This window comes from candidate division KSB1 bacterium (assembly GCA_016214895.1).
GTDB lineage: Bacteria > Electryoneota > RPQS01 > RPQS01 > RPQS01 > JACRMR01.
This window is the reverse complement of sequence record JACRMR010000012.1, coordinates 173015-230685: the sequence shown is the minus strand read 5'-3', so window position 1 is coordinate 230685 and position 57671 is coordinate 173015. Positions and strand designations below refer to the sequence as shown.

Sequence of the window (57671 nt, the reverse complement as noted above, 5' to 3'; positions counted from 1 at the left end):
CGTTCGCGCGGGGCCATGGACCATTTGAGCGAATCTTCGAGCTGTTCGGCGAGGCGGATCAGGCGGAACATATCTTCGATGGCGAGTGGCGCGGAGCAGGCTTTCATTTGTTCGATCTCTTCCGGAGACGTTCCGGAGAGTTCGAGGTTTTGCTTCAGGAAGACGATGTCCAACCAATAGCCTTGCAGCGCGCGCAGGAACTCGGTGTATTCGACACCGCGCTGCACGAGGAGCTCGAAGAAGGGCGGAACTTCGCTCACGGCCTGCCGCGCGAGCAGACTGGTGGTGTCGGCGAGTAATTCCGTGGGCAGTACACCGAGCACCTCGCGGGTCTCTTCGGCGCGCGCAGTGCCGCCGGAAAAGCTCACGACCTGATCGAGCAGGCCTTCGGCATCTCGGAGTGAACCGGCTCCGGCGCGGGCGATGATCCACATCGCTTCCTCGTCGTTTGCCCAGCCTTCGCTGTCGCAAATCTTCTTCAGGTGCGGCGCGATATCGGCAGGCCCGAGCGGACGGAAGTCGAAGCGTTGCACGCGCGAGCGGATCGTGGCCGGGACTTTCTGAACGTCGGTCGTGGCCAGAATGAAGATCACATGGGAGGGCGGCTCTTCGAGCGTCTTGAGGAACGCATTGAAGGCCGGCTTCGAGAACATGTGGACTTCGTCGATGATGTAGATCTTCCGGTTTCCCGCGACCGGCGCGAGCCGGCAGGAGTCGTTAATCCGGCGCACGTCATCGACGCCGTTGTACGTCGCGGCGTCCATTTCGATCACGTCCAGCTCGCGGTCTTCGAACAGTGCGCGGCAGGTCTCGCAGACGTTGCACGGCTCGGCGTCGCCTTTCAAGTCAATGTTGGGGCAGTTGACCGCGCGGGCAAGGATACGGGCCGTCGAAGTCTTGCCCACGCCGCGCGGTCCGGTGAACAGGAACGCGTGCGCGAGCCGTCCCTGTCGCAGCGCGTTCTTCAGCGTGCGCGTGACGTGCTCCTGTCCGACGACTTCGTCGAACGTCTGCGGGCGATACTTGCGGGCGAGGACCTGATAGGACATGGAGGAAACGCTGAAACGCTAAAATGCTGAAACGCTGATATCCGATTCCGACTCCCCCCGCTGGCGCATGGGTAGAGACAACCCTATGTGGTTGTCCGTCTGTAGTGTCGCAGGGCAGTGCGCTCGGGGGTGTCTCTCGACCCCCCTGTAATTATCCCCTTGGCGCTACGGGAACTCCGACACCCCCCTATGATCCCCCTTTAAAAGGGGGGATCGTGCGCGGAAGCGATGAGTTCTGGTGTGAACTCATTGGAGCTTCAGTCACTTCCGCCGCAGCAAATCAATACAGCAGCCTGTCCCCCCTTTCAAGGGGGGACTTACAGGGGGGTGGGCTTGCTCGTGCCCGAACCTATCAAGATAGGCCTTTTGGTCCGGAAAGTCAACTCGCGCAGAGCGGAATTTGGGGTCTCAGGTATTATAGAAACCAAGTATTTACAAGGGTTGGAGCCGATCGCAGAGTTCGAGTGTTACTTGAACTGCTCGGATGTACTCACGCAGCAGTTGGCACTGCCCCGATGTTCAACCTCACAGTGAAAAAAATCGTTGAACTTGAATCGCCAGGCTTGCCGCAACACAGGACAAACGAGCTTACCGTTGCTACCTTCCGGTCCTGGCGGGGTTGGGCCGCCGTCGCTTGTACGGGGCCCGGCGATTCTAATTCAACGACGGGCAAGCGGAAAACTGGAAGCGGAAAACAGAAAGTGCCCGAATCCGCGCTGGCTGAATTTCAGGTTTCAGCTTTCCGCTTTCAGCTTTGCCTTCGTGGAGCAGAGCGGGATCGAACCGCCGACCCCCACGTTGCGAACGTGGTGCTCTCCCAGCTGAGCTACTGCCCCAATGACACTTGGCCTGCCTTGCGGCGGGATTCCAGTGAACTGCTAAGGTAGGGAATCTGAGTGAGAAAGTCAAGGCAGGGTTGGTAAGAACTGGTTTTTGCGAATCTTGGCCGATCGGCAGTGCGGCCCTCGCCGCGGCAGGTGTCTCCACCTGCCCGGAATCGGGGAACTCCGAACCCCCCTGTAATCCCCCCTTGGAAGGGGGGATGGCCCTGTGGCAGGTGCGGGAGCGCTTCTCGCCGCGGCAGGTGTCTCCACCTGCCCGGAATCGGGGATCTCCGACACCCCCCTGTAATCCCCCCTTGAAAGGGGGGATGGCCCTGTGACAGGAGGGGGAGCTCTCTTCGCCGCGGCAGGTGTCTTCACCTGCCCGGAATCGGGGAACTCCGACACCCCCCTGTAATCCCCCCTTGAAAGGGGGGATGGCCCTGTGGCAGGGGGGGAGCGCTTTTCGCCGCGGCAGGTGTCTCCACCTGCCCGGAATCGGGGAACTCCGACACCCCCCTGTAATCCCCCCTTGGAAGGGGGGATGGCCCTGTGACAGGAGGGGGATCGCCTCCAACCCGCTTAAGGGATAGGGGGGGCATTACAAGACCTCCAACTCGAGCACAGGCGGAGGATAGAGCGGAGAAAGTTCAGGGAAGATCGCGAGTACCGCCTCCCATTTACCGGAGTCACGGAGTACTTCGACATAGCGGCGGCGCAACCCGTCAACCAGTGAACCGTCAAAGAGTGAGGGGGGATGAGCAGATTCCATCGTCTCCTTCACGAACTGAGCGAACTGTTCGCTGTCAAACAGCGGGTGCTTGGCAGGCTTGGCCGGAGTGGCGGGCGACGGCGGTTTCCGCGGCGCGGTCGCGCGTTCTTCGGAGCATGTTTCCGGAGCACCATCAGAAGAATTGTTCTGAGAGTCTGTCTCCGGAACCGGAGAATTCTCCAAGAATTCTTCAGGATGTGCCCGGTGATCGACCCGGCTCTCCGCGGAAGCCGGGACGTCAAGCACGGCCTTGTCGGTTGGCGTGGAGCGCGTAACCACCAGTTCTGATTGGGGCATATCGCCGTCGGGGTAGAGCGTAAGCACGGAGGCCTCGCCCTCGTTTACGCGACCTGCGAGCCGACCCGCATGGAGTGCTTCGAGAAAGCGTTGCACGGTGGTCTTGGGCCACTTCCAGCGCGTCGCGAGCGAGCCTGCCGAGCAGAGCAGTTGGCCGGGTTCAATCGTGACGGTCCGGCGGCCAAGCTCGACCTGCGAACACTTCCAGTTCGCACGGGCGAGCAGATCCAGGTAGGCTTCAAGGGGAGAGAGGCGGTGGTCGGGAGTCAGCAGCGGGTGTTCAAGCACGGAGCGTGGAACTCTGATGAAACCGTACTTCATGGGGTAAGTAATTGTAATTAAACAGACGAAGCAGCACACGATGATTGTAATATAATACAATTTCTTGCCATTGTCAAGCGAAAAATGAACGAAAGTGCAAATTCAGCTCTGGAACCGGGTTACGTAAGCTTTCGTTTTGGAGGGGAAAGTCGTATCTTGGGAGGTTCGCGATCCGACCCGTCACCCCCCTATGATCCCGCCTTGAAAGGGGGGATGGCGTTCTGGAGCAAAGAGTTGTGAACGGGACTCATCCGAGCCTCCGTGGATTCAGCCGCAAATCAAGAGCGCTGCCCGCCCAAGGGGGTGCCCGCCTTCCGCGTTCCGCATTCAGATTTCTCGCCAACCATATTCCAACTATGAACCGTCTCCTCTCCCTCCTCTTCCTCGCCTCGCTTGGGTTCGCGCAATCGCCCGAGCAGCCGGTGCCGCTGAAGTTTCCGTTGGAGCAGTCGAACGCGATCGTGCGGTTTGACTGCACAGCCGTGCATGTGCAGCCGGACGGGCACAGTGTCACGTTCAATCATTACCGAACGGCTGTGCTCTCCGATCGCGCGATTGCGGAGCACGCCCAGGACGTGAACGTATATAATGCGGGTTATGATACAGTGGAGGTGCTCGTGGCGCGCGTGCATCTGCCGGATGGCAAGGTCGTGGACGTCGATCCGGAGCAGATCAAAGATGTGCCGATGCCCGCGTTCGGGAAATTCTTCCTGCATAATGTGCGCGAGAAGATCGTGACGTTTCCGGAACTCGTCGAGGGCGCGGAGATTGAGATGCTGACCAAGACGACGACGCACGAGCCGCCGATGGACGGCGAGTTCGATTTTTCGTGCGGGCTGGAGAGCGACAATCCGGTGGCCCGGGCCTACGTGGCGATCACGCTGCCGCAGGAGCGCCAACTGCACTGGAAGACGCGCGGGACGCGCGTGGTGAACCATCGCGAAACGCCGGGTGACGGCACGGTGAAACATGTTTGGGAGGTCGCGCAGGTTCCGCAACTCGTGCCGGAGCCGGGCATGCCGCCGTGGCCGGAAGTCGCGAGCATGCTGTTGGCGACGACGGTCCCGAATTGGGAGCGCTGGTCCACCTGGTACGATTCGCTGGCCGGGCCGACGATGGTGGCCGACGATTCGATCAAGGCGCTGGTCAAGGAGTTGACGGCGGGCAAGCCGCGCGACGAGCAATTGCGCGAGATCTTCTATTATGTCTCGAACCGGATTCGCTATGTGGAGACGGCGATGACGGGCCGGAAGGCGGGTTACAAACCGGAGGCGGCGAGCGTGACGCTGCGCAACAAGTACGGCGTCTGCCGCGACAAGGCGGCGTTGATGGTCACGATGCTGCGAGAGGCGGGGATCGAGTCGGAGATTACGTTGATGAATCCGTCGTGGAAGATTGATCCGGAGATCGCGGTGGATCAGTTTAATCACGCGATCGTGGCGGTGCGCGACGGGCAGCACGTCACGTATGTGGATCCGACGGTGGAGAAGACGAAGGAGTTTTTGGCGGGGAACGAGCAGGATCGCGGCGTGCTGGTGTGCGATCATGACGGGGAACCGCTCCGCTGGACGCCGATCGAGGCCTCGGAACAGAACCTCTATTCAATCAAGGCGGAATCGCATTTGGACAGCGACGCGGCGTTTCATTCGTTCGTGACGATCACGACGCGCGGCCTGCCCGATCTGATTCTGCGGAATTATTTGCAGGGCATGCCGCCGAAGCAGCGCGAGGACCTGTTCAAGCGGCTGATTCAGGGCGTGAGCGCGACGGCGGAGCTGCAATCGCTGGAGATCAGCGATCCGATGGATTTCAACACGGCGATGGAGCTCAAGCTCGCCTTCTCGGCGGAGGATTACTCGATCACCGCGGGCAAATACTTGTTGTTTCAAGTCCCCGGCCAGTCCACGGGTTTGGATTTCTTGACGGGCTATCTGTTGGGCGGGACCGATCTGACGGAGCGGCGGTTCGATCTGCGACTGGAGAGCACGTTTGCCGTGCGCGTGGATGAAACGGTGACGTTTCCCGACGGCTACAAGGTGCGCAGCTTGCCGGAAAAAGTCGAGCTGGACTACGGTCAGTTCCGGCTCGCCCGCGATTTTTCACAGAAGGCCAACGAGCTGAATTGCCGCCGCGTATTGGATGTCTCGACGCTGGATGTGACCCGCGAGGATTACTCGAAGCTGCAAGCGCTCTTAAAGAAGAGCGATGCGATGGGCCGCGGGCAGGTGGTGTTGGTGAAGGGGTAGGGACAGACCCGAAATCCGATTCCGGGCACGTGAAGTCGGCGGACACGTGCCTCGGCAGAGAAAAGAAATCCCGCTTCCCCCTAAGTTGTGGAGGCAGGTGTCCGGGACTTGGCATGCCGCACCATCTTGCGGCGGCAGGTGTCCGGGGACTTCACCTGCCCCGTTCGGGAGCGCAGAGATGATTCGACGCCATCAACAGATTTCCCAACCGGGCAGCGTACACTTCGTAACGACGGTGACACAAGAACGCGGTCGCTGGTTCGTCGATCCCGAAGACTGTCGCGAATTGCTCTGGGCCTTTGAGCGCGCTCGTCACCGACTCGGCGTCACCTGCATGGGGTTCGTCTTGATGCCGGATCACATTCACGCGTTGCTGCAACAGACCGAGCCGGACGATCAAATCTCCGAACTGCTTAGGTCTTTCAAGCAGTCAACAACTCAGACGCTTCGGCGCTGCATTCGAGTTCCGCCAGTACAAGCATCGACTCAGAATCGGTCATGGCGCCGGCGATTTGACGATGTTGCGGTTCTCACGAATGACATTGCGCGCGTCAAACTCGGCTACATTCACGGGAATCCAGTGAAGCGTGGCTTGTGCGAGGCCCCTGAAGCTTACGCTTGGTCGAGCGCACGGGATTATCTCGGAACTCCGAACGGAATAGTAGACGTTGATACTGCTTTGATTGGATTCTGAATCGCATTGGTTCACTCTCCCGAGCGGGGCAGGTGAAGTCAGCGGACACCTGCCGCCGCAGGACAGCGTGTGCGCTCGGGTTGTTCCTTGTTCCTTGGTCAGATCAGCCCCGCCGCCAGCGCCAGGCCGAGCACGACGAGCAGCACGGCGACGGTGCCGCGAATGCCTTTGACCGTGGTCCTGTGCAGGAAGCGCGACCCGATCAGGGTGCCGACCATTGCCGCGAGCATGGCCGCGATCATGAGTTCACCGCGTTCGACATTCGCGAGTAGCACGTCACCCCATTTGAGACCGGGGATGTACACGCTTAACCGAGTCAGGTCAATCAGCACGGCGATGGCGACGGAGGTGCCGATGAACTGCGCACCGGAAAGCCCGGCCCGCGCGAGAAACGCGGCGCGAAACGCGCCCTGATGACCGGACAGTCCGCCGAAGAAGCCGCTCAGGAGTCCGCCGACCGGCAGCCATTTCTCGCCGGCTTGCCAGTTGGCGAATCGCGGCACGAACTCCAGCACGGCGAAGTCGATCATCAACACGCCAATGACGAGCTTCAGTACGGTGATCTCGTGCGTCCGGGTTCCCATGGAGTAGGTGACAATCGGTGCCGTGTCTCCTAACCAGGTCAACAGCCATGCCCCGGCAAATCCGGCGAGAATCGCGGGGATGCCGAACCGCAGAAACACGTGGCGGTCAATGTACCGCGCGGTCAGGCCGAACTTGAGGATGTTATTGGAGAGGTGGACCACCGCTGTCGCCGCGACGGCGAGCGAGGCGGGGAAGAAGGCGGCAAAGGCGGGCAGCAGCAGAGTTCCGAGTCCGAAGCCCGAGAAGAACGTCAGCACGGAGGCGAGTAGTGCGACGAGGGGGATGAGGATGTTTTCCATATCTCAAGTATATGCTTTCTTGCGAGAAACTCAATAGCCATGAAACTTCTTTCGCTTATTCTGCTGCTCTCCGCGGCAGGCACGGCCGGTGCGGAGAACCTCGACACCCTGATCGTCAGCGCCGGCGACAAGAGCACGTATCCGCAGGCGAGCACGATCGTGATCTTTGACCGCACAAACATTCGCCTGGCGGCGGACGGGCGAACCCGGACGCGCAAGGAAATGCTGCTCAAGATTGTGGATGAACGCGCGAAGGACGAAGAGGGCGATCAGTCGATCCGCTTCGACGCCGAGCAGGACACGGTGATCATCGAGCAGGCGCGGACGCGTTTGCCCGACGGCCGCTGGATCGCGCCGGAGCAGGACGGTTTCACGCTGACCTCGGCGCCGGAGGTGCAATTCGCGTCGGCCTATTCGCAGCTCAAGCAACAGAACATTTCCTTTCCCGGACTGGACGTGGGCGCGGCGATTCATCTGGTCTATCGCATCGAGCCGAAGCCGGGCAGTGAAATCCCGCAGCAGCCGCGCGCGGGCGGGATCACGCAGTTCGGCGGAACGAATCCGATCTTGCAGAAATCGTATTCCGTGGAGACGGAACCGGGTCGCACGATTCGGTACGCGATGCAGAATAGTCCGGTGTTACCGGTCGTCGTGTTCGACGGCAAGACGACGGCTTATGCCTGGGAATTCCGCGATACGGAGCAGATTCTGACGGAGCCGAACATGGTCAGTCTGGCGTGGTTGGTGCCGCGGCTATGCTGGACGACCTTCCGGGATTGGGATGAACTTGGCCTCTATATGACGGAGCGGTTCTGGGGCGCGGTGGACACGTCGGATCTCGCGCTGGACGAATATGCGAAGCTATCGGCACGAAGCTTGAGCGGCAAGCCGGCGATTTTTCACACGGCGCTCTGGGTCCAGCAGAACGTGCGCACGGTCTCGCTGCCGCTGGGCCGCGTGGGGTATGAGCCGAACACGGCGGATCGCGTGTGGCAGAACAAGTACGGTGACGTGCGCGACAAGAACGTGCTGCTCGCGACGCTGTTGCGCGGCTTCGGCATCGCCTCGGTGCCGGTGCTGGTGTTGAACCGGGATCTCCCGTTTTGCGAATTGCCGGTGCTCGAGCAGTTTTCTCACCTGATCCTCGGGGTCCCGCAGGCGAACGATACGATCTGGCTGGATCCGACGGTGGAGCACATGCCACCGGGAGAGCTTCCGTACAGCCGGACGTACAGCACGGCGTGCATGTTGAGTGACGGCGCACCGCTGTTGATGCGCGTGCCGCGCGGGACACCGGTTCAACGCGGCACGGCGTCGCGCTTGAATTTGACGCTGGCGGCCAACGGCGATTTGAGCGGGACTGTGGAATGCTCACCGCAGATGGATTTCGCAGGCTCGGCGCGGGCCACGTTCAAGGACCAGAAGGAGCGCGAGCGCGACATCTATTTTCAGCAGCTGGTGTCGCGGTTCGGTCAAGGCTCGACGGTGACGGACAGTCGGTTCAGTAATCCGGCCGATCTGGAAACGCCGATGGTCGTGTCGATGAGTTTCGAGTCACCCGGTTACGGCGTGACGCAGGACGATTTGCTGATGGTGGAATTGCCCGGCAATCCGTTCAATTTCGGCGTGACCGGATTCTTCCCGAGCCTGCCGGAAGTTCGTTATCCGGTGGCGTTGTCCCGGCAAGCCCGCGCGGTCACGGAATACACGATCGATCTGCCCAAGAAGTATTCGGTCGCCTATCTGCCACCGCCGCTCTTGATCGACAATCCCTATGTCTATCTCGAACTGAGTCCCAAGCAGGTGGGGCGGACGGTGTCATGGTCGCAGGTGGTCGAGTGCAAGCAGGATCAGGTTCCAGTGGCGCAGTACGAAACATTACGTGACGCTTATCAGCAATTTGTGCTGCCGAAGAACCGGATGATGATGCTTGAGGAGATGAAGGGGAAAAAGTGAGGCGAAGGGACGAGGAGCAGAAATCCGACCCCCCCTTAATCCCCCCACTGCGTGGGGGGAGATCTGAGTCAGGTTCTTCCCCCACTTAGTGGGGGAAGTTAGATGGGGGTCGGCCTGTTCACCCCCTCCTGCCTCAGTGTTTCCGGTTGACAATTTCAAAAGGAATCTGTAGTTTACGATAGCAATTGGGTCACACTTGTCCCCGCCGGAACCCCGCCTGACATCCACGGCTAAGATCAATCAAGAATTGAGTTTGTGATGGCGCAAGCCCGTGAGCGGGTGAAGACTGAGCGGGCGCTTCGTGAAACTGGGCACAAGGCACCGTCGGCGGGCTATCCTCGTGCGACGGGGGTGGAAGCGATTGGGACGACGGCTTCGTGCATCGCGCTGGGCGTGGTTTTACCGTTCTTTCTACATCCATTTGGCGTTTCACCGCGGGTGGTGCTGCCGATGCACTTTCCGGTATTTCTGGCCGGGATTCTGCTGAAACCGTGGCACGCGGCGATTGTTGGAGTGTTCACGCCCGCGCTCTCGATGGGGCTGACGGGCATGCCGACGGCGGATCAGGCGCTGCGCATGGTGCCGGAGCTCGCGACGTATGCCGCAGTGAGCTCGGCGATGCTGAGTATATTCCCGGTCATTCCGGGGCTGTCGGAGCGGCTGGGCCGGATGGCGGCGATGTTCATCGCGATGCTGGTCGCCATGATCGCCGGGCGGTTGGTGTACGTGCTCATGTCGGCGTGGATGATGGGATTTCAAGCGCCGGCGTATTACTCCGGCGTGTTGGTACTGCCCGCGTTGCCGGGGATCGTGGCACAGTCGATACTGATTCCGCCGCTGGCCTACAAACTGCAACGAGTCCTGACGAAATAGCAAACTTGAAACTTCAAACGTGAAAGTTGATTCAGCATCAGGCGTGAGTCGGTTTTCAGGTTTCAAGTTTCAGCTTTCAAGTTTTTCTTCCCATGCTTGATACCAACAACTTGGTCGTCTTTCTGGTCTTGATGGTCGCGGCGGCCGGGATTACCGGGCTGTTCGTGGCGCTCTCGGCCTGGATTGGCCCGAAGCGGCACAACGAGACGAAGGACGCTCCGTTCGAGAGCGGCATCATTCCGCAGCAGGCTGCCGGGCGGCCATTTCCGATCAAGTACTATCTGGTCGCGATTCTGTTCATTGTCTTCGATATCGAAGTCGCGTTTCTCTATCCGTGGGCGGTGAGCTTCCGGCAGATCGGGATGATCGGCTTCGTGTCGATGATGGTGTTCATCGCGGTCTTGCTGGTCGGTTTGTATTACGCGGTGAAGAAAGGCGTGTTGGAGTGGAAATGACGGCGTTCGCCGAGCAGGGACTGTGTCTCTGCCGGAATCCTCGCAGCGCGCTTATCCAACGAGTTCCTCAATTCCGGCGGGGTCAGAGACCCCGCTCGGCGACCTGAGAATATGAGCACACTGGTAAAACCGACAGCGAACGGCCACGAACTGCAAGCGCTTGAGGGCTCAGTCTATACGACCAAGTTCGACAAGCTGCTCGGCTGGGCGCGCAAGTACTCGCTGTTTCAATATCCGTTTGTGACGGCCTGCTGCGGCATGGAGTTCATGTCCACGGCCTGTTCGCATTACGACATCGACCGCTTCGGTGCCGCGTTTCCCAGATTCTCGCCGCGCCAGGCCGACGTGCTGTGGGTCGTGGGGACCATCTCGCATAAGATCGCGCCGGTCTTGAAGACGGTGTACGAGCAGATGGCCGAACCGAAGTGGGTGGTGAGTTTCGGCGCGTGCGCGAGTTGCGGCGGTCCCTACGACAATTACGCGACAGTGCAGGGCATTGACACGATTATTCCGGTGGATATTTACATCGCCGGCTGTCCGCCGCGTCCCGAAGCCGTTTTGGATGGCCTGCTCAAATTGCAGGAGCTGATCCAGAACGAGAAGCACACCGGCACGAGCGGCAGAGGGTACAAGTAGAGGCGGACTGCATCGCCCGTAGCGACGCATGGACACGCGCTCGGGATAGATGATAGATGATAGATGATAGATGATTTCGCGGCGTAGGGGCCGATTGCATCGCCCGCTGTCCGCCGAGCAGGGACTGCGTCCCTGCCGGAATCCTGGAAGCGCGCGAGAGAAGAGAGTTCACCAATTCCGGCGGGGTCGCAGACCCCGCTCGGTGAAGACCGGATATGACCGACAAATTCCCCGAGCAGATTGCGATTGAGAAGAAGTTGCCGCATGCGGTGTATGATTGGCATGCTCAGCACGGCGATCGCACGCTGATCATCGACGGCACGCATCTGCTCAGCATCGCGACGCTCTTGAAAGAGCAACTCGGTTACAACTTTCTGGTGGACCTGACGGCGGTGGATTATCTGCCCCGCAAGCCGCGCTTCGAGGTGGTCTATCACTTCATGAATCTGGAGACGAAGGCCCGGCTGCGGCTGAAGATTCAGAGCGACGAACAGGTCCCGACCGTGCCGAGTTTGACCTCGCTGTGGCCGATTGCGAACTGGTACGAGCGCGAGTGCTGGGATTTATTCGGCGTGAAGTTCGAGGGTCATCCGAATCTGAAGCGGATCATGCTCTACGAGGAGTTCAAGGGCCATCCACTGCGCAAGGATTATCCCAAGACAAAGCGGCAGCCGTTGATCGGGCCGGAGAATTGAGCGGCAGCAATTCCGGCCGGACCCATTAGCTTCCGAAAGAACCCCCCTGTAGGTCCCCCCTTAGAAGGGGGGACGGTTGCGATCTTGATGTTCTCGAAAGCGCGAAAGTCATCGTCGCAGCCACAGGTGTTTGGTACTGCTTCCCCCTTTTCAAGGGGGGATTATGGGGGGTGACGGGAATTCTTCGCGTTTTGACTCTATCTCATGTCACAGACAGAAACTGAATTAGACTACGATCCCGCGATCCCTGAGGAGGAGCCGGAGTATCAGCAGCAGGAGATGTTGCTGAACGTCGGTCCGTCGCATCCGGCGATGCACGGGATTATTCGGATTGTCACGAAGCTCTCGGGCGAGCTGGTGATCGACTCGGATATCGAGATCGGCTACCTGCACCGCGCGATGGAGAAGAGTTGCGAAGACGCGACGTGGAATCAGGCGCTGATCTATACCGATCGGCTGAACTACGTCTCGACGTGCATCAATAATGTCGGCTACTGCATGGCGGTGGAGAAGCTGCTCAACGTCGAAGTTCCGGCGCGCGGGCAGTACATCCGCACGCTGCTCTGCGAAATCAGCCGGATCGCCGATCATCTGACCTGCGTCGGCGCGTCGGCGATGGAACTCGGCGGGTTCACAGTGTTCTTGTACATGATCAAGGGCCGCGAGTACATGTACGAGCTGATCGAGGATTATTGCGGCGGTCGCGTGACCACGGCGAGTACGCGCGTGGGCGGGATGCCGCACGATCTGCGCGAAGGCTGGCTGGACAAGGTTTTGTGGGCGGTGAAAGAGGTGCGCACGATCCTGAAGGAGTGCGACATCTTGCTCACGTATAATCGCATCTTCGTCGAGCGCATGCAGGGGATCGGCAAGCTTTCGACCGAGCGCGCGATTGGCTACGGCTTCACGGGGCCGCTCTTGCGCGCGACGGGCATCGGCTACGACATCCGCAAGGATTATCCGTATCTCGTTTACGACAAGCTCGATTGGAACGTGCCGGTCGGTCACAACGGCGACAATCTCGACCGGTATCTCGTGCGCATGGAAGAGATGGAGCAGAGCTGCCGGATTCTCGAACAGTGCGTCGCGTCAATTCCCGGCGGTCCGGTTTCCAGTCCCGACAAACGGATCACGCTGCCGTCGAAGAAAGATACCTACGGCAATATCGAAGGGCTCATGAATCACTTCAAGCTGATCATGAGCGGCCACGGGATTCGCGTGCCGATGGGCGAAGTCTATCAGGCGGTCGAAGGCGGCAACGGCGAACTCGGATTCTATGTCGTGAGCTATCCGGAAGAGCACGTGACAGACGGTTGCAACGACAAACCCTGGCGCGTGCGCTGTCGTCCGCCGTGTTTCAGTTATGTGGCCGCGATGCCCGAGATGATCAACAACTCACTCGTCGCCGACATCGTACCGACGTTCGGCTCCATCAACATGATCGGCGGGGAGCTGGACCGGTAAGGCGAGCTTGTCATTCTGAAGCCGATCTGCGGGCTGAAGAATCCCACGGGAGCGGGACGCTCTCCCGGGAGCTCCTTCACTGTGTTCAGGATGACAGAGTCTAAGTTTCGTGATTCCTTCATAGAACATGTCCGTAAATTATCCTCAGATTCCCGAAGCGCTGCACAAAAAGGCGGAAGATATTTTCTTTCGTTATCCGCCCGAGCATCGCGAAGCGGGACTCGTGCCGCTGATGTTCGAGGCGCAAAAGGTGCTCGGGTTTATCTCCCCCGAGACGGAGCACTGGCTGGCCGAGCAGTGTCACGTCAGTTTGGTCAAAGTCCGCGAAGTGCTGACGTTTTACTCGATGATGCGCTCCGCGGCGGTTGGGAAGTACTTGATTCAATATTGCCAGAACATCTCCTGCTGCCTGATGGGCGGCGAGGCGGTCTTGGCCCATCTCGAGCAGAAACTGGGCATTCACGCGGGCCAGACCACGCCGGACAAGCTGTTCACGCTGCGTTGCGTGGAGTGTCTGGGCGGTTGCTCGTGGGGGCCGATGCTGCTCGTGAACGAGGATCAGTATTATCAGCTCACGCCGGCGAAGATCGACAAGCTGATCGACGGCTTCAAGAGCGGTAATCCGGTTGTGCCGGACAATCCGACGCCGCTGTTGGGCAATGTGGGCGAGGTGGCCGAAGCATGAGCAGCGCCACCGGAACGATGCGCGTGGTCTCGCGGAATTTCGCGGTGCCGAATATGGCGAAACTCGACGTAGCCACTAAGCACGGCGCGTACGAGATGCTGAAGCGCGCGGTCAAGCTGAAGCCGGACGAAGTGACCGCGATCGTGAAGGCGTCGGGCCTGCGCGGACACGGCGGGGCGGGCTTTTCGGCGGGCATGAAGTGGGGCTTCGTGCCGAAGGACAAGTTCCCGCGCTATGTCTGTGTCAACGGCGACGAGAGCGAGCCGGGCACCTGCAAAGATCGCCTGATTTTCGAGCGTGATCCGCATCTGATGCTGGAAGGCGCGCTGATTTGCGCGTATGCGGTGCAGGCTGAGCGCATCTATATCTACATTCGCGGCGAGTATTTCTACCCCGCCAAGGTGATGCAGGCGGCGGTGGACGAGGCGCGCGCGAAGGGCTTCGTCGGCGAGAATATTCTCAAGAGCGGTTGGTCGTGCAGCGCGCATTTGGCGACCGGCGCGGGCGCGTATATCTGCGGCGAGGAGACGGGTCTGCTCGAATCGCTGGAAGGCAAGAAGGGTTGGCCGCGCCTGAAGCCGCCGTTCTATCCTGCCGCCGTGGGGCTGTGGGGCGCGCCGACCATCGTGAATAATGTCGAGACGCTGGCGTTCGTGCCGCGCATTCTCGAGATGGGCGCGGAGCAGTTTGCCGCCTTGGGCTCGCCCAAGAACGGCGGAACGTCGTTATTTTCGCTGTCCGGTCATGTCGCCAAGCCGGGCGTTTACGAATTGCCGATGGGGACGCCGCTGAAGTCACTCATCTACGAATGCGGCGGCGGCATTCCCAATGGCCGCAAGCTGAAGGCGGTGATTCCGGGCGGTTCGTCGTCGCATATTCTGAAGGCGGAAGAGTGCGAGGACCTCAAACTCGATTTTGAATCCGTCGCGGCGGCGGGCTCGATGCTGGGGAGCGCGGCAGTGATGGTGATCGACGACACGGTCTCGATCCCGCGGCTGATGCTGTGGATGACGCGGTTTTACGCGCACGAGAGTTGCGGCCAATGCACGCCCTGCCGCGAGGGCACGGGCTGGCTGTTGCGGCTGGCCAAGAAGTTGCTGGACGGCAAGGGCACGCGCAAGGATATCGACGACATGTACGAGGTGGCGGACAATATTGACGGCAAGACGATCTGCGCGCTCGGCGCCGCGGTGGCCTGGCCGACGAAGAGCTATCTTGTGAAGTACCGCGACGAGTTCGAAGCGTTGGTGAAGGGCTGATGCGCGTCTCGGTTCAGCACCGAGCCGCCCTGTATGTCATTCTGATCTATGGCGCAGTGTGCGCGATCTGGAGCCAACAGTTGCCCGAGGGCGAGGCTCCCGACGAGGCGGCTCATGTCAGGTACGCCGAGTTCCTCTATTCGAATGCGCGGTTACCGACGCAATCGGAGATTGTTCGAGACAGTCTGTCGGAGGGTTTTCAATCTCCGCTCTATCACATTGCGTTGGCATGCGTGATCGGCGTTACCGGGTATTCCAATCACCGCATGTGTTGGGCGTTCCCGATAGGCGACGGCGCACAATCTGCTTGGCCGGAGCGCATTTACGATCATCGGGCGATGGCCGCGAAAGCAGAGCCGACCGACCTGCTTCGATACCGCATGTTGCGTCTGCCGAATGTGATCTTTGGGATGGTGCTGCTCTGGATCGTGTTCCGCACGATGGTCATCGCGGGATTCTATCCGGTCGGTAGTTTGCTGGTGTCGCTGTTGGCCACGACACCCGCGATGCTTTTCTCCGGCGCCACGATCTCCAATGACATGTTGGCCGGCGTGTTCTGCGCGGCAGCAATCTTGGGGCTGCTAAGATATCGGTCCGAGGGCCGATCCGCTCCGCTCTGGATCTCCGCCTGCATGTTGGCTCTGGGCATGATGACCAAGTCGAATGTGGTGTTCTTTTGGAGCGCGATGGTGGGGGTCTTGTTCTTGACCCCGCCCCGCTGGCGCGTGACCAAGGAACGTCTGGTTCTGCTGATCGTGCCGTTGCTCCTTGCCGGTTGGAGTATGTACCGCGCATTCAGGGTACATCCGCGTCGACTCGATGCTGACTTGATCGCCTATCACTCATCGTCGTGGGGCCGTGAGTTGTTATCATGGGTCAAGACGGCGCTGAAGACCGTGTACAATGCCCTGCCGACCGGTGTCGGAGTCCTGGGGGCGCAAAGCGTCTGGTTGCCGGGGTGGTACTATGGTCTATATTTCGGTCTCACCGCTGTGCTGCTGATACTGGCGTGGCGTGCGGGCGGCCGGGCCGGAATCCAATCGCAGCTCGGGTGGAGCGGACTCCTTGCCGCAGTGGCTCTGAGTCTGCTGTCCGTGCATTGGTTTCGCGAATCCGGCGAGAGTATGCACAGCCGGTTGTTCATTCCGTACTTACCTGCGATTCTCTTGCTGCTCGCGGCGCGCGTGGCACCGCTGCCCACGATGACCGTGCCGGCGCGGCGCGAACGTCCATTGCTGATTCTTGCCGCGCTTCTGTTAGTTGCCGCGCACGCCAGTCGAGACGTTTGGTTCGGTTTCGCGACGGCCGTCAAATCGACCCTGCATCTGCAGCGCGGCGCGGATTGGTATGCGGCGATGATTGGACTCTGGCTGGCTGCGCTAGGCAGTGCGTCGCTGATGGTGGCGACGTCCAATCGCTGGTGGCCGGCAGTCGCACGGCGCGCGGTTCGCAGTCCGTATGTCTCAGTTTGGATCGCCGTATGTGGCGCGACGTTGTCGACGGCGATGTTCTGGATCCGGGTACTTCCGCGGGTCCGCGGCTGATCGCGTCTGTGCTCCGATTGCTGGCCCGGCCGAATGCTGGCGGCTCGCGATCAGGCTATCAATCACGGTGGTGGAAGGGAATGGTCACACGTCAGGATGCCTAAACTCGAAATAGATTTCAAGCCCGTTGAGGTTCCGGCGGGAACGAATCTTGTGGAAGCAGCGAAGCTGCTGAATATCGAGATTCCGCACTATTGTTACCATGCCGGCTTGACGGTAGTGGGTTCGTGCCGGATGTGCCAGGTGGAGGTCGAGCAGAACGGTCGGAAGAGTCTCGTGATCGGCTGCAACACCGTGGCCGCCGACGGCATGAAGGTGTACACGAACACCGAGCCGGTTCACCGTACGCGCAGCAACGTGCTCGAGTTCTACTTGCAGCATCATCCGCTGGATTGTCCGATTTGCGACGATGCGGGCGAATGCGACTTGCAGAACTATTACATGCGGTACGGGCTGCACGACAGCCGCGTGGAGCTGACGGACAAGCGGCACAAGCACAAAGTGCACGACGTCGGTCCGACCGTGGTGCTCGACAGCGAGCGCTGTGTGGTCTGTTCGCGTTGCGTGCGGTTCTGCCGGGAGATCGTGGGCAGTGACGAACTCGGCATCTTCAGTCACGGGGGTGAAGCGGAACTGATGAATGTGCCGGGCAAAAAGCTCGACAACCCCTATGCCGGAAACGTGGTGGACCTCTGTCCGGTGGGCGCGTTGACCGACAAGGATTTCCGCTTCAGGCGCCGCGTCTGGTATTTGAAGCACACTCCGTCGATCTGCACGGGCTGTTCGCGCGGCTGTAATCTGCTCGTGGATTGGGAACTCGTGCGGAAGCACAACGATCCGGAGCGCCGGATTCAGAGATTGAAGCCGCGCTACAATCGGCTGGTGAATGAATGGTGGCTGTGCGATCGCGGCCGTTACAGCTACCACGGCGTGGACGCGCCGGATCGCTTGCTGCATCCGCTGACCAAGGAAGAGCGCAACGGCCATCCGCTGACGGTTGCCGAGGTTGTGGAGCGCGCCGCGACGAAACTCAAAGCAACGCTGGACAAGCACGGCCCCAAGAGCGTCGCCGTGCTCGGCTCGCCGCGGTCGTCGAATGAAGATCTGTTCCTGCTCAAGCGGTTGTTCGACGATCATCTGAAGGTGCACACGATCGACGTGCAGTTGACGAAAGAGCCGGGCGGAGTCGAAGACGAGCTCCTGATGAAGTCCGATCTGTCGCCGAATCGGCGCGGGGCGGCGGAGCTGGGGTTGCGTCCGCATCCGGCGGGGCAGAGCGAGGGCGATGACATTCTCGCGGCGGCGGTGGAGGGCGAGTATGAGTTGCTGATCGTGGTGAACCATGACTTGTCGAAGCTGCTCTCCGCGAAGGAGTTGAACAAGCTCGACCAGCACTGCGCTTACATTCTCTATCTGACCACGCACGGCAATGCGTTCTGCGAAGTCGCGGACGACGTGATTCCGCTGGCGATGTGGGCGGAGCGCGACGGCAGTTATACGAATTTTCAGGGCCGTGTACAGCGCGCGCTCAAGTGTTTCGAGCCGCTTGGTCTGGCCGTTCCGGAGTGGCAGGTCTGGCAGGAAATTGGCCAGCGGTTGGGCCTCACGGTGAACGCGCACTCGAACGCCGGCGTGTTCGACCTGATCGGCGCGAGCGTGGCGGGCTTCAAGGATTTGACGTGGGAAGGACTGGGCGCGTCGGGCAAGCTGTTGATGGGTGTGCCTGAGCCTGTGTATCGCAAGGTGAGAGCCAAAACGCCATTACCGGCATACTGATCTGCGTCTGACTATGGAGTGCGGAACCGCGAAGTCGGCATTCAGGCGGCTGGGGTTGGCGTTGGTTGTGAGCCTGATCGCGACGACTCCGATGCTCGCGGCGCCGGCGTTGCCGAAAGTCGATCACTATGACTGGCAGATCCGCGTTGACTATGATGAGGAAGCGATTGCCTCAGGATGTCGGCTGACGGTCAGGAACGTGACCGCGCAACCGCTGGACCATGTGCCGCTCATTCTCTATCGGCTGTTGACGGTGGACTCCGTGTCCACATTTGCCGGAAGGGCGCTCGCCTTCGAGCAGAGCGTGCGCGCATTCGACGATGGAGCCCGGATGCAGGCCAATTTCGTCGATGTCCGATTGCCCGCACCGCTGGCAGTCGAGGATACGATTTCTCTTGGCGTAAGCTATCGCGGGTATCTTGCCGGGTACCGGGAGACCGGCATGCTGTATGTGCAGGATCATGTGGACCCGGCGTTTACTATTCTGCGCATGGATTGCCATGCCTATCCTGCAATTGGCACAACATCGGACTCGCTGAACCGCATGGTTGGTCTGCCCGAATATAGTTACCGGATTCGCGTGAATGTTCCGGATACGCTGTTTGCGGCCAATGTGGGGGAGCTGGTGTCGTCGGTGAGTGAGGGGGGGCGACTCACGGTCGAGTACCGGTCATCGCGTCCGGCGTGGCGGATGGACGTGTGCGTGGCGAACTACACGGTTATTGAGCGCGGTCCGAATCGGATATATTGCTTTGCGCAGGATTCGGCGGGCGGTCAAGGCATCGCCGGAGCGATGGAACGGTGTCTGGATTTGTACTCGCGCTGGTTCGGTCCGCTCACGGATTTCCGCGGTTTCACGGTGCTTGAAATTCCGGAAGGCTACGGCTCACAAGCGGACGTGACCGGTATTCTCCAGACGGCGACCGCGTTTCACGACTCGGCTTCGTGGCACGAACTTTATCACGAGCTGTCCCATCAGTGGAATGTGCGTGAGGCGGACGAGCCGCGCTGCCGCTGGCAGGAGGGGTTGGCGACATTTCTGGAGACGCTTGCTGCCGACTGCTTGGATGGTACCCATCAGCTTGCGGATCGCTCTGACTGGATGCGCGAATGGCTCAGGGGACGATTTGCGGCCGACAGCTCGATCCTGGAGCTGCCGCCCGCTTCCTATGGTTCACGCGGAGTGACCGGCTACTCGTATTCGGTGGGGATGCTGTCCTCGAATATCTTGTGGCAAAGCGTCGGGCACAGCACGTTCTGTCGGATCATCGGCGCGGCTTATCGCAGTCCGGAAGCGCGCGGCCTGGATTTGAAAGCCTACGAATCCCTTGCCGCGAAAATCGGCGGGGCGCGGGTTCATGCCTATTTCCGGGACTGGTTTTTCACGCCGCGCGGTGTTCAGTATTTGAATTCACCTCAAAGCTTGGCTCAGATCGCAGCCCGATATCGGCGCTGATCCATTCTCGGCCGGCCGCAACTTCTGCCTTACCATGTTGCTCGATTTCGGAATAATAGTCGGCAAGATCGCGATCATATTTCTCGGCATTCTGAACGGCGCGGGCATCCTGACGTGGGTGGAGCGCAAGCAGAGTGCCTTGATGTCGGACCGGATTGGCGCGAACCGGGCGTCGATTCTGGGAATCAAGCTGCTGGGCTTGATCAATTCGCTGGCCGACGCGATCAAGTTGATCTTCAAGGAAGACTTTCTGCCGCCCAAGGGGCTGCGCTTCCTGCATGCGCTGGCGCCCTGCTTCGCGATGTTTCCCGTGTTCGTGACGTTCGCGGTCTTGCCGTTTGGACCGCCGATCGAATTGTTCGGCCGCGAGATCAAGTTGCAGCTCCTGAACATGGATATCGGCTTTCTCTACATCCTCGCGTTCGGTTCGATGGCGGTGTACGGGACGATGTTGGCGGGCTGGGCGTCGAACAACAAGTTTTCGCTGATCGGCGGGATGCGCGCCTCCGCGCAGATGATTTCGTACGAGATCATTCTCGGCCTGGCGATTATCGGACCGGTGCTCGTGTTTGGCACGCTGGAACCGGGCGCGCTGGTGACGGCGCAAAACCAGCTGTTGTGGGGCTGGCTGCCGAAGTGGGGGATCATCGTCCAACCGATTGCGTTCCTGCTGTTCCTGCCGGCATCGATGGCCGAGACCAAGCGCGCGCCGTTCGATTTGCCTGAGGGCGAATCGGAGATTATTGGATTCGCGACGGAATATTCGGGCATGCGCTGGGGTATGTTCTTCCTCGGCGAATTCGCGGAGATCGTCGTACTGGGCGCGGTGTTGACGACGTTGTTCCTCGGCGGTTACCACATTCCGTATCTGTTCGATGCGGCGGAAATGGCGAGTGGTCCGGGCTTCTATTTCCCGTGGGGCGCGACCATTCCGCTTGGGACCTGGTCGGTCGTCAGCTTGCGGGTCGCGGCCTTCATGACCAAGGTGGCGTTTCTGATGTGGTTGCAGATGCAGATTCGCTGGACGTTCCCGCGTTTCCGATACGATCAGCTCATGCGGGTGAGCTGGCGCGAAATGATGCCGATCGCGCTCCTGAACATCGGCGTCACCGGCCTCATTATCATGTGGCTGAATTGAGGCGGCTTGCGGATCGAACTCTGCTTTCAGCGGTATTGACTCTTTGCGTCTTAGTGTTTTCGTCCCCCCGATGATCACTGTACAGCCCGTTCGCCAAATCAAGCTTACGCTCGCGCAGAAGACCTACTATCCGGAGCTCTGGAAGGGGCTGATGGTCACGTGCGATCACTTCTTTACGAATCTGTTTCGTCACATCGGGCGTTCGGTGGGGATGAAGACCAAGCCGCCGATGGTGACGATTCAGTATCCGGAGGAGCAGCGCTGGATTTCGCCGCGCTGGCGCGGGCTGCATCGCCTGATGCTGCGGCCGGATGGCGCACCGCGCTGCGTGGCCTGCATGATGTGTGAAACGGCCTGTCCCGACAAGTGCATTTATATCACCGCCGGCGAATCGCCGGACGGTCGGATTGAGAAATATCCCGTCGCATTTGAAATCGATTTGTTGCGCTGCTGCTTCTGCGGCTTGTGTGTGGAGGCCTGTCCCGAAGATGCCATCCGGATGGACACGGGGATCGTGGAATTCGGCGCGTTTCGCCGTGACGAGCTGTATCTTGATCGCGAGTTTCTCATGAATGTGAAACCCGAACTGACGACGCATACCCAATACGTGGGCGAACTCGACGGGCGGCCGCTGCAGCGCGTCGATCTGGTGAAACTCGCTCAGCAGAGTCACTGATTACGTGGAGTCCAACGGACCGGGTGTCGCGATCAACTTGGCGGCCGCGCGGGTGACCCTGTGCGGCTGTCTGCTAATACGTCGGGCGCGCTCGGCCATGCCGCTGTGAGCGGTCATTCTGAGCCCGCCGCCTTCGGCGGGGAGGAGGATCTCCCGGTGCGGACGTCGGAGTTCCGCGGGATCCTTCACTTCGCTCAGGCTGACCGACGAATCGTTCAGGACGACAGACGATGAATCGCATCTGCGAGCTGTTCGGCATTCGCTATCCGATCGTGCAGGCCGGGATGGTCTGGACTTCGGGCTGGAAACTCTGCGTCGCCGCCTCGCAGGCGGGCGCGCTCGGGATGATCGGGGCGGGATCGATGAAGCCGGAGGTGTTGGCCCACCACATCCGGTCGGCCCAAACGACATTGGCCCGCAGTGTCCCGTTCGCGGTGAACATTCCGCTGGAGCGCGCGGATGCGGCGGAACAGATTCAGACCTGTCTCGATCACGGTGTCAAGATCGTGTTCACATCGGCGGGAAATCCGGGGTTGCACACGTCGCGCTTGAAGGCGGCGGGTGTCACGGTCGCGCATGTCGTCCCGACGGCGAAGCACGCGCGGAAGTGCGAAGAGCGCGGCGTGGACGCGGTGGTCTGCGAGGGGACCGAGGCCGGCGGTCACAACGGCGCGGATGAGCTTCCGACATTTGTGCTCGTGCCGCAAGTGCGCGACGCGATCAAGCTGCCGGTGATTGCGGCGGGCGGCATCGTGAACGGGCGCGGCCTGGCGGCGGCGTTCGCGCTGGGCGCGGACGGCGTTCAGATTGGGACACGATTCGCGGCCACGGTGGAAGCCTCCGCGCATCCGCGCTACAAGCAGGCGATTGTGGAAGCGGGGGAGACGGACACGGTCTTGAGCATGAAGAATGTCGTTCCGGTGCGCATGATCAAGAATCCGTTTGCGTTGACGTGCCTGGAATATGAGCGGCGCGGGGCGACGCAAGCGGAGGTTCGGGAACTGCTCGGTCGCAAGCGTGAAATGGCGGGGATCTTTGAGGGGGATTGGCAGGCTGGACAATTTGAGGCGGGCATGGGCGCGGCGATGATTCACGATATCCTGCCGGCGGCGGAAGTCGTCGCCCGCCTCGTACGCGAATACAATGACACGGTTGGGAGGCTTAGCTCGCTATGAAACGCGAAGTCCTCGGCGCGAAGATTCACAATGCGCGCGTCACGCAATTGAACATCGAATACGAAGGCTCGTGCGCGATCGATCATGATCTGCTCGATCAAGCCGGGATTCTGCCCTATGAGCGCGTTCACATCTACAATGTGATGAACGGCGAGCGCTTTGACACGTACGCGATTCCGGGCAAGCGCGGATCGGGCCTGATCGGTCTGAACGGCGCGGCGGCGCGGCTGGCGGTGAAGGGCGACCGCGTCATTATTGTGACTTACGTACAGCTTGACGAGGACGATCCGCCGCACAAAGCGCTGGTGGTCGTGCTCGATGAACACAATCGGCCGGTGAAGCAGTTAGCTCACCGGATCGGGAGAAAGCCATGAAGATCTCGACGGTTTCGGGCAAGGTGCGGGCTGGCTACGGTGCGATCGCCGTTTGCCTGTTCGACGATGAAGTCAAGGCGCCGCGGCTGTCCGCGCTGGATCGCGAAACTGTGCGCGAGGTGGAGCGCGTGATCGCGGCCGCGAAGTTCACGGGCAAGAAGAGCGAGACGGTCTGTCATTACGCCGAGCGCGGTGCGGCGCCGCTGCTCATTGTGCAGGGGCTCGGTTCGCGCAAGCAGTTCACGTGGCTCGGGCTGCGGCTGGCGGCGGGGGCCTGCGTGCGCGCCGCACAGCAGCAGCATGCGAAATCGATGGCGCTGATCAGCGAGGACAAATTCTCCGACGAACTCGACGCGGAACCGGTGATGCGCTCGCTGGTGGACGGACTCGTACTCGGCGCGTGGTCCTTCGATTTCTACAAGTCCAACGGCGAGCCGCGGGAGATCGCGGAAGTGGATGTGTATTTCACCTCCGCCGGGCGGGCCCAGGCGGCGGCGCGGGTACAGCATGTCGCGGAAGTGATGGCGCAGGCCACCAATCTGGCGCGGGAGTGGGGTACGCATCCGACCAACGTGGTGGGCATCAATTTTCTGACGCAATCGGCGAAGACGCTTTCGCGCAAGGGGCTGAAGGTCTCGACCGTGGAAGTGCCTGAGATGAAGCGGCTGGGGATGAACCTGTTTGTCGCCGTCGGTCAGGCCAGTGCGCAGCCGCCGCGGCTGGTCATCATGGACTGGAATCCGCGCGGCGCGAAAAAGACCTATGCGCTGATCGGCAAGGGCATGGTCTTCGATTCGGGCGGTCTGAATGTCAAGACCGCGATGATGGAGGAGATGAAGTCTGACATGTGCGGCGCCGCGACCGTGCTCGCGACGATGCATGCCGTGGCGATGCTGAAGCCGAAGCAGCGCGTGATCGGTTTGCTCGCCTGCGCGGAGAATTCCGTGTCCGGCAACGCCTACCGGCCGTCGGATATTTACACCGCGATGAACGGTAAGACCGTGGAGATCGGCAATACCGATGCCGAAGGTCGGCTCGTGCTGGCCGACTCGCTTTGTTACGCGATCAAGAATTACCGGCTGAACGGCGTGATCGACATTGCCACGCTCACGGGCGCGGCGGTCGTAGCGCTGGGCAACTATGCGGACGCGGTGTTCACGAACAACGAGCGCTTGCAGCGCGCGGTTCTTGACGCAGCGGAACGCGGCGGCGAGCGCATGTGGCCGCTGCCGAATTACGAAGAGTATCTTGATCCGATGAAGAGCACGGTCGCCGACCTGAATAACGCGGCCGGTCATCGCTGGGGCGGCGCGTGTACGGCGGCGGCGTTTCTGAAGCAGTTTGTGGGTGACACGCCGTGGGTGCACATCGACATTGCGCCGACCTCGATTGGCGCGCCCGCGACGTCGATACTGCCGAAAGCGATTGCCGGCGGCTCGGGCGTCCGGACACTGTGCGAGTTTCTGGTGAACGGGTAGGGTTGCCATGACGACGAGGTAATGAAATGACTCGCGAATCCCTCCCTGTTGACGTACTGATTGTGGGCGCCGGTCCGGCGGGGCTGGCGTGCGCGTATCATCTCAAGCGCCTGATCGACGCGAAGCAGGGCGCACACAAGCAGCTCGCCGAAATCGAGATCATGGTGCTGGAGAAGGCTCGTGAACTCGGCGCCCACAGTATGTCGGGCGCGGTGATGGATCCGCGCGGGCTGGCCGAACTCATGCCCGACTGGAAAGCGCAGGGCTTCCCCGCCGAACGTTTTTGCGCGGAAGACGGCGTGTTCTATCTCACGGAAAAGAGCAAATTCCGTACGCCCTGGACGCCGCCGCCGCTGAAGAATCACGGCTACCCGATTGTGTCGCTGAACCGCCTCGTGAAATGGCTCGGCGAAAAGGTCGAAGCGCTCGGCGTCACCATTGCGACCGAAATGCCCGGTCAGGAGTTGCTGCTTGACGGCGACAAAGTCACGGGTGTGCAGCTTGGCGACAAGGGCGTGAACAAGAGCGGCGAGGCCAAGCGTAACTTCGAGCCCGGCGCGAATATCGAAGCGCGCGTCACGGTGCTGGCGGAGGGCACGCGCGGCTCATTGACGAAAACCGCTGTGCAGAAGCTGGGTCTCGCGGGCCAGAACCCGCAGGTCTATTGCCTCGGCGTGAAGGAAGTCTGGGAGACGCCGAAACCGATCGCCGCGCCGGGCACCGTGTATCACACGCTCGGTTATCCGCTCGGCAACACGTATGGCGGCAGTTTTATCTACACGATGCGCGACAATCTCGTTTCCATCGGTCTCGTCACCGATCTGGGCGCGGGCAGTCCGTACACCGATCCGCACTACAATTTCCAGAAGTTTAAGGCGCATCCCTGGGTGGCGGGGATGATCAGGGGCGGGAAGCTGATCGCCTATGGCGCGAAGACGATTCCCGAGGGCGGCTGGTTCGCGATGCCGCGCCATTATGCCGACGGCCTGCTGATTATCGGCGACAGCGGCTCGTTTCTGAACGCACAGCGGCTGAAGGGCATTCATCTCGCGATCAAATCGGGGATGCTCGCCGCGGAATCGATTCTCAATGCACTCCTGATGGACGACTTCTCCAAGGATTCGCTGAAGAGTTTCAAAGAGAAGGTTGATTCGAGTTGGATCAAGGACGAGCTGTGGGCCGTGCGCAATTTCCACCAGGCGTTTGAAGGCGGCGTGGCGCTGGGCCTGGTGCACGCGGCGGCACAATTCGTGAGCGGTGGTCGCGGCTTCTCGGACCACATGCACAGCGTGCCGAATCACAAGCTGATGAAGCGCGTGCGCGAAGCGGGCCTGCCCGACCGGGACAAGCTGCTCGATCTCCGCGCGAAGGAGTTTGACCGTGAGCTCACGTTCGACAAGCTGACGGACGTATTCAAGAGCGGCACGACGCACGAGGAGGATCAGCCTGTCCACCTGCGGGTCGCGGACACCGAGATTTGCCGCACGAAGTGCCGCGAAGAGTACGGTAATCCGTGCCAGTTCTTCTGCCCGGCCCAGGTTTACGAAATGGTCGCGGACGCGGAGCGCGGCGGCGTAAAATTGCAGATCAACGCATCGAATTGCGTACACTGCAAGACTTGCGATATCATGGATCCGTACGAGATCATCACGTGGGTTCCGCCGGAGGGCGGCGGCGGTCCGGTGTACAACGACCTGTAGCTCGCTTGCTGGACCTGCACAATCATGTGCTGCCCGGCGTCGATGACGGCGCGGCCAACCTGCGCGTGGCGCTATCCATGCTCGAACAAGCGGCGGAGCAGGGCATCACACATGTGGCCTGCACGCCGCACCTGAACGAGCGCATGACGGCCGAAGTGGACCGACATTTTCAGTCGGTTTTTCTCCAGTTGGAACAGGCGGTCGCCGGTGCCGGAGTCCCGGTGCAGTTGATGCTCGGCTCGGAGATCATGCTGGGCGGCGATTTGCAGCGGCTGCTGACCTACAAGGTGTCGAGCTATGGCGGTAAGCGCGGCTATTTCCTGCTCGAGTTTCCGGCCTCAACTCCGCACGAAATCGCGATCAATGCGATCCGGGTGTTCCGGCGGCACCACATGCAGCCGGTGCTCGCGCATATTGAGCGATTCATCGTGGCCGTGAAGTCCGTCGAACATGCCGCAGCCTTGCGCGCGGCGGGCGCGGTGCTTTCGATCGATGCCGGAGCGTTGACGGGACAGTTCGGCCCGACGATGGTGTCGCGGGCGAAGCAGCTGGTGCGCGCCGGCTGCATCGACCTGATGATGAGCGATGCGCATGACGACCACCTGCAGACGTTCTGCCTGAAGCCGGCGTTCGACGTGGCGGTTGAGTTGATCGGCGAGGCGGAGGCGCGACGCCTGGTGGACGAGCACCCGCGGCGAGTGTGGAATAATGAGCCGTGGCCGCATGAAAGTGAATTGAAAGACGTGATATGACGATTGGCCCCTACACCGTCTCGCGGATTGAAACGGGCGATTTCAAGCTTGACGGCGGTGCGATGTTCGGCGTGGTGCCGAAGCCGCTGTGGAGCCGCCCCTGTCCGGCGGACGAGTTGAATCGGATCGCGATGACGGCGCGCTGTCTGCTGCTGGAGTCCAGCGAGCGCAAGATCCTGATTGACTGCGGTATCGGCGACAAGGACGATGCGAAGTTCCGCGACATTTACGCGATTGATTTCACGCGCAACACGCTCGAGCATTCGCTCGCGCAACGCGGAATCGGGGCCGATCAAATCACGGATGTGATCTATACGCATTTGCATTTCGATCACGCCGGCGGCTCGACCCGGCGCGAGGGCACTCGCGTAGTTCCGGTGTTCGCGCGGGCGCGGCATTTTGTGCAGCGGCGGCAGTGGGAACAGGCGCTGGCGCGGTTCGATCGCGATCGAGCGAGCTACCTGGAGGCCAACTACGTTCCGGTGATGGAGGCGGGCCTACTGGAATTGCTGGACGGCGACGTCGAGCTGTTTCCCGGCATTCACATGCTGCTCAGCGATGGCCACACGCCTGCGCTGCAAACGGTCAAGCTCAGCGATGGGGCGACGACGCTCTGGTACCCGACCGATCTGCTTCCGCTGGCGGCGCACATTCCGCTGCCGTACATCATGGGTTATGATCTGTACCCCGTAACGACCCTCGCGGACAAACAGAAGTATCTCGCGCGGGCCGCGGATGAGAATTGGATATTGGTGTTTGAGCACGATCCGGCGCATCCGGCCACGCGCGTGAAGCGCGATGAGAAGGGCCGCATCGTTCAGGCCGAAACCGTGAGTATCTGAGTTGAGTAATTCCCGTTCACGCGAATTTCTGGACCGGCTGCAGAGTGAAGTGATCGTCGCGGATGGCGCGACGGGCACGGCGCTGTATGCGCGCGGCTATTCTTACGCGTCGTGCTTCGAGGAACTGAACGAATCGGAGCCGGCCGTGGTCGAGGAATTGCATCGCGAGTACGTTCAGGCCGGAGCGCGATTGATTGAGACCAATACGTTTGGAGCGAATTGGTTCCGGCTCGGCGAGCACGGGTTCGAGAAGCGCGTCCGCGAGATTAATCGAGCGGGCGCACAGCTTGCCCGTCGCGCGACGGGCAAGAGCGCCTTCGTGGCGGGATCGGTGGGACCGCTGAACCGGATGTTGGAGCCGATCGGACCGCTCACGCTTGCCGATGCGCGGCGCGCCTTCACGGAGCAAGCACAGGGCTTGCTCGAAGGCGGCGTTGACTTGTTCATTGTCGAGACGATTTCCAACCTCGCCGAGATTCGCGAGGCGATGCTGGCGATCCGCGATCTGAGTGATCTGCCGATCATCGCCTCGATGACCTTTACGGAAGATGGCAAGACGCTTGTGGGCGACAAGCCGGGCGAGGTGCTGCGTGAATTAACCGCACTGGGCGCGAATTCCGTGGGCGCGAATTGCTCGGTCGGTCCGCAGGCGATGCTCGATGTAATCGAGCGCATGGCGGCGATTGCGACGGTGCCGCTGTCCGCTCAGCCGAATGCCGGGATGCCGCGCGTGGTGGGGGGCCGCTACATCTATCTCGCGTCGCCACAGTACTTCGCCGAGTACGCGTTGAAGTTCGTCGAGGCGGGCGTGTCGCTGGTGGGCGGTTGCTGCGGGACGACGGTCGAGCACATTCGCGCGATCTCCGCCGCCGTGCAGGATCACAAGCCGGGCAAGCCGGTGGCGATTACCGTTCGGGAAGTTGAGGACGACGGCGAAATCGAGACCGCGCGCAGCCGCCAGACTTACAGCGATTTTCGCGCGAATTTGGGCAAGAAATATCTCGTGTCGGTCGAGATCGATCCGCCGCGCAGCATCAATCCGGAGCCGTTTATTCGCAGCGCGCAGATGCTGAAAGCGAACGGCGCGGACTTGATCAATGTCGCGGATTCGCCCTTGGCGCGCTCGCGCATGAGCGCGCTGGCGATGGCGCACCTGATTCGCCGCGACGCGGGCATCGACGTGCTGCTGCATGTTTCCTGTCGCGACCGGAACGCGATCGCGTTGTCGTCGGAACTGCTCGGGGCCCACACGCTGGGCGTACACAACATTCTGGCGGTGACGGGCGATCCGACGAGTATCGGCGATTATCCCTTTGCCAAGGGCGTGTTCGAGTTGGATTCGATTGGACTTTCCAAGCTCGTCTCGCGCATGAACACGGGGCTTGATTTGACCGGGCGCAAGATGGAAGAGCCGACCGGTTTCCTGCTGGGCGTGGGCGTGAACCCGACGGCGACGGACCTGCCATTGGAGTACGACCGGTTCAAGCAGAAGCTTGATGCGGGGGCGCAGTTCGCGTTCACGCAGCCGCTGTTCGACGTTCGCACGCTTGAGGAATTCCTGAACGCGGTCGCGGGCTTCTGCCGGATTCCCATCTTCGTGGGTATCCTCCCGTTACGCTCGTCGAAGCATGCGGAGTTCATTCACAACGAAATCCCCGACATGTTTGTGCCGGAAGAGATCCGCACGGCGATGCAGAATTCCGGCGCGGACGGCGCGCGCGTCGGCGTCGAGCTTGCGCAGCAGTACCTGCTCTCCTCCCGCCACCTTGTGCAGGGCACTTACTTGATGCCCCCGTTCAATAAGTTCGAGATGGCCTCCGAGGTGATCAAGGTTCTGGATTCGCGGGAACTGACGTAATCGACATCTCAGCCGGCAGGGTTTCAAATGCAGAAGAGCCGGTCTCGCGACCGGCTCTCATTCGATCAGGTTGCCGCCCTGTCAGGCGTAGGCTGCGATCCCGGTCAGGTCCTCGCCGATAATCAGCGTGTGAATATCGTACGTGCCTTCATAAGTATTCACGCTCTCCAGGTTGTTCATATGGCGGAACGTGCTGTACTCGTTGGAAATCCCGTTCGCGCCCAAGATGTCGCGACCCACGCGGGCGATCTCCAGCGCGCGGCCCACGTTATTGCGCTTCGCCATGGAGACCTGCTGCGGTCGCAGCTTGCCGGAGTCCTTGAGTTGGCCGAGGCGATACGCGAGGAGCTGGCCCTTTGTGATTTCGGTAGCCATCCAGACGAGCTTGTTCTGCACGAGTTGAAATGACGCGATGGGCTTGTCGAACTGAATTCGCGATTGCGCGTACTTCAACACCTCATCATAGACTGCCATCGCCGCGCCATTGGCGCCCCAAGCGATGCCGTAGCGCGCCTGAGACAGGCAGGAAAGCGGACCCTTAAGTCCCTTCACTCCCGCCAGGATATTCTCTTTCGGGATTTCGACGTCCTGCAGGATCAAGTCCGAGGTGACGCTGGCCCGGAGCGAGAACTTGTTCTTGATCTCCGGCGCCGAGAAGCCAGGTCGATCCGTCTCGACAATGAAGCCGCGGACCTCTCCGTCCAGTTTGCCCCAGACGATGGCGACGTCGGAAATCGTGCCGTTCGTAATCCAGGCCTTACTGCCGTTCAATACGTAGTGCGAACCCTTTTCGACCGCGCGGGTCAGCATGCCGCCGGGGTTGCTGCCGAAGTCCGGCTCGGTCAGGCCGAAGCAGCCGATCTTCTCGCCGGTAGCGAGTTTGGGCAGCCAGTGGTCTTTCTGGGCCTCGCTCCCGAAGGCGAAGATCGGATACATGACGAGGCTGGTCTGCACCGAAATGAATGAGCGGAACCCGGAATCGCCCCGCTCCGTTTCCTGATTGATCAGGCCATAGGCGATCGGACCGAGGTTAGCGCAACCGTACTTCTCGGGATAGGGCGCACCGATCAGTCCCAGCTCACCCGCCTTCGCCACGAGTTCGCGCGGGAACCGCCCATCGCGGTTACAGTGCTCGATAATCGGCATCAGGTTATCATTCACGAACTCGCGGACGGTCTGTTGGATCAGCCGCTCTTCTTCGGTGTAAAGATCATTCAGCAGATAGTAGTCCAGCGCGTCGTAGGCCACGTCATCCTCCTCGGTTTTGAGTCCTCGAAGATAGCCATTCTGGCCCAGAGTTGCAAACCACAATATCTCCAGCCTGGACACCATTTCCCTACATAAGTTGGGTCAGGGGCGGCATTTCCCTGCGTTCGGACGGTGGCATGAGCTGGGACCGGGAATCACCCGAAATCATTGTCAATCGCCGTCGAAGCTATCTTGATCGTTTTGGCTTAAACATTCGTTCAGCCGTCGGCGGAGATCAGGTTCACGGGAGCGAGGTCGCGGTGGTCGGGCGCGCGGATGGCGGTCGAGGCATGCTGACGCGGGAGGACCGCATTGCTGCGACAGACGCGCTCGTGACCGCGGATATCGGACTGGTCCTCACCACTCTTCACGCCGACTGCACTCCCGTGTACCTCGTGGACCTGGACCGACGTACCATTGCACTCGCGCATTGCGGTTGGCGGAGCACGATTGGTGGACTGGCCGGGAAGACCCTGAGCTTGCTGAAGACCGAATTCGGGTGCGACCCCCGCCGCGTCCGCGTGGCCTTTGGCCCGGCGATTTCCGCAGCGGTTTACGAAGTCGGCGGGGAGGTCGCCGCACAATTCGCTTCCCGTTTTGGCGCGGTGACGGTGGCGCACCGGTCGAGCCGGGCCTATCTGGACATTGCGGCAGCTCTGACGATCGATCTGCTGGAAAACGGATTACCGTCCGACGCGATTCCCGAGCGGCCGCCATGTACGTACGCCGACCGTCGATTCGCGTCCTTCCGCCGCGAGGGGGCTCCGACGAGATCCATGTTAGCGTGGCTGGTCCGAGAGGCGTAAGCGCGGTGGGCCGGGCATCTTTGCGCATAATTTCACATGGAACGCGCCGGATTGGCGGGGGGTTGCGCCGAGCGTCGGCGTAGCGGACTGGCTCTGACAACGCCGATTTCACTTGATTAATTGGTAGTTTTCACGTATTTTTGCAAAGATACCTACGGACGGCGAACGCCGCACTCCAAACTCGTTTGGACCACCTACAAAGCCTGAACATGAAAGCAAAATCCACCTCAGCCGCCAAGCACTCCGCGGCTGCGCCAACCAAGACCAAGCAGTCCATTCACCCTCAACACGACGTCCACGAGCGGGCATCCGCGTTTGACAACGCGATGAAGCAGTTCGACGAGGCCGCGCAGTTGATGAAGCTCTCACCGAATCGAATCGCCATGATCAAGGTCCCGCGCAAGATCATGGAAGTGAACCTGCCGGTGCGGATGGATGACGGCTCGGTTCAGACCTTTGTCGGCTATCGCGTGCAGCACAACATCGCGCGGGGTCCGGCCAAGGGCGGCGTTCGCTTCCATCAGGACGTGAATCTTGACGAAGTGAAGGCGTTGGCCTTCTGGATGACCTATAAGTGCGCGGTGGCCGACATCCCGATGGGCGGCGGCAAAGGCGGCGTGATTGTGGATCCGTCCAAATTGTCGGCGAACGAGTTGGAGCGATTGTCGCGCCGGTTCTTCGCGGAGATGCACGACATGTTCGGGCCGCAGCGTGACGTCCCGGCTCCGGATGTGAATACGACGCCGCAGATCATGGCGTGGTTCATGGATACGTATTCGATGCACGAACGCGAGTATTTGCCGGGCGTCGTTACCGGAAAGCCGCTGGAGATTGGCGGCAGTGAAGGGCGCGTGAAAGCGACCGCCCGCGGCCTGCTGTTCAGCATGCGCAAAGCCGTGGCGGTGCACAAGGAGAAGCTGGCCGGCTTGACGGTGGCGGTGCAGGGCTTCGGCAATGTCGGCATGTACTCGGCCGAGTTGTTGCATGAAGACGGCTGTACGGTGGTCGCGATTTCTGATGTGAACGGAGCGTTCCACAATCCGGCGGGGATCGACGTCTATGAAGCCATGGCCTACACGCGGAAGCACCACGGATTAGGCGGCTTTGAAAAGACCGGACTGGCCAAGAAGCTGAAAAATGCCATGGACTTACTCGAACTTGAGGTGGACGTCCTGGCGCCCTGCGCGCTCGAGCTGCAGGTCACGAAGAAGAACGCCGATCGGATCAAGGCGCGCTATGTCGCCGAAGGCGCGAACGGTCCGCTGGATCATGACGCCGACAAGATTCTCGAGAAGCAGAAGACGTTCGTGGTTCCGGATATTCTGTGCAATTGTGGCGGTGTCATCGTCAGCTATCTGGAGTGGGTGCAGAACAACTACGGTTACTACTGGCCGGAAGAGCGCGTGAACACGGACCTGGAACGTCTTCTTAATCGCGCGTTTGATGCGGTGTACGAGACGTCGAAGAAGTACAAGTGCACGATGCGCGTGGCGGCGTTCATTACGGGCATCGAACGGGTCTCGAAGGCCTCGGAACTTCGCGGACTATACGCCTGACCGCTATCCATTGCTATGAAGGCGCCGCGTGGGGGACAACGCCTTGCGCGGCGCTTTGCGTTCTTGTTCGATCACATTCCGTCGGCAACCCGGGCGGCGGCCGACGGGAGTTGTCGCCTCGTGTCTATCCCGCTTCATACGGACCAGACGTGATTGAATTCATGTCCCTGGTCGCGGGAGCGGCGGTTTCTCGCTCTGTGCATTCTCGGGATCGATCCACAACGGGGCGTGTTTGAATTCGCTTATCCACAGCCTGCTCGCGCCGGAATACGACGCGTTGTTGATCGGCAACGGTGACGCGCCACGAGCCGGCTTGTTGCGGGAGCTACGCGACCGCAGCAAGCACGTGATTGCGGTGGACGGTGGGGCGAATGTGTTGCGAAAGCTGGCGCTTGCGCCGGACTTGGTGGTCGGTGATCTGGACTCGGTGAATCCCGCGACGCTGCGCTGGGCGCGTGGTCGAGGGGCGGTCATCCGGAATCTCGCGGACCAGAGCGAGTCTGATCTTCCGAAAGCGTTGGGAGAATGCCGCAAGCTCGGTCTGACTCAGGTGCTCGCCTGCGGTCTGTTTTCGGAGCGAGTCGATCATGCGTTGGTTTCCCTGCAGACGCTTGCGCGCGTTCGGGGTGTGACCGTTGCGCTCCTGACGCGCCGCACCGTGGTGATGATGTTGCGAGGCGCTCGCCTCCGGGAGTTCCAATTGCCGGCGGGCACCGTCTTTTCCTGGCTGCCACTCGAGCAGTGCGCCGGCTGCTCGCTCGAAGGCGCGCGCTGGCCGTTCCGCAACCGTACCTTGTCCGCTTCCGGATTCTACAGTTTGTCTAATCTGGTGACCGCTCCGTGGCTGCGCCTCCGGCAGCGCAAGGGCGTGTCCCTGCTCTGTGTGAACTATGAGGTCAACTCGCCAATTGAACATGATGATAAATAGACTGCCGGTCCTGTGCCTTGCGTTGTCACTGGCCGCCTGGTGTGTGGCCGGTCTGCGCGCGCAGTCACTCCCGGCGGAGTTGGATTCGGCCCTGAATTTCGCGGGGCTGACCGTCGCGGATTTCGCGTCGGATCGGATGTGGGCGGAAGATGACACGTTCTTGTTGCCCAAGATTCGCGAGTCGCTTGAGAGTCCAATCAGCGCCTACAAAGTTGCGCATGAGCTTGCGGCGGCGTCACCGGTCGATGTTAGCGCCGCGGGACTTGTGAATAAGCTGATGGGTTTCATCGATGCGGAACTGCCCGAGGTCGTAACGCGCGATATCGACGCGCAGCTCGCGGCCGCCAAGTCACACCTCATAGATCCGTTTGAGCCGATGCTAAGTGCGTTTGCGCTGGCCGAGGGCTACCGCGCGCAGGCGTTCGGCGGCTTGAGCGTCGCCGAGCAACAGGCGCTGCTGCTGGCCATACCCCTGTGGTTTGAAGACGAGGATCTCGCCAGCGACGACACGCTCAAAGGTTCAATTCATCGCGCGCTTGGCGTGGCCGTGGATACGTCGCAGCAGGTGACGTCGGACAGTGTGTTGACGCTGCTGTCCCTCGTCAACCGCCAGGCGCTTGCGGCTGCTGCGTATGCCCTCGCCCGGGGCACGGCGCTGACGGCCGCTGCCTGGGAAAAGCAGGCTTCGCCGTTCATGACCGCTGCGGCTCCTGGTGTTGAAGGGCTGGTCCTTGCCACTCGCGCGACTCCCTACGGCACATTTGTGATGGGCGGCGGCGGCCCGAATGTGTATAGCGGGGACTTCGCCTTCATCATCGATCTCGGCGGCGACGATCGTTACGTGCGTCGCGTCGCGTCCGCTGTCGGTCAGATCGGGCACGGTGTGTCGGCGGTGATTGATGTCAAAGGCAACGACGCTTACGTATCCGGCTCGATGTGCGATCAAGCCTGCGCGATCCTCGGAGTCGCGGCGCTCGCCGATCTCAGCGGCGATGATATCTACCGCGCCGGGGCTTTCAGTCAGAGCGCGGCGTTCTGCGGTGCTTCCTTCCTGTTTGATTCCAACGGTGACGACACGTATCGCGCCGGCATTTTCTCGCAAAGCGCGAGCGTCTGCGGAGTCTCGGTGCTTAGCGACGGGAACGGCCGCGATCTTTACGACGCCTATCATTCTTGCCAGGCCTTTGCCTCGACCTTCGCGGTAGCCGCGCTCGTGGAGGGTGGCGGCAACGATTGTTACCGCGCCGGCGGCTTCGAGACTCACGCGCCGTTGCGCCCGGAAGACTATCGTTCGTTCGCGCAGGGTTTCGCCATCGGTTCGCGGCCGCGCGGCGGCGGCGGATTTGCCTTGCTCCGCGATCTAAGCGGCAACGATTTCTACAACGCGGAGATATACGCGCAGGGTGTAGGCTATTGGTACAGCCTCGGCGCGCTGCTCGATGAGGGCGGCAACGACGCCTACGATGCGACGCAGTATTCGCAGGGCTCCGGAATTCACCTTGCCGCGGGCGTGTTGGAGGATCTTTCCGGCGATGACCGCTACGGCTCGCGGTTTGGACCCGGACAGGGTGGAGCGCATGATCTGGCGGTCGGCATGCTTTACGATCATACCGGCGACGATCAATACATCAGTTCCGGCGGTCACGGCATGGCCATCACCAACAGCGGAGCGCTCTTCATTGACGGCCGCGGCAACGACTTGTACGCGGTTTCCGAGCCGGATTTCGGCCAGGGCGCGGTTCGACCCGCGCGCAGCTTCGGAAATCTCGGGGTGTTTGTTGACGGTGAAGGCAAAGACACGTATGTCAACGGCGGTGCGGATTCGTCACTCTGGTTTCAGGGCATTTACGCCGTGGGTTACGATGTCCCGCGCGATTCGACGACGCCGCGTGAAGCTCAGCCGGATGTGAAGTTCGTGGCGGAAGATACGACGCGTTCGCTCGCGGACCTGTTCCGTGAAGCGGCGCTCTGGGAGGTGACGGACAATCGGGAGAAGGTCCGCCGCGCGCGGCTCGCGCTCAATGAAAAGGCCGGCGCAATTCCGTGGGTCGGTGAGCACAAGCTGGGCACGAATGACGCGCTGGAACGCCGCGCGATTACGGAGCTGTTCAAGACCAAGCCCGATGCGGCCTCGCCGTTTCTCGAACAGGCGCTCAATTCTGCCGATCGTTGGAAACAGCGGAACGCGCTTGTTATCTACGGCGAGCTGAAATACAAACCGGCCGTCCCGCTGGTGATTTCCAAACTCGCGGATGGCGGCTATGCGCGGGTCCGCCCGGCGATCTTGACCACGCTTGGCGATCTTGGCGACACGAGTGCGACCTTGAAGCTCATCCCATTTGCATCGAGCACGGTGGAGCGCGAACGCATCGCCGCGGTGGCAAGTTTGGGCAAGCTGCAGGACCCGCGCGGCTTCGACGCGATTCTTGAGCGAGTTGTCGATCCCGCCTATACGGTGCGCAGCGCCGCGATCATGGCGATCGCCGCGCAGGACACGCGCGTGCTGTTGCGACTCGAGCAGGAGTTCTCGCTGCGCGAGACCGACCGACTTGAGACTCTGCTGCTGGCGTGCGGACTGTTGGCCGAGCGCTGGAAGACCGACGACAAGTTGAAGCAGGACCTCAAGCTGATCGCGCCGACGGTTAAGCGCTATCTCGATCATCCGGAGCCTCGCGTGCAAGGCGCCGCATTGGTTGCCACGGCGCAAGTCACCGAGGCGACTCCGTTCCGTAAACTCTCCGCGCGATTTGCCGGCGCGCCGGACCCCGTGCTTCGCGCGCGTCTCGCGCAGGCACTCCACACCTACCCTTAGTCACAAGCGATGCCGAAGCAGCATTTTCCGACGGCGCAGGAACTCCTGCGCAACCTGAGCGAAGCGTTCGGACCCTCGGGTCACGAGGACGACGTTCGCGCGTACATCATTGAGCAGATCAAGCCGCTCGTCGATGAATTTCATGTTGATGCGATCGGCAACTTGATTGCCGTGAAGCAGGGATCGAGTCCGCGCAAGCTGATGCTGGATGCGCACACGGACGAAATCGGCGTGATGGTTCGCTACATTGACGAGCACGGCTTTCTGCGGTTTGCGAAGATCGGCGGCTGGGATGATCGCATCTTTCCCGCGCACCGCGTGAAGTTGAAAGGTCGCGACGGCGGATTTTATCACGGCGTGATCGGCATGGCCCCGCCGCATGTCCTGTCGGATGACAGTAAGCAGAAGACGATCAAGGCCGAGGACTACTTCATCGATATCGGCGCGACCTCCGCGGCGGAAGCCGCGGCGCTGGGTGCGCGCGTCGGCGATCCCGGCGTTATTGAGTATCCCTATTTCGAATTCGCGCCGAACCACGTGATGGGCAAGGCCTTCGATGATCGTGCGGGATGCGCCCTGTTGATTCTTCTGTTGCAGGCGCTGGCGGAGGGCCGAGTGCAGACCACGCTGACGCTGTACGCGAGTTTCGCCACATCCGAGGAGGTGGGGCTGCGCGGTGCGCGGGTCGCGGCGTACACGATTGATCCGGAGCTCGCCATCGCGCTCGAGGGCACGATTGGTTCGGATTTCCCCGGTGTTCCCGCGGAAAAGCGGCCCTGTGCGGCGCGCAACGGCCCGGTGATCTCCGTGATTGATAACAGCATCATTGTGCCGCGCAAAATGTCCGATTTCCAGATGGCATGTGCCGAGCGAGCCAAGGTTCCGTATCAGGTCAAGATGCCGATCTACGGCGGCACAAACGCGGGGTCGATTCACCTGTCACGCGCGGGCGTGCTGACGGGTGTACTGGCAGTTCCCTGCCGTTACATTCACTCGCCGAACACCACACTCTATTGGCCGGACTTCGAGCACTCCCTCGCGCTGCTTGAGGAGATGGTGCGCAGCGCGCACACGCTTCTGGAATGATCTGGCTCGGTGCACTCCTGCTCGCGCTGTTGATCGTTTCGCTGCTGCCTTGGGGAATCCAGTTTTCGCAGGTGGCGGGGTTGCGGTCGGCGCGTCTGATTGTGGCGGGCGTGCGCGTTCCGCTGCCGCGCACGCTCAGGCGATCGGGCGCGGCGTCGCCGGCGCTGCGGGACGAGCCGGCGGACTCGCCCGAGTCGGGTCCGCAGGTGATGTGGGATGAATTCGCGGATTGGATCTCCCTCGCCCGTGACGTCGAGTGGCGCAACCTCTATCGGGCAGTGCAGCGCCAGTTTCGCTGTGTGCGCATTCGCATCCGACGGCTCGACGTGACGGTTGCCACGCCCGACCCGGCGTTGACGGGAATGGCGTATGGTCTGGCGTTGGCGGGGGTAAGCGCGCTGCCGTTTTCGCTTGCCACAAGTCTCACCGCGGACTTTACGGCGGATCGACCGCGCGCTGATTTCAGGGTGGACGTGACCGTGATTCCGCTGCGGCTGACGATTTCGAGCGTGCGTTTGCTGTCCATGATCCCGGTGCGGCGGATGTACGCGCTCTGGACTCGCAAGGGCGGAAAATTGAAGGAGGAATCCCGATGAGCGATTCGACGGCAACTGAGATCCTGGACACGTTGATGAAGAATCTCAAAGAGATTCTTTCAACCAAGACGATTGTGGGTGAACCGGTGCAGGCGGGCTCGATGACGATTCTGCCGGTGATGAAAGTTTCGCTGGGCTTTGGCGCCGGCACGGGTCCGCTGAGCAAGCCTGATGGCAAGTCCAGCGGCGGCGGTGGCGGCGGGCTCTCAATATCGCCGGTCGGCTTTCTGATCATTGAGGACGGCCGGGCCATGATGCTGACGCCCCAGAGTTCGCGGTGGGACTGGGTGATCGACGGGATCCCCGAGATGGTGGAGAAGCTGACGAAGATTCGCCGCGGCGCGAAAGCGGGCAAGCAAGAAGCCGGCGGCGAACCGTCGGCTTCAAGCACTTGACCGGGCGAATCTCCGCTATTTGAGCAGCACGATCTTAAGCGGCGTCGTGTGATAGTCGCGCAGGGTGACGAAATAGGTTCCGCTGGCAATCTCAGCCGTGTCGAAAGTCACGGTCGATGCGCCGGCTCTCACTTGTACGGGAACAGTCTTTGCTCGTTGACCCATAATGGAATAGACATCGAGGTCCGCGACAAATGATATCGGACTCTCGATAGTCAATGTCACACGTGAATTGAATGGATTGGGAAAGGCCTGCGTCAACCGTGGCGCGTCGGGGACGACGACCGGCCGTCTCGACACCGCCGCCGCGCCGCTCACGGTCAAGTCGTAGATGCTGTCCGCGCTCAACGTGACGTACAGCGTCAGCGCGGCCTGATCGTAATGATAATCCGGGGTTCCGCCCGGCGTCTGTACGTTGCCGACTTCGCCAAGCGGGTAGAGCATGACGACGGTCGAGCTGATCAGCGGATCACGTTGCGTCCACACCCCGTGCAGGTGCTCGGCGACGCCGAGCTGGAAAGGCTCGATGTCCACGCCGATCGTGTCGAGATTGCGGAGCAGTTCAAGGTTCAGGATGCGATCACTGATGCTCCGCTCCGCGCCCCAGCGACCGAACACGTACGGTCTGCTCACCGACGCGCGCATCCAGTAGTACTCGTCGTCTTCATCGGCGGTGAGGGAGAGCGTGTCCGGTTGCGGGTTGGCGGCAAACTGCGACAGCCAGTCGGCGATGTCGCCGACGTTCATGATTCCGAAACCGTGTCCCGGAGCGCTGGCCTCGAAGGTTCGCGTGGGAGCGGGAAACCCGGCGCGCAAGGTCGCGTAGAGCTGAGCCGCTTCCCCGTAGCGATCACGCTCCAGGTCATCGCCGCCCCACGTGTTGTACACGGGCAGATACGCGCAGTTGAAGTGCATGGACTTCGTGGTGTCAGTCAGATAGACTGCCGAGTAGCGGTGGTACTCGAAGCCGATGCTGTCGCAGCGCGGTGCGGCGCACGGCAGGTTTTCGAAGCGAAACTGCCCCGGCGTCTCTGTGCTGTCAAAGCTCTGACATTCGTCGGGATGGCACGGCAGTCCACCAAAGGCCGCGCGCATCGAGCGATTCGTGTCGGTCGGCTCGGTTTCGAGATACTCGATCTGGCGGCGTTCGGTGTCGATGATCTGCGAGCCACCCGCGGTCGCGGCGATCAGGAAGTCGTGCGAACCGCAGTTGTTGCTATGCCAGATTTGTCCGGCCGCCGATCCCATGGACCCGCCGATCATGTAGATCGAATCCAGGGCGAACGGATGGTAGGCCGTGAGATAGCTGAGCATGGTGTTGACGAAATGCTGCGCGCGTCGGGTATTCCAATGGCGGTCATGCGGTCCGTACGATGTCGCGGCGATCCAGCCACGCGCATTGGCGACGGAGTCGAAGGCCGTGTAGTCCCGCATTTCCCACGGACGCGCCCCGAGCTGATGCCACCAGATCAAAATCGCGGGCGGGCGCGCGGGATCGTAACCGGCGGGCAATTGAATCCAGACGGAGTCCATTCCGCCATCCGGAGGCACGGCCCACGCGGTGTCGATGACGGTTTGTGCCGATGCGGATTCGATAGCTGCACAGCCGATCAACACCGGCAGCACGAACGCGAGCCGGAACCAAGTCAGCGGTTTCATACGGTCCTCCAGGGCCATGAGTTTCTGTAATGTCGGGAATTAGGAGCCATTCACGCTATGCAGGTTTACGAAGAATTGCAGGGCAAGGTTGCATTGGTGACCGGGGGTGCGCGGGGGATTGGCCGCGGTGTGGCGCTAAAGCTCGCCCAAGCCGGTTGTGACGTCGCAATCAACTACCTCGAGCGCGAAGACACAGCGCAGGAAGTCGTGAATTGGATCAACGGCATGGGCCGCAAGGCCGTCGCCTTGCGCGCCGATGTCTCGGACGAGGTTCAGGTCGCGGCGATGTTCCGTGACGTGCAGAGTGAGTTCGGTCGCCTCAACATCGTGGTGAACAACGCCGGACCATTTCTGGTCAAACGCATTCTGCAAACCACCTTGGCGGAATGGCGCGCAATGCTGGACGGAAACCTCACGAGCGCGTTTCTGGTCAGCAAAGCGGCCGTGGAGCTGATGAGCCGCAGCGAATCCGGGGGCTCGCTGGTTTTCATCGGCGCGCCGAACGCCGAGCGCGTCGGCTCTCAAAGCGAGTCTCCGGCGTACTCGATTGCCAAGACCGGGGTCGTAATCCTCGCCCTGACTCTGGCTCGCGACTTGGCCGCCAAGGGAATCCGGGTCAATGTTATCAACCCGGGGTTTGTCGAAAACGACTCCATGACTCCGCGGATGCGCGAGTGGATGCCGCATGAGGTTCCGCTCGGACGAGTCGGAACCCCGGCGAACATCGCCGACGGTGTCCTCTACCTCGTGTCAGACCAGGCCTCCTATGTCACCGGCTCGGTCTTGAACGTGCACGGCGGCCTCTGGATATAGTACAATATACGGCGCGAAGTGCTCGTTCTCAAGAGCATCGCGATCTCGAAGTCTCGGACGCACGGGGGTTATCGTGGTCGATGATGCGGCCGCTCTCGCGAACACGGGTGCTCTAAACTACGGTAGATGGGATTGACTATAGAGTTGCTGACCCGCCGAGGGCCCGAGGCAATATTCTGCAACTCGTGGCATAACAGTAAATTAGCGATGATGTTCTATGGACTTGTAATATCATAGTTTAGCGTGAAAACCGGATCGGGTTTGGATCTATTGGTCGTGCAAAGTTAGCACGATTTTTTTGCGGGCAATCCGGAGCAAATTCAGACAGGCCGGTGTATCTATTGCCTCGACACGGAAAAATCGTTACTTTCCGCCTCGTCAGTCGGAGAATGTCCGGCAAGAGGTAGGCCGGTCAAGGGAATAGCACCAAGGAACCGAAGATGAGCGCATTTCGCGGAATAATGCTTCCACTCCTCGCCATGTTGACCCTGGCGGGAGCGTCGTTTTCAACCGAGGACGTCCGGATTCCGGGCAGTCTGGATTTTGGCCGCCAGAATGCCGCCCTGACGGTGACGAACGCGCCGCTGGGTGGAACGGTGATTCAGCTTACCCAGCCTGAGGTGCTGATCATGGACACGCTGCTGAATTTTGAGTCGCAGCAGGCGTTTGCCATGGCCGGGGAGGAGCTGTATTACGTTGACGGCGCGCCGACCGTTCCGCAGATTTCCCGGCTCTATCGCATCCCGAATACGGGATCGGTTGACCTGAATGTGCTCGCCGCCGACTTTACCGTGTTGGCCGATGTCAATCCGATGGCCATGGACACACGCGGTGAGGGCTTCGCTTCGCTCTCGCATCAGGACCCGGGCATCTATGGTGCCGATGCCTGGTATCCGGCTCAACCGGTGATCGTCAGCGAACCGATGATCTTCCGCGATTTTCGCGTCGTGCGCGTCACGTTGTTCCCGGTCCAAGTGAATCCGGTTCGCCACGAAGCGCGGCTTTACACGAACCTCAACGCGGAGCTGGTGCCGAACAACACGCCGGGCGAGAGTGAGCTGTTGAATCCGCGGCGCCCTTCGGGCAACTTTGCCTCGATGTACCGGAACATGATCGTGAATCTCGATGAAAGCGAGTTGGATGATATCACGGTCAACCCCGGATCGTATCTGATTCTCTGCAAGGACCACGCGACCGTCAACGGCTGGGCCGATTCGCTGGCGACGCTGAAGAAGCGGTTGGGTTACGATGTGGTCATTGATCGCCGCACAAGCTGGAGCGCCGGCCAGATGGCGACGGCCGTGCAGCAGGCTTACGCCGCGTTTGATCCGCCGCTCGAGTTCGTCTGCATCATCGGTGATCCGGAGGATCAGAGCACGTTTGGGATGCCCACCGGCGGCGGAAACTACGATCATCCGTTCGCCGCAGTCGCCGGCGGCGACCATATCGAAGACGTCGGCATCGGCCGCATCTCCGGGCGCAACGCCGGTCAGTTCGCGACGGCCTGGGCAAAGATCCGCAGCTACGAGTCCGATCCCTATATGGCGGATACCGGCTGGTTCCGTCGCGCGTTTCTGTACGCGGGCGTCTCCGGTGGCTTCTCTTCCAATCGCATCCTGATGGCCTGGGCCCGTCAGGAATTCTACACGGCCACGGAAAAGGACACGGTTTACTTCGCCACTCATCAAGGTCCGGTAAACCCCACACTGATCGCCCAGCGCTTCAACGAGGGAATCGCTTTCTTCCTGTGGCGGGGTACGGTCGTCGGCGAAATGAACTCCAACTCGCCGAATGGCACGAACAATGGCTTCAAACTGCCGCTGTGTCTGGCAATCACCTGCGGCTCGGGCGACTTCGACAATGATGAAGGACTGAACGAGTCCTGGTTCTTTGCGGGGACTTCTTCCAATCCGAAGGGTGCCGTCTGCGGTATCGGCACGGCGACGTGGGGTACTCACGTGCAGTACAACAACACGGTCGCCGGCGGACTGGTGTACAACATCTGCAATCTTGCCGTCGAACATATCGGCAATGCGCTGGCGGGCGCCAAAGCACAGTTAGTTACTTCGTTCCCTTCGGACAGTTACGCGCTGAACTTCATATACTGGAACAACCTGATTGGTGAGCCGGCGCTTTCGATGTGGACGCGCACTCCGACGGTCATGAACGTCTCCTATCCGCAAACGGTGAACGTGGGTTCCCGTCGCGTACGACCGCAGGTGACAGATGCGACGACCGGTGAGCCCATCTCCGATGCGCTCGTCGTGCTCTGGAAAGGAAACGAGACTTACTCGCGCATGCTCACGGATGCCGGCGGCTTCATCGATGTTCCCGTCACAGTGAATACGCCCGGCAACATGACGCTCACGGTTTCCAAGCGGAATCACAAGCCCGTGTTCGCCGATATTCAGTGTGTCTCTGCCGCGCAGATGGTGTCGCTGGCCAGCTTCTCGCTGGACGACGACAATGCCGGTGGCACATCGGGTAACGCGGACGGTATGTTGAATCCGGGCGAACTCATCGACTTGGCGATCTATCTCAGGAACTTCGGCACGTCCGCAATCGGCACCGACGTCTCGGCAGTGCTGACGTCAGCGGATCCCAACGTCAACATCGTGAGTTCGACCCAGGGCTATGCCAATATCGCCCCCGGCGACTCCGCGATTTCCACACCTTTTCGCGTGCAGGTCGCTCCGCTCCTGATCGACGCTCACCGCCTGCTGTTCACGTTGCAGGTGACGGCCAGTGGCCAGGTTACCTACAGTTCGTTTGTGATCGAGGGCGAGGCGGGGATTGCGATCTTCAACAGCAAGACGATCTCCGGCGGCGACGGCGATGGGCTGTTGGAGCCGAATGAGACGGTAAACTTGTCGCTCACGATTCGCAACGTCGGCGACCTTGTCATGAACAACACGACCGGCACGCTGCGTTCCAACTCCAGCTTCGTGTCGGTCTTCACGAGCACGGCCTCGTTTGGAAACATCGCCGTGAACCAGAATGCGACCAGCGCCTCGCCGTTCGTGGTACGCGCGCATCCGCTGGCCTACCCCGGTCACATTGCCCGCTTCCAGCTCTTCCTGAACTCGAACAACGGGCATCAGGACACGGTGGTGTTTTCCTTCACCGTCGGCTCCATCGCGCCGGCCGATCCCACCGGCCCGGACGCGTACGGCTATTATGCCTACGAGAACAACGACGAAGATGTGAATGGCGAGCCTTACGAGCCGGTGCGCGCGTTCGCGTATGTTGACGTGAGCGCATCGGGGACGAATCTCGATATCAACGATCAGGGTGTGCAGGACGGCAGCTCACCGATCTACTCGCGGTTGCGCGACTTGCCGTTTGATTTCACGTTCTACGGCGAGACGTACGATCAGATCACAATCTGTTCGAACGGCTGGGCGGCCTTCGGCAGTCAGGCTGATCAGGATCATTTCCGCAATTATCCGATTCCCGGCCAGCAGTCTCCGGAGGCAATGCTGGCGGTGTTCTGGGACGATCTCAAGACCAGTTCCACCAATCAAGGCGAATACGTCTATTACGATCAGCCGAATCATCGCTTCATCATTCAGTGGAAGGCGCAGAACGCCTTCGGCACGGCGCCGTTGGACTTCGAGATCATTCTGCTCGACCCGGCATTCTATCCCACTCGTGACGGGAACGGCATCATCATCTACCAGTATCAGCAGGTTTACGAAACCCAGAGCCAGCACAATGATATACCGTATTCCACGATCGGTATTCAGGCTCCGGGAAACGTGGTCGGCTTGCAGTATCGCTGGAATAACTCGCCGGCCGCCGGAGCGCAAAGTCTGGCGCCGGGTCGCTGCATAGTCTTCACGACCGAAGCGCGCACCGCCTTCGGTACGATCACCGGAACCGTCCTCGACGCGGAGTCCAGTCAACCGCTGCCCGGTGCCGTCGTCACATTGGACGGCGAGAATTACAGTGACACGACGGATGTGTCGGGCGCGTACACGCTGAGTAATGTGTTGATCGGCACCTACACGGTCCGCGGGAGTAAGTTCGGTTACAATGACGCCACTCGCGACAACATCGTCGTCGAATTGGACAGCACGGAGACCGTCAGCTTCTCGATGTCGCATCCCGAGGTCGAACTCTCGACGGATGCGATCTACGTGACGCTGCCGGGCGATCCGGTTGAAGCGACCTTTGACATGATCAACAACGGCAACGGACCACTCGATTACTCGATCGCGGTCGAATTCGTGGCCGGCGGCAATCACATTGATCCGTGGGACAGCGTGACCGGAATCCCCATCTCGCAGAGTGCCAACGACTTGATCGTGCAGGGCGTCGAATTCGTCGGCGATTACTGGTGGGTGACCGGCGGTCAGAACGGCAAGCAGTTCTACCGCTACGATTTGGAGGGTGACTACGTTGGCTCGCTGCCGCAACCGGGTCAGGGTGCGACCGGCTGGTTCGACATGGCCTACGACGGCACGTACATCTACGGCTCGGGCGATGAGAATATTTACGGAGTCGATCAGAACGGAGTCATCCGTGATACGATAGCGGGTCCCTGCAATCCGAATGGCTCGCTGGCCTACGACCCCGCGACGGATCATTTCTGGGTGACCGACCGGCAAGTCGATCTGTATGAGATGAATCGTCAGGGCCAGATCCTGACGCGCTTCCCGTCTGGCTTGGATATTACCGGGCTGGCCTGGCACGGCGGGGACCTCGACGGCTTCTTCCTCTACGCCTTCGCACAGGATCCCGCGCACGGCAATGCCGGGGTCTGGAAGATTCATCCGGTTACCGGCGCCCGCATGTTTGTAGCCGCGCTGGGCAACGGCGCCACTGAACGCGCTGCCGGCTGCACGATCACGTCAGGCTGGAACAGCACACTCGTCGTCTTCGGCGCGATCTTGTCGAGCCCGCAGGTTGACAGGCTGGTGGTTCATGACGTGGCGTTCAACACCTCGTGGATCTCCGTGACCCCCGCGATCTCGCAGATTCCGGCTAATCAGCGGATGGAGATTTCCGTGGACTTCAGTCCCGCCGGTTTGCGTCCGTATATCTACAACGTGAATCTGCGCATCAACACCAATTCCGCGGATACCCTGCTCATTCTGCCGGTCACGCTCGAGATCACGGAGGATGTGCCGGACAGCGATCCTCGAACTCTGCCGCTGGCGTACGTGCTCGAGCAGAATTTCCCGAATCCGTTCAATAGCACGACGAATTTCCGCTTCGCGTTAAGGGAACCCGGCTTCACCACGCTGAAGGTTTACAATCTATTGGGCGAACTGGTCGCCGCGCCGCTGGCCGCGAGTCTTCCCGCGGGTGTTCATACCCTGAGCTATGACATGAACGGCCTGGCGACGGGACAGTATTTCTATGTACTGGAGAGTGGCTCATTCCGGCAAGCGCGCAAGATGCTGCTGCTCAAATAGCGTTCAGAATCCGGATGTATGCAAAAAGCCCCCGCCAATCAGCGAGGGCTTTTCTTTTCACACCGCGACCCCGGGCAAGGTCTCCGGACCCTGCCGGAAAGCTTCGCTCAGTCCCGCGAATTGCGCAAGACCAACAGTCGTATAAGTTGTAGGACCGCCATCGAAGCGGCAGCCACATAGGTCCACGCCGCCGCGTCAAGTACTTTCTTCGAGCCTTCAACTTCATCGGGCGCCAGGTAGCCGCCGCTGGCCAGAATCCGCACGGCTCGCGACGACGCATCGAACTCGACCGGCAGAGTTACGAGATGGAATAACACGGCCACCGCGAAAATGGCAATCCCGACGTCCATCAGCCAGTGAACGGAGGAGAAGATGAGTCCGATGATGAATAACGGCATCGCCAGATTGGAACCGATGCTGGCGACGGGCACCAGCGCCGCGCGCAAGTTCATCGCGGTGTAACCGACTTGATCCTGCACGGCGTGTCCGCACTCGTGCGCGGCTACGGCCAGCGCCGCCAGACTCTGCGAATCGAAGTTGCCTTCGGACAGCCGCACGACCTTCTCCTTCGGATGATAGTGGTCGGTGAGTCGCCCGGCGATCGGCTCGACCTTCACGTCATACAGGCCGTTCGCATCGAGAATTCGACGCGCGACTTGCCGACCTGTCATGCCCGAGCGATTCCGCACCTCGCTGTACTTCGCGTACGTGCTGCGCACCTTTGACTGCGCCCAGAGCGCCAGTCCGAAGGCGGGCAGAATCAGAATCATCGTCCAGTCAAAAAAGAAGGGGAACATCTCTTTCCTCAAAGTAGATCAAAACGCGCGGGCAATTTCGGCCGACCGCGCAGGTAGTCAGCGACGGCCATCGATTTCTTTCCGGCCGGTTTCAACTGCTTTAACTGGATGGCTCCGTCAGCGGTTCCCACCCATAGTTTTTCCTGAACTTGCAATACGTCGCCGGGAGCCGCGACGATCGTGGAATCGGCAGTCGCATCCAGCACTTTGATCGAGTACTCGCCGGCGCACGTAATCGCGCCGGGATTCGGCGAGAATGCCCGGATTCTGCATAGAATCTCAAAGGTACTCGCGTTCCAGTTGATGCGGAAATCGTCGGGCCTCAACTTCGGCGCCTTCGTTGCCAGGGTGCTATCTTGCTCGATGGACGGCAACGCCGCTCCGCGTTCCAGTGCGCTCAGCACATCGACCAGCATCCGCGCCCCCAGCTTCCCCAGCCGGTCGTGCAACGCTCCATAATTCTCCGACTCAGCGATGCTCGTGCGCTCCTGCGCCAAAATGCCGCCGCCGTCGATTTGTTCCGTCAACTGGATAATGCTCACTCCGGTTTCGCGCTCGCCGCGGATCAGCGTCCAGCGCAACGGAGCGGGACCGCGCCCCCGCGGCAGTAGCGACGGATGCACGTTGAACGAGCCGAACCGCGGCAAGGCGAACAACTCACGCGGCAGAATCCGAAACGCCACGACGACCAGACAATCGGGAGCGAGCCCGCGCACAGTGTCCAGAAATTCCGGATGGTTCAGCGATTCCGGCTGCAACAGCGGTATCCCGGCCGCCAGCGCCCGCTCCTTGACCGGCAATCCGCTCGTCCTCAGTCCGCGCCCGCGCGCCTTGTCCGGGCTGCATACCACGGCCTGAACTCGCTGCTCGCTCGCGATCAACGCGTCCAGCGTAAACAGCGCGAACTCCGGATTGCCGCAGAACACGACCTTCACCGCTGCTCGCCGGTGCTCATCAGCTCCTGCTCGTTTTCGCGGAGCAGCTTGCGCAATCTCGAGCCATGCAGTGCGCGCTTCAACGGGGACAAGTGGTCGATAAACAGCACACCGTTCAGGTGATCCAGCTCATGCTGAAACACGCGGCCCAGCAATCCCGACGCATCCATGCTGTGCTGCTTTCCGTCGAGGTCCTGATATCGCAATTTGATCCATTCCGGTCGAGTCACATCGTCGCGCACATCGGGAATCGAAAGACAGCCTTCCTCATACTCCCATTCGCCGCCCTGTTCGACGATTTCCGGATTCACGAGCGTCAAGCGGGTCGGTTCGTCGTCATCCTGCCGCGGAACGCCGACCACGAACAGCCGGATGCGTTTGTCAACCTGCGAGGCCGCCAGGCCCACGCCATCCGCGGCGATCATCGTGCGATGCATGGCCTGCGCCAGTTCCCGCAGTTCGGCGTTGAATTCCGTAATTGGCGCGCACCGGACGCGCAGCGTCGGATGACCGTACGTGACGATTTTCAGCGTGTCGCGCGACTCGACCATGATTACTTTTCGGCGTCGGTGAGTACGCGGGCGATCGCGAACCGTTCGACGCGAATCTTGACGTCGCCGGAGACCTTCAGCCACAGCGTGTTCTTCTTGTCGTCAACGCCCGCGACGGTGCCGTAGAGTCCGCCGCTCGTGACGACCTCGTCGCCGGGCTTCAGGCTGTCCACCAATTGTCGGTGCGCCTTCTGCTTCTTCTGCTGCGGCCGGATCATCAGGAAGTACATCACCACGACGATCAGCAGTAGTGGCAGCAGCGACGCAATAAAATTCGGCTGGGCGGCTGAGGCCTGAGCCAGCGGCAGCAAAGAAGTCGAAATCAAGTCGATCCTCCTGGTCGGAAAAGAGTGAAACTAAACGGCGTCGTCCGTGTTCGCGAGGGCGGTCAGCGACGCTCGCATCCACGGCCCGAAGTCGGCGGCCTGAATGTGGGCGCGCGCCTCGCGCATCAGGTCCTGATAAAAATGAACATTGTGAATCGACACCAACCGCAGCGCCAGCAGCTCTTCGGCGGCAAACAGGTGTCGCAAATACGCCCGGTCGAAATGGCGGCAGGTATAGCAACCGCACTGGCCGTCGATCGGCTCGAATGTCAAGCGTTCCCGCGCCGCCTTGACGGTCAATTTGCCGTGCCACGTGAACGCCGTGCCGTTGCGACCGTTGCGCGTAGGGAGGACGCAGTCGAACACGTCCACGCCCTTGCCGATCGCGTACAAGAGTTCTTGGGGAAATCCGACGCCCATCAGGTAACGCGGTTTCTCAACCGGCAGCAGGGCAGCCGACAATTCCACCATCTCACGAAACGCGCTCTTGGGCTCACCCACGGCGAGTCCGCCGATCGCGTAGCCCGGGAAATCCAGTTCAATCAGGGCGGCGGCGGACGCTCGCCGCAAATCTTCGTAAACGGATCCTTGCACAATCGCCCACAGATTCTGTCGATGGCCGTAGAGTGCCGGGATCGTATCGCGCGCATCACGGGCGCTGCGCGCCCACTGCACGGTCAACTCGTGCCACTGTTTGGCCTGGCCGTGCGAGCACGGATATGGCGGGCACAGATCGAGCACCATCATCAAGTCGCTACCGATCGCGCGCTGAATCTCCAGTACCTTCTCCGGCGTGAAGAAGTGATAGCTTCCGTCGAGGTGCGACTGGAACTCGACCCCGTTATCGCGGACCTTCTTCAGTTCCGCCAGCGAGAACACCTGATAGCCGCCTGAGTCGGTCAGGATCGGCCGGTTCCAGCGCATGAATCTGTGCAGGCCGCCCGCTGCCTTCAGCACCTCCAGCCCGGGCCGCAGATAGAGGTGATAGCTATTGGCGAGCACGCTCTGTGCGCCGGCCGCGATCAGCTCATCCGGCGTCAGTGTCTTGACCGTGCCGACCGTGCCGACCGGGAAGAAGCACGGAGTGTCGAGCCGTCCGTGCTCGGTGTCCAGTTGACCGACGCGCGCGGAGCTTCCGGACTCATCCCCTTTGACAACCCGAAACGGGTGGATCGCATCGGGCATCAATTCACCGTCATTCGCGGAATCAGCGCCTTCAAAGCGTCCGCCAGCGCGCTCGCGTCCGTGAACGGCGGTTCGCAACTGAGGTGATGACAGAGATAGGCCGTCGGCTTTCCTGCAATGGCTGATTTGGAATCCAGCAGCGACGCCAGCCCGGGCGCGCGACACGCATGCTGCGGGTCGATCCAGAGCGGGGATAGCGCAAATCCCGGACAATTCCTCGCGACTCGCCAGAGTTCCCGCTCGTGGTCGTTCACCAGCACGAGCTGAGCCGGCGGATGCAGCAGCATGTCCACCGCCGTCAGCGCCTGTCCGAACGCCGCCGGTGCGCGCTCCATCCGCGATGCGAGGATTTGCAGTTGCCGTTCCGCACGTCTCCGGAACCTGCTGTCATTCGTCAACTGGTGCAACCGGACAAGTAGAGTCGCGCCCATCGAGATTCCCGACGGCGTCGCGTTGTCGTAGGGATCCACCTGCTCCATTCCGGCCACGGCGTCGTCGCTCATCACATAGGCCGCTGCACCGCGCGCGAACAGCGTTTCCATCCGGTCCGCGCTCGTCATCGCGCCGCGGAACCAGCGATCGTCACCTGTCGCGCCAAACAGGTCCAGTAGTCCGCAGCCGAATGCCGCGTGATCGAGCAAGAACTGCGTCTCGTGCGTACGCTCGCCCCTCAGCGCATGAGGCAACGTCCCGGTGCGCTCGAATCGAGTCAGAATCCGGTCGGCCGCCCGCGTCGCCGCGGCCAAATAACGTGGATCGTCGAGCGCGCCGAATCCCCGCACCAGCGCCGAGATCATCATCCCGTTCCAATCCGTGAGCACCTTGTCGTCGCGGCTCGGCTGTACGCGCCTCATGCGCGCGCTGAGCAGTGCCGCGCGGTCTTGGCGCAGCGCGCTGCGTAACGGGTCAGCATCAACGCCGTGCTCGTTTGCCCATTCCGCAATGGACACAGGCTGGTTGGGAACGGACCTGCCGTGCTCGAAATTCCCTGCGTCGCGGATGTCGTAGATGCTCGCGAAGCGCGCTCCGCGTTCCGGGCCGAGCACCCCGCGAATCTCCGCCGGTGTCCAGCTATACGTTGCCCCCTCTTCACCGTCCGTATCGGCATCCAGCGACGAGGCAAAGCCGCCCTCGGCCACCTCCATCTCGCGCACTACCCAATCCAGGCTCTCGCGAGCGGCTTCGCGCAGTTCCTGATCAGCGGCGACGACCGCGCTGTCGAGGCCCAACGGAATCAACAGTGCATTGTCATAGAGCATCTTCTCGAAGTGCGGCACGAGCCAGCGCGCATCCGTTGAGTAGCGGTGAAATCCGCCGCCGATCTGATCAAAGATGCCGCCGCGGATCATGCTCCGCAGCGAATGGATGACGATCTGCACGGCATCCGCGTCCGCGGTTCGCGCGCCGACCCGCAACAACAAGGCCAGCTCCATCGCGTGCGGAAACTTGGGCGCCGGGCCGAAACCGCCGTCAACCTTGTCAAACCGTGATTCTGCCGCAGCCAGTGCGCGCGCGATCAACTCGTCGGACAGCTCGCCGACCTCACCGTCCGGCCTCGCCTGGTCCAACGACTTCTGGATTGCCCCCGCCGTCTGCTCGACGTCACGGCGGCGATTCCGCCACGCCTCAACGACCGCGCGCAGCACGTCGAGAAACCCCGGCCTTCCGTAGTTGCTCACCGCCGGCCAATACGTCCCGCCGTAGAATGCCGTCCGTTGCGGGGTGAGAAAGACCGACATCGGCCAGCCGCCGCTGCCACTCAGGCTCTGCACGATGCTCATATAGTGGTGATCAACGTCGGGTCGTTCTTCGCGATCGACTTTGATCGAGACGAAATGCTCATTCAGGTAAGCCGCGATCTCTTCATTCTCGAAGCACTCGCGCTCCATCACATGGCACCAGTGACAGGCAGCGTAGCCGACTGACAGGAAGACCGGCCGCGCTTGACGCTCCGCACGTTCAAAGGCCGCGTCGCTCCACGGCAGCCAATTCACCGGATTGTGCGCGTGTTGCAGCAGATACGGACTGGCCTCGTGAATCAGCGCGTTCGTGTGCGCGCGGTGCATACTCGGCTCGAATTCCGCCATCACGAGCTGGCGGCCGCGCCGGCCGCGACCGGTTCCGGATGGGTCACGACGTGCATCGTCGGGTACTTGTTCCGCAACTCGTACTCGACCAAGTCGAGAATCGCGTGCGTATCCCCTAACGGCATCGTGGCATCAAGATCTACGTGCATCTCCGTGAACAGCTGCGTCCCCGCTCGCCGCACGCGAATGTCATGCACCCCGATCACATCATGGACTCCGCGCACGATCCGCTCGACATCCTCCGCCACGCCCTCCGGCGCGCGATCCACCAGCGAATTGAACACGTCTCTTCCCAGCCGAATGCTGAGCATGAACACGACCCCCGCGACAAAGAGCGCCGCGATGCTGTCGGCTTTGGGATAGCCGATCCCGGCCATGATCAGGCCGAAAACGACCACGAAGGAGTCAAGAAAGTCGGTGAGGAAATGCGTGGAGCTTGCGGCCAGCGCTTCACTTCCGGTCTGCCGCGCCGCGCGCATAAGCGAAACCGTCCGCCAACCCTCAACCACGATGGACACCGCCATTACACCATAGACCAGCGGTCCGATTTCGACCGGTTCCGGTCGGATGAACAACCGCTCGAGCGCGTTGTACACAATCAGGCCGCCGATTCCGATGAGCAGGATCAGCTGTGCCAGCGCGCCGACGCTTTCATACTTCGCATGACCGAACGGGTGTTCCGGGTCGGGCGGTTCGAGCGCCTTCTTAATCGCGGCGAACGTGATCACCACGGCCAGCGTATCCACCAGCGAATGCCCCGCTTCCGAGTACATCGCCAGCGAATTCGTGACGATCGCGGTGCCGAACTTGATCAGCGTAATGACCAGCGATGCCACTACCGAGACCAGTGCGACGCTCGTCCTGATGTGCGCGTCTTGCGGTGTGAACGCGCGATTTTCTATGGCGCGCCTCCGATCACCTGACCTGACAGCATGCGGGGTATTCCTGCCAGGTCTCGTTCGATGGTGAATTGCCCGGCGGCGGGGCGGAAAATCTCGGCGACCCGTTCGGCCTGTCCGAATCCAATCTCCATGGCAAACCGGCCGCCCGCGCGCAATAGCAGGGGCAGCAACTCCGCAATGCGGTGGTAGAACTCGACTCCCGTCGCGCCGGCGACCAGTGCTCGCGCCGATTCGTGCAGTTTGACTTCCGGCTGCAGTGTCTCGAAGTCCGCGACCGGGATGTACGGCGGATTGGATACGACCCAATCATAGGGCGGCACGACGAGTTCGGCGAAGCGCGGGTTCATCACGTCCGCATGCCGCACATGCACGCGCTCCGCCGCATCGTTTCGCGCGGCATTGCGGGTCGTACAGCGCAAGGCTTCATAGTCGATATCCACGGCATCCACCGCGACCCGCGCGTCGCCCCGGGCGAGGGCGACGGCGATACAGCCCGTCCCGCATCCGATGTCCAGTACCCGCACGGTCTCCCCGCCCGCGCTCCGGCGAATCTGGTCGCCTACCATGTTCGCGAGTTGCTCCGTCTCGGGTCGGGGGATCAGCAGTCCCGGCAGCACTTCGAGTCGGACGCCACAGAACTCGACTTCGCCGAGAATCAACTGCAACGGTTCCCGCTTACCGCGTCGCCGCAACAAGTCGCGGAACGCGGCGACTTCGGCCTCGCTGAGCGGTCGGTCGTGCTGCAGGTAAAGCTGAATTCGCGGCAGCCCCAGCGCCTTGCCCAACAGCGATTCCGCGTCGCCGCGCGGATTGTCAACCCCCTTCTCCTGCAAGTAGCCGCGCGCGAGGTTCAACAAGTCGATCAACCGCCGCGACACGTCACTCACTTCAGGGCGACCTCAGTTTCCTGATGCAGCTTCTCCGCGCGATCCGCGAGTTGCAGAGCTTCAATGATGTCGTCGATCTCGCCTTCCATGATCCGATCGAGTTTGTAAAGCGTAAGATCGATTCGGTGGTCCGTCAACCGGTTTTGTGGGAAATTGTAGGTTCGGATCTTCTCCGAACGATCCCCGGAACCGACCTGACTCTTGCGCGACGCGGCAACCTTGCTCGCCTCCTCATCCCGTGTCTTCACCAGCAGGCGGGATTGCAGGATCTTCAGCGCCCGCGCGCGATTCTTGATCTGCGAGCGTTCGTCTTGAATCGCCACGACCAGCCCGGTCGGTAGATGCGTGATCCGGACCGCCGACTCTGTACGGTTGACATGCTGCCCGCCCGCCCCCGAAGCGCGATAAACATCAATTTTCAAGTCGTCGGGACGGATCGTGACGTCGCGCTCGTCGGCTTCCGGCAGCACGGCCACCGTCGCCGCCGACGTATGCACTCGCCCCTGGGACTCGGTCGTCGGGACCCGCTGCACGCGGTGCACGCCGCTCTCCCATTTCAGCGTCCCGTAGGCGCCGGCCCCCTGGACTTCACAGACAACTTCCTTCAGCCCGCCGGCTTCGGCTTCGCTGACCGAGACCACCTCAAATTTCCATCGTTTGAGCTCGGCGAACTTCGTGTACATGCGGAACAGCTCCCCGGCGAACAGGGCGGCCTCTTCTCCGCCGGTTCCCGCGCGGATTTCCAGAATCGCACTTTTGTCGTCATCCGGGTCCTTCGGCAGCAGCAGAGCACGGATTTCCTCTTCCAGTTGCGCCGCTCGATCCGTCAACAGCCGAACTTCCTCGGCAGCCATACTTCGGATTTCCGGATCGGACTCGGTCTCCATGGTTCGGGCCTGGTTGATTTCGCCCTGGACCTTTTGGTACAATCGGATCTTTTCAACCAGTGGCAACAGGTCCTTTGCCTCCTTCAATAGAGGCTTGGCCCCCATCGGGTCGGCGCTAACCACCGGCGAACTGAGCTCTTCTTGAACCTGGCGGTAACGGATGAGGATATTCTCAAGCCGATCGAGCATGACTCTTCTGTCCGGTGTGTGTAGTTAACACTAAGTTTTTAAGAGATTTGCAGTGCATGTCGGTTTGCCATCTCCGCCACCCATCTAACGCCGAATGGCCAAACCAATAATATAGCGATATCTACGTGCGGATTCAAGGCAATCTGCTCCGCCCGCCGGGCAGCGCGAACCGGTCGTCCTGGGTCCGTAAGATAACGGGCCGTTTTACAATGATTAATACAAGCGACCCTGAACAAACGTCCCAGACTACTCAAAGTCGGCCCAAACGCTCTCAACTGCATGCCTTGTTGAAGAAAACTTCGAGTAATCCTCCGATTTGCCTTGACATCTGGTTCAGGGTTCACTATATTTATCGTCGAGATAAAGCGTGGCGATCAGGATAGCACTTTTCCCCTTTCTTTTCATGAGGTTGGCGCTATGAAAAAAATTGTCTTGCTAGCGGTTCTGCTTTGCGTGGGCGGAACGGTGTTTGCTTCAACAGGTCTGATGGCCGGAACCGATGCGGGTGTAATCCCCATCATTCCGCCCCGTCACCCCGGGTTAGAGGCGGGCGTCATTCCCATCATCCCGCCCCGGGGCGTGGAAGCCGGAGTCATTCCGATTATTCCTCCGCGGTCGGTAGATGCTGGGGTGATCCCCATAATTCCTCCTCGTCCAGGCAAGTAAGCTCCGCGAGAACAGGGGTTTATGGACCACTAGGCCGACCACGGAAACTCGTGGAGGTTTGGTGGTCCTTTTTGTCTCATACGCACTGGTCACCGCAGCGGTTCTTTGGTCCACGCTGTGGTTTCTGCCCAGTGAGGTTCTCCGTCAGCACTTGAGCTTCAGCTTCAACATCTTGCAGCTGGGGCTCTTGTCGTTGCTGAGCTTCATGTGTTATCGCCAAGAACTGCACTATCGGACGATCTTCTTTCACTTCTGGATCCTTTTTGCCGTGCTGGGACTTTCAGCGCCGGCTTTCTATCATTTCCAGTTTCTGACCAGTTTTGAGTCATCGGTCTCGGCATTTGTACTGATCTTGGTCGTGACTCACCTACTGTTCGCCTGGGTGGCGGCCAAGACGGTTAGTACGTACATCTTCCGCGATGAGAAGCGATGGGCTGTCAACACCTTGGCGGCGGCGGTAGTGCTGCCGCTTTGTGCTTGGTGGTTTTGGCCCTACTATTGGTCACCGGAGGTGGTTCTGGCCGTGCAAAGTGCAAATCCACCGGTGGACATCTATGCTCCTATCGCTCGAGCGATCATAAAAATCAATATGATATCACTCGTGATACTCGTGGCATTTTTTTGGCACAAGCTGAAGACAGATCGACCTATCGGCGCCTACGCCGACACGCTGGTCTTTCTCTTTACCTTGGTGGTGTTGATCGACACGCTTGAGTACGTTGCTCAGGTGACGAGTGTCGAACTTCTATCCATCACGCAGTGGGCGACCGCGGGGATCTTCGCTGCAATGACCGCCACTCTGTTACTGCGTCTGAAGTACAAGACGCAAACCATTGCACAGTACTATGAGACCCAGCTCCTATCTTCTGATCCTCGCATTGACCGGCGCATCGGTTGGTTTGATCGTTTTATTATACGGAGTTTCTTTGATCCGGAGAAGGTTGGCCAATCGGTATTCCTTGGTACAGGGAATTCGCAAGTAAAGGTCAAACGATCGTCGTTACGAGTGAAGCATCCTCTGGGGCGGGACTGACGTTGCACAGGGTCAACGTGTGGAGCCATAT

General features: G+C 60.8%; 46 protein-coding genes, 1 tRNA gene and 1 other RNA gene (1 of these 48 cut by a window edge). 32 read left to right on the top strand and 16 right to left on the bottom strand.

Annotation, left to right across the window (positions count from 1 at the left end):
- The 4 genes from dnaX to HZB60_07190 all read right to left on the bottom strand — a co-directional run.
- Positions 1–1049, bottom strand: the 5' portion of a protein-coding gene (gene dnaX / locus HZB60_07205) for a DNA polymerase III subunit gamma/tau (protein ID MBI5059547.1). Its footprint begins 769 nt before the window's first position; only the first 1049 of its 1818 coding nucleotides appear in the window; the start codon lies at positions 1047–1049; its stop codon lies off the left edge, out of view.
- Positions 1050–1601: 552 nt separating this feature from the next.
- Positions 1602–1700: signal recognition particle sRNA small type (ffs, locus tag HZB60_07200), an RNA gene on the bottom strand.
- A 112-nt stretch (positions 1701–1812) separates the two neighbouring features.
- Positions 1813–1885 (bottom strand) — tRNA-Ala (locus HZB60_07195).
- A 586-nt stretch (positions 1886–2471) separates the two neighbouring features.
- Positions 2472–3227, bottom strand: coding sequence for a hypothetical protein (locus tag HZB60_07190; GenBank protein MBI5059546.1), 756 nt, complete (start codon positions 3225–3227; stop codon positions 2472–2474).
- A 389-nt stretch (positions 3228–3616) separates the two neighbouring features.
- Here HZB60_07190 and HZB60_07185 point away from each other — a divergent pair, with 389 nt between their 5' ends.
- Both HZB60_07185 and HZB60_07180 read left to right on the top strand, forming a co-directional pair.
- Complete coding sequence (locus HZB60_07185) at positions 3617–5506, top strand: DUF3857 domain-containing protein (GenBank protein ID MBI5059545.1); 1890 nt, start codon at positions 3617–3619, stop codon at positions 5504–5506.
- A 178-nt stretch (positions 5507–5684) separates the two neighbouring features.
- Positions 5685–6200 carry a transposase gene (locus tag HZB60_07180; protein ID MBI5059544.1) on the top strand — a complete coding sequence of 172 codons (516 nt, stop codon included), beginning with the start codon at positions 5685–5687 and terminating at the stop codon, positions 6198–6200.
- A 98-nt stretch (positions 6201–6298) separates the two neighbouring features.
- Here the strand turns inward: HZB60_07180 and HZB60_07175 are convergent, their stop codons facing one another.
- Entirely contained in the window at positions 6299–7084 is a 786-nt protein-coding gene (locus HZB60_07175; GenBank protein ID MBI5059543.1) for a sulfite exporter TauE/SafE family protein, read from the bottom strand.
- Positions 7085–7123: 39 nt separating this feature from the next.
- Here HZB60_07175 and HZB60_07170 point away from each other — a divergent pair, with 39 nt between their 5' ends.
- From HZB60_07170 to HZB60_07075, 20 genes are all read left to right on the top strand, one after another.
- Entirely contained in the window at positions 7124–9040 is a 1917-nt protein-coding gene (locus HZB60_07170; GenBank protein MBI5059542.1) for a DUF3857 domain-containing protein, read from the top strand.
- A 258-nt stretch (positions 9041–9298) separates the two neighbouring features.
- Entirely contained in the window at positions 9299–9913 is a 615-nt protein-coding gene (locus HZB60_07165; GenBank protein MBI5059541.1) for an ECF transporter S component, read from the top strand.
- 92 nt (positions 9914–10005) lie between these two features.
- A complete protein-coding gene (locus HZB60_07160) occupies positions 10006–10368 on the top strand; it encodes an NADH-quinone oxidoreductase subunit A (protein MBI5059540.1) in 363 nt (120 codons plus the stop codon).
- 111 nt (positions 10369–10479) lie between these two features.
- On the top strand, positions 10480–11004 hold the full coding sequence (nuoB, locus tag HZB60_07155) for an NADH-quinone oxidoreductase subunit NuoB (GenBank protein MBI5059539.1): 525 nt from the start codon (positions 10480–10482) through the stop codon (positions 11002–11004).
- Between the two features lie 215 nt (positions 11005–11219).
- Entirely contained in the window at positions 11220–11699 is a 480-nt protein-coding gene (locus HZB60_07150) for an NADH-quinone oxidoreductase subunit C (GenBank protein ID MBI5059538.1), read from the top strand.
- A gap of 204 nt (positions 11700–11903) precedes the next feature.
- Positions 11904–13163, top strand: coding sequence for an NADH-quinone oxidoreductase subunit D (locus tag HZB60_07145; protein ID MBI5059537.1), 1260 nt, complete (start codon positions 11904–11906; stop codon positions 13161–13163).
- Positions 13164–13290: 127 nt separating this feature from the next.
- Positions 13291–13848 (top strand): NAD(P)H-dependent oxidoreductase subunit E, encoded by a 558-nt coding sequence (locus tag HZB60_07140; protein ID MBI5059536.1) that lies wholly within the window; start codon positions 13291–13293, stop codon positions 13846–13848.
- On the top strand, positions 13845–15107 hold the full coding sequence (nuoF, locus tag HZB60_07135) for an NADH-quinone oxidoreductase subunit NuoF (GenBank protein MBI5059535.1): 1263 nt from the start codon (positions 13845–13847) through the stop codon (positions 15105–15107). The genes HZB60_07140 and nuoF overlap by 4 nt, the downstream gene beginning before the upstream one ends.
- Positions 15107–16651 carry a glycosyltransferase family 39 protein gene (locus HZB60_07130; protein MBI5059534.1) on the top strand — a complete coding sequence of 515 codons (1545 nt, stop codon included), beginning with the start codon at positions 15107–15109 and terminating at the stop codon, positions 16649–16651. The genes nuoF and HZB60_07130 overlap by 1 nt, the downstream gene beginning before the upstream one ends.
- Before the next feature lie 96 nt (positions 16652–16747).
- Positions 16748–18427 (top strand): (2Fe-2S)-binding protein, encoded by a 1680-nt coding sequence (locus HZB60_07125; protein MBI5059533.1) that lies wholly within the window; start codon positions 16748–16750, stop codon positions 18425–18427.
- A gap of 13 nt (positions 18428–18440) precedes the next feature.
- Positions 18441–19883: a hypothetical protein gene (locus tag HZB60_07120; protein MBI5059532.1), complete on the top strand. Its 1443-nt coding sequence runs from the start codon at positions 18441–18443 to the stop codon at positions 19881–19883.
- Positions 19884–19917: 34 nt separating this feature from the next.
- A complete protein-coding gene (locus HZB60_07115; protein ID MBI5059531.1) occupies positions 19918–21021 on the top strand; it encodes an NADH-quinone oxidoreductase subunit H in 1104 nt (367 codons plus the stop codon).
- A 70-nt stretch (positions 21022–21091) separates the two neighbouring features.
- Positions 21092–21697 (top strand): NADH-quinone oxidoreductase subunit I, encoded by a 606-nt coding sequence (locus HZB60_07110; protein MBI5059530.1) that lies wholly within the window; start codon positions 21092–21094, stop codon positions 21695–21697.
- A gap of 230 nt (positions 21698–21927) precedes the next feature.
- Entirely contained in the window at positions 21928–22872 is a 945-nt protein-coding gene (locus tag HZB60_07105) for a nitronate monooxygenase (protein MBI5059529.1), read from the top strand.
- The gene (locus HZB60_07100; GenBank protein MBI5059528.1) at positions 22869–23246 is read left to right on the top strand and encodes an aspartate 1-decarboxylase; all 378 of its coding nucleotides are present in this window, start codon (positions 22869–22871) and stop codon (positions 23244–23246) included. The genes HZB60_07105 and HZB60_07100 overlap by 4 nt, the downstream gene beginning before the upstream one ends.
- A complete protein-coding gene (locus tag HZB60_07095; GenBank protein MBI5059527.1) occupies positions 23243–24724 on the top strand; it encodes a leucyl aminopeptidase in 1482 nt (493 codons plus the stop codon). The genes HZB60_07100 and HZB60_07095 overlap by 4 nt, the downstream gene beginning before the upstream one ends.
- A 26-nt stretch (positions 24725–24750) precedes the next feature.
- Positions 24751–26424, top strand: coding sequence for an electron transfer flavoprotein-ubiquinone oxidoreductase (locus HZB60_07090; GenBank protein ID MBI5059526.1), 1674 nt, complete (start codon positions 24751–24753; stop codon positions 26422–26424).
- A 5-nt stretch (positions 26425–26429) separates the two neighbouring features.
- On the top strand, positions 26430–27176 hold the full coding sequence (locus HZB60_07085) for a hypothetical protein (protein MBI5059525.1): 747 nt from the start codon (positions 26430–26432) through the stop codon (positions 27174–27176).
- Positions 27173–28018, top strand: a complete 846-nt coding sequence (locus tag HZB60_07080) for an MBL fold metallo-hydrolase (protein ID MBI5059524.1) — start codon at positions 27173–27175, stop codon at positions 28016–28018. Before HZB60_07085 ends, HZB60_07080 begins: the two co-directional genes overlap by 4 nt.
- Position 28019: 1 nt before the next feature.
- Positions 28020–29876 (top strand): bifunctional homocysteine S-methyltransferase/methylenetetrahydrofolate reductase, encoded by a 1857-nt coding sequence (locus HZB60_07075; protein MBI5059523.1) that lies wholly within the window; start codon positions 28020–28022, stop codon positions 29874–29876.
- A gap of 81 nt (positions 29877–29957) precedes the next feature.
- On the opposite strand, the gene HZB60_07070 is transcribed toward HZB60_07075, so the two are convergent.
- The gene (locus tag HZB60_07070; protein ID MBI5059522.1) at positions 29958–31208 is read right to left on the bottom strand and encodes an acyl-CoA dehydrogenase family protein; all 1251 of its coding nucleotides are present in this window, start codon (positions 31206–31208) and stop codon (positions 29958–29960) included.
- A gap of 53 nt (positions 31209–31261) precedes the next feature.
- Between HZB60_07070 and HZB60_07065 the strand changes: the two genes are divergently transcribed.
- The 7 genes from HZB60_07065 (at position 31262) to HZB60_07035 (ending at position 39303) form a co-directional block, all read left to right on the top strand.
- Entirely contained in the window at positions 31262–31930 is a 669-nt protein-coding gene (locus HZB60_07065) for a polyphenol oxidase family protein (GenBank protein ID MBI5059521.1), read from the top strand.
- Between the two features lie 209 nt (positions 31931–32139).
- Positions 32140–33486, top strand: a complete 1347-nt coding sequence (locus tag HZB60_07060; GenBank protein MBI5059520.1) for a Glu/Leu/Phe/Val dehydrogenase — start codon at positions 32140–32142, stop codon at positions 33484–33486.
- Between the two features lie 232 nt (positions 33487–33718).
- Positions 33719–34414, top strand: a complete 696-nt coding sequence (locus tag HZB60_07055; protein MBI5059519.1) for a thiamine diphosphokinase — start codon at positions 33719–33721, stop codon at positions 34412–34414.
- A complete protein-coding gene (locus HZB60_07050) occupies positions 34401–37226 on the top strand; it encodes a HEAT repeat domain-containing protein (protein MBI5059518.1) in 2826 nt (941 codons plus the stop codon). Before HZB60_07055 ends, HZB60_07050 begins: the two co-directional genes overlap by 14 nt.
- Positions 37227–37235: 9 nt before the next feature.
- Positions 37236–38312 (top strand): M42 family peptidase, encoded by a 1077-nt coding sequence (locus HZB60_07045; protein MBI5059517.1) that lies wholly within the window; start codon positions 37236–37238, stop codon positions 38310–38312.
- Entirely contained in the window at positions 38309–38908 is a 600-nt protein-coding gene (locus tag HZB60_07040; protein ID MBI5059516.1) for a hypothetical protein, read from the top strand. The genes HZB60_07045 and HZB60_07040 overlap by 4 nt, the downstream gene beginning before the upstream one ends.
- Complete coding sequence (locus tag HZB60_07035) at positions 38905–39303, top strand: sporulation protein (protein MBI5059515.1); 399 nt, start codon at positions 38905–38907, stop codon at positions 39301–39303. The genes HZB60_07040 and HZB60_07035 overlap by 4 nt, the downstream gene beginning before the upstream one ends.
- A 15-nt stretch (positions 39304–39318) precedes the next feature.
- Here the strand turns inward: HZB60_07035 and HZB60_07030 are convergent, their stop codons facing one another.
- Positions 39319–40962 (bottom strand): T9SS type A sorting domain-containing protein, encoded by a 1644-nt coding sequence (locus HZB60_07030; protein ID MBI5059514.1) that lies wholly within the window; start codon positions 40960–40962, stop codon positions 39319–39321.
- Positions 40963–41019: 57 nt separating this feature from the next.
- Between HZB60_07030 and HZB60_07025 the strand changes: the two genes are divergently transcribed.
- Both HZB60_07025 and HZB60_07020 read left to right on the top strand, forming a co-directional pair.
- The gene (locus tag HZB60_07025; protein ID MBI5059513.1) at positions 41020–41775 is read left to right on the top strand and encodes an SDR family oxidoreductase; all 756 of its coding nucleotides are present in this window, start codon (positions 41020–41022) and stop codon (positions 41773–41775) included.
- A 440-nt stretch (positions 41776–42215) separates the two neighbouring features.
- The gene (locus tag HZB60_07020; GenBank protein ID MBI5059512.1) at positions 42216–47195 is read left to right on the top strand and encodes a carboxypeptidase regulatory-like domain-containing protein; all 4980 of its coding nucleotides are present in this window, start codon (positions 42216–42218) and stop codon (positions 47193–47195) included.
- Between the two features lie 107 nt (positions 47196–47302).
- Here the strand turns inward: HZB60_07020 and HZB60_07015 are convergent, their stop codons facing one another.
- From HZB60_07015 to prfA, 9 genes are all read right to left on the bottom strand, one after another.
- Complete coding sequence (locus tag HZB60_07015) at positions 47303–47992, bottom strand: zinc metallopeptidase (GenBank protein ID MBI5059511.1); 690 nt, start codon at positions 47990–47992, stop codon at positions 47303–47305.
- Between the two features lie 8 nt (positions 47993–48000).
- On the bottom strand, positions 48001–48927 hold the full coding sequence (locus HZB60_07010; protein MBI5059510.1) for a methionyl-tRNA formyltransferase: 927 nt from the start codon (positions 48925–48927) through the stop codon (positions 48001–48003).
- Positions 48924–49478, bottom strand: coding sequence for a peptide deformylase (def, locus tag HZB60_07005; protein MBI5059509.1), 555 nt, complete (start codon positions 49476–49478; stop codon positions 48924–48926). The genes HZB60_07010 and def overlap by 4 nt, the downstream gene beginning before the upstream one ends.
- A 2-nt stretch (positions 49479–49480) precedes the next feature.
- Positions 49481–49708: a preprotein translocase subunit YajC gene (gene yajC, locus HZB60_07000; protein ID MBI5059508.1), complete on the bottom strand. Its 228-nt coding sequence runs from the start codon at positions 49706–49708 to the stop codon at positions 49481–49483.
- Between the two features lie 126 nt (positions 49709–49834).
- Complete coding sequence (tgt, locus tag HZB60_06995; protein ID MBI5059507.1) at positions 49835–50989, bottom strand: tRNA guanosine(34) transglycosylase Tgt; 1155 nt, start codon at positions 50987–50989, stop codon at positions 49835–49837.
- A complete protein-coding gene (locus HZB60_06990; GenBank protein ID MBI5059506.1) occupies positions 50989–53055 on the bottom strand; it encodes a thioredoxin domain-containing protein in 2067 nt (688 codons plus the stop codon). The genes tgt and HZB60_06990 overlap by 1 nt, the downstream gene beginning before the upstream one ends.
- Before the next feature lie 20 nt (positions 53056–53075).
- On the bottom strand, positions 53076–53912 hold the full coding sequence (locus HZB60_06985) for a cation transporter (GenBank protein MBI5059505.1): 837 nt from the start codon (positions 53910–53912) through the stop codon (positions 53076–53078).
- A gap of 62 nt (positions 53913–53974) precedes the next feature.
- Positions 53975–54865, bottom strand: coding sequence for a peptide chain release factor N(5)-glutamine methyltransferase (gene prmC, locus HZB60_06980; protein ID MBI5059504.1), 891 nt, complete (start codon positions 54863–54865; stop codon positions 53975–53977).
- Positions 54862–55941 carry a peptide chain release factor 1 gene (prfA, locus tag HZB60_06975; GenBank protein ID MBI5059503.1) on the bottom strand — a complete coding sequence of 360 codons (1080 nt, stop codon included), beginning with the start codon at positions 55939–55941 and terminating at the stop codon, positions 54862–54864. The genes prmC and prfA overlap by 4 nt, the downstream gene beginning before the upstream one ends.
- A 727-nt stretch (positions 55942–56668) precedes the next feature.
- Here prfA and HZB60_06970 point away from each other — a divergent pair.
- The gene (locus tag HZB60_06970) at positions 56669–57640 is read left to right on the top strand and encodes a hypothetical protein (protein MBI5059502.1); all 972 of its coding nucleotides are present in this window, start codon (positions 56669–56671) and stop codon (positions 57638–57640) included.
- Positions 57641–57671: the final 31 nt, after the last annotated feature.

Bases quoted from the DNA above. Each gene is read 5' to 3' on its own strand.
- HZB60_07185 (MBI5059545.1), top strand. From the start codon at position 3,617: ATGAACCGTCTCCTCTCCCTCCTCTTCCTCGCCTCGCTTGGGTTCGCG.
- HZB60_07180 (MBI5059544.1), top strand. From the start codon at position 5,685: ATGATTCGACGCCATCAACAGATTTCCCAACCGGGCAGCGTACACTTC.
- HZB60_07175 (MBI5059543.1), bottom strand. From the start codon at position 7,084: ATGGAAAACATCCTCATCCCCCTCGTCGCACTACTCGCCTCCGTGCTG.
- HZB60_07170 (MBI5059542.1), top strand. From the start codon at position 7,124: ATGAAACTTCTTTCGCTTATTCTGCTGCTCTCCGCGGCAGGCACGGCC.
- HZB60_07165 (MBI5059541.1), top strand. From the start codon at position 9,299: ATGGCGCAAGCCCGTGAGCGGGTGAAGACTGAGCGGGCGCTTCGTGAA.
- HZB60_07160 (MBI5059540.1), top strand. From the start codon at position 10,006: ATGCTTGATACCAACAACTTGGTCGTCTTTCTGGTCTTGATGGTCGCG.
- nuoB (MBI5059539.1), top strand. From the start codon at position 10,480: ATGAGCACACTGGTAAAACCGACAGCGAACGGCCACGAACTGCAAGCG.
- HZB60_07150 (MBI5059538.1), top strand. From the start codon at position 11,220: ATGACCGACAAATTCCCCGAGCAGATTGCGATTGAGAAGAAGTTGCCG.
- HZB60_07145 (MBI5059537.1), top strand. From the start codon at position 11,904: ATGTCACAGACAGAAACTGAATTAGACTACGATCCCGCGATCCCTGAG.
- HZB60_07140 (MBI5059536.1), top strand. From the start codon at position 13,291: ATGTCCGTAAATTATCCTCAGATTCCCGAAGCGCTGCACAAAAAGGCG.
- nuoF (MBI5059535.1), top strand. From the start codon at position 13,845: ATGAGCAGCGCCACCGGAACGATGCGCGTGGTCTCGCGGAATTTCGCG.
- HZB60_07130 (MBI5059534.1), top strand. From the start codon at position 15,107: ATGCGCGTCTCGGTTCAGCACCGAGCCGCCCTGTATGTCATTCTGATC.
- HZB60_07125 (MBI5059533.1), top strand. From the start codon at position 16,748: ATGCCTAAACTCGAAATAGATTTCAAGCCCGTTGAGGTTCCGGCGGGA.
- HZB60_07120 (MBI5059532.1), top strand. From the start codon at position 18,441: ATGGAGTGCGGAACCGCGAAGTCGGCATTCAGGCGGCTGGGGTTGGCG.
- HZB60_07115 (MBI5059531.1), top strand. From the start codon at position 19,918: ATGTTGCTCGATTTCGGAATAATAGTCGGCAAGATCGCGATCATATTT.
- HZB60_07110 (MBI5059530.1), top strand. From the start codon at position 21,092: ATGATCACTGTACAGCCCGTTCGCCAAATCAAGCTTACGCTCGCGCAG.
- HZB60_07105 (MBI5059529.1), top strand. From the start codon at position 21,928: ATGAATCGCATCTGCGAGCTGTTCGGCATTCGCTATCCGATCGTGCAG.
- HZB60_07100 (MBI5059528.1), top strand. From the start codon at position 22,869: ATGAAACGCGAAGTCCTCGGCGCGAAGATTCACAATGCGCGCGTCACG.
- HZB60_07095 (MBI5059527.1), top strand. From the start codon at position 23,243: ATGAAGATCTCGACGGTTTCGGGCAAGGTGCGGGCTGGCTACGGTGCG.
- HZB60_07090 (MBI5059526.1), top strand. From the start codon at position 24,751: ATGACTCGCGAATCCCTCCCTGTTGACGTACTGATTGTGGGCGCCGGT.
- HZB60_07080 (MBI5059524.1), top strand. From the start codon at position 27,173: ATGACGATTGGCCCCTACACCGTCTCGCGGATTGAAACGGGCGATTTC.
- HZB60_07070 (MBI5059522.1), bottom strand. From the start codon at position 31,208: ATGGTGTCCAGGCTGGAGATATTGTGGTTTGCAACTCTGGGCCAGAAT.
- HZB60_07065 (MBI5059521.1), top strand. From the start codon at position 31,262: ATGAGCTGGGACCGGGAATCACCCGAAATCATTGTCAATCGCCGTCGA.
- HZB60_07060 (MBI5059520.1), top strand. From the start codon at position 32,140: ATGAAAGCAAAATCCACCTCAGCCGCCAAGCACTCCGCGGCTGCGCCA.
- HZB60_07050 (MBI5059518.1), top strand. From the start codon at position 34,401: ATGATGATAAATAGACTGCCGGTCCTGTGCCTTGCGTTGTCACTGGCC.
- HZB60_07045 (MBI5059517.1), top strand. From the start codon at position 37,236: ATGCCGAAGCAGCATTTTCCGACGGCGCAGGAACTCCTGCGCAACCTG.
- HZB60_07040 (MBI5059516.1), top strand. From the start codon at position 38,309: ATGATCTGGCTCGGTGCACTCCTGCTCGCGCTGTTGATCGTTTCGCTG.
- HZB60_07035 (MBI5059515.1), top strand. From the start codon at position 38,905: ATGAGCGATTCGACGGCAACTGAGATCCTGGACACGTTGATGAAGAAT.
- HZB60_07030 (MBI5059514.1), bottom strand. From the start codon at position 40,962: ATGAAACCGCTGACTTGGTTCCGGCTCGCGTTCGTGCTGCCGGTGTTG.
- HZB60_07025 (MBI5059513.1), top strand. From the start codon at position 41,020: ATGCAGGTTTACGAAGAATTGCAGGGCAAGGTTGCATTGGTGACCGGG.
- HZB60_07020 (MBI5059512.1), top strand. From the start codon at position 42,216: ATGAGCGCATTTCGCGGAATAATGCTTCCACTCCTCGCCATGTTGACC.
- HZB60_07015 (MBI5059511.1), bottom strand. From the start codon at position 47,992: ATGTTCCCCTTCTTTTTTGACTGGACGATGATTCTGATTCTGCCCGCC.
- def (MBI5059509.1), bottom strand. From the start codon at position 49,478: ATGGTCGAGTCGCGCGACACGCTGAAAATCGTCACGTACGGTCATCCG.
- yajC (MBI5059508.1), bottom strand. From the start codon at position 49,708: ATGTACTTCCTGATGATCCGGCCGCAGCAGAAGAAGCAGAAGGCGCAC.
- tgt (MBI5059507.1), bottom strand. From the start codon at position 50,989: ATGCCCGATGCGATCCACCCGTTTCGGGTTGTCAAAGGGGATGAGTCC.
- HZB60_06990 (MBI5059506.1), bottom strand. From the start codon at position 53,055: ATGCACCGCGCGCACACGAACGCGCTGATTCACGAGGCCAGTCCGTAT.
- prfA (MBI5059503.1), bottom strand. From the start codon at position 55,941: ATGCTCGATCGGCTTGAGAATATCCTCATCCGTTACCGCCAGGTTCAA.